The sequence below is a fragment of the Streptomyces sp. NPDC048419 genome, assembly GCF_043200415.1.
Taxonomy (GTDB): domain Bacteria; phylum Actinomycetota; class Actinomycetes; order Streptomycetales; family Streptomycetaceae; genus Streptomyces.
In genome coordinates this window covers 21033-76524 of record NZ_JBICXT010000009.1, presented here as the reverse complement: position 1 = coordinate 76524, position 55492 = coordinate 21033, and the positions used below count along the sequence as shown (strand labels likewise).

General features: G+C 70.9%; 55 protein-coding genes (1 of these 55 running past the window's edge). 32 read left to right on the top strand and 23 right to left on the bottom strand.

The features are described from left to right. Positions 1–925, bottom strand: partial view of an ion channel protein gene (locus ACGFYN_RS20265; protein WP_393867204.1) — the 5' portion only. It extends 359 nt beyond the left edge of the window; only the first 925 of its 1284 coding nucleotides appear in the window; the start codon lies at positions 923–925; the stop codon falls past the left edge of the window. A gap of 134 nt (positions 926–1059) precedes the next feature. Between ACGFYN_RS20265 and ACGFYN_RS20260 the strand changes: the two genes are divergently transcribed. Then, positions 1060–1821, top strand: coding sequence for a MerR family transcriptional regulator (locus ACGFYN_RS20260; RefSeq protein WP_393867203.1), 762 nt, complete (start codon positions 1060–1062; stop codon positions 1819–1821). Between the two features lie 18 nt (positions 1822–1839). Here ACGFYN_RS20260 and ACGFYN_RS20255 read toward each other — a convergent pair whose 3' ends face one another. Continuing rightward, positions 1840–2205, bottom strand: a complete 366-nt coding sequence (locus tag ACGFYN_RS20255) for a YbjQ family protein (RefSeq protein ID WP_393867202.1) — start codon at positions 2203–2205, stop codon at positions 1840–1842. Between the two features lie 142 nt (positions 2206–2347). Here ACGFYN_RS20255 and ACGFYN_RS20250 point away from each other — a divergent pair, with 142 nt between their 5' ends. After that, entirely contained in the window at positions 2348–3313 is a 966-nt protein-coding gene (locus ACGFYN_RS20250; protein ID WP_393867201.1) for a DedA family protein, read from the top strand. Here the strand turns inward: ACGFYN_RS20250 and ACGFYN_RS20245 are convergent. Further along, positions 3310–4983, bottom strand: a complete 1674-nt coding sequence (locus tag ACGFYN_RS20245; RefSeq protein ID WP_393867200.1) for a threonine/serine exporter ThrE family protein — start codon at positions 4981–4983, stop codon at positions 3310–3312. The genes ACGFYN_RS20250 and ACGFYN_RS20245 overlap by 4 nt on opposite strands. A 104-nt stretch (positions 4984–5087) precedes the next feature. Further along, positions 5088–5579: an inorganic diphosphatase gene (locus ACGFYN_RS20240; RefSeq protein WP_048586153.1), complete on the bottom strand. Its 492-nt coding sequence runs from the start codon at positions 5577–5579 to the stop codon at positions 5088–5090. Positions 5580–5658: 79 nt separating this feature from the next. Here ACGFYN_RS20240 and dacB point away from each other — a divergent pair, with 79 nt between their 5' ends. The 6 genes from dacB to folE all read left to right on the top strand — a co-directional run bounded on the left by dacB (position 5659) and on the right by folE (position 13342). Next, a complete protein-coding gene (gene dacB / locus ACGFYN_RS20235; protein WP_393867199.1) occupies positions 5659–7320 on the top strand; it encodes a D-alanyl-D-alanine carboxypeptidase/D-alanyl-D-alanine-endopeptidase in 1662 nt (553 codons plus the stop codon). 75 nt (positions 7321–7395) lie between these two features. After that, positions 7396–8520, top strand: a complete 1125-nt coding sequence (locus ACGFYN_RS20230; RefSeq protein ID WP_393867198.1) for a zinc-dependent metalloprotease — start codon at positions 7396–7398, stop codon at positions 8518–8520. A gap of 191 nt (positions 8521–8711) precedes the next feature. Continuing rightward, entirely contained in the window at positions 8712–9755 is a 1044-nt protein-coding gene (gene tilS, locus ACGFYN_RS20225; protein WP_393867197.1) for a tRNA lysidine(34) synthetase TilS, read from the top strand. A gap of 53 nt (positions 9756–9808) precedes the next feature. Then, positions 9809–10369 carry a hypoxanthine phosphoribosyltransferase gene (gene hpt, locus ACGFYN_RS20220; RefSeq protein ID WP_393867404.1) on the top strand — a complete coding sequence of 187 codons (561 nt, stop codon included), beginning with the start codon at positions 9809–9811 and terminating at the stop codon, positions 10367–10369. Between the two features lie 183 nt (positions 10370–10552). Continuing rightward, positions 10553–12592, top strand: a complete 2040-nt coding sequence (ftsH, locus tag ACGFYN_RS20215; RefSeq protein WP_393867196.1) for an ATP-dependent zinc metalloprotease FtsH — start codon at positions 10553–10555, stop codon at positions 12590–12592. Positions 12593–12736: 144 nt separating this feature from the next. Next, positions 12737–13342 (top strand): GTP cyclohydrolase I FolE, encoded by a 606-nt coding sequence (gene folE, locus ACGFYN_RS20210; RefSeq protein ID WP_393867195.1) that lies wholly within the window; start codon positions 12737–12739, stop codon positions 13340–13342. A 19-nt stretch (positions 13343–13361) separates the two neighbouring features. On the opposite strand, the gene ACGFYN_RS20205 is transcribed toward folE, so the two are convergent. From ACGFYN_RS20205 to ACGFYN_RS20180, 6 genes are all read right to left on the bottom strand, one after another. After that, positions 13362–13850, bottom strand: coding sequence for a DUF3180 domain-containing protein (locus ACGFYN_RS20205; protein WP_393867194.1), 489 nt, complete (start codon positions 13848–13850; stop codon positions 13362–13364). 69 nt (positions 13851–13919) lie between these two features. Next, a complete protein-coding gene (gene folK / locus ACGFYN_RS20200; protein ID WP_393867193.1) occupies positions 13920–14531 on the bottom strand; it encodes a 2-amino-4-hydroxy-6-hydroxymethyldihydropteridine diphosphokinase in 612 nt (203 codons plus the stop codon). Next, entirely contained in the window at positions 14528–14887 is a 360-nt protein-coding gene (gene folB, locus ACGFYN_RS20195; protein WP_393867192.1) for a dihydroneopterin aldolase, read from the bottom strand. The genes folK and folB overlap by 4 nt, the downstream gene beginning before the upstream one ends. 247 nt (positions 14888–15134) lie before the next feature. Beyond that, a complete protein-coding gene (locus ACGFYN_RS20190) occupies positions 15135–15638 on the bottom strand; it encodes a nuclear transport factor 2 family protein (protein WP_393867191.1) in 504 nt (167 codons plus the stop codon). Further along, on the bottom strand, positions 15635–16540 hold the full coding sequence (gene folP, locus ACGFYN_RS20185) for a dihydropteroate synthase (RefSeq protein ID WP_393867190.1): 906 nt from the start codon (positions 16538–16540) through the stop codon (positions 15635–15637). The genes ACGFYN_RS20190 and folP overlap by 4 nt, the downstream gene beginning before the upstream one ends. A 136-nt stretch (positions 16541–16676) precedes the next feature. Next, positions 16677–18494 (bottom strand): phosphatidylglycerol lysyltransferase domain-containing protein, encoded by a 1818-nt coding sequence (locus tag ACGFYN_RS20180; protein ID WP_393867189.1) that lies wholly within the window; start codon positions 18492–18494, stop codon positions 16677–16679. 223 nt (positions 18495–18717) lie between these two features. Between ACGFYN_RS20180 and ACGFYN_RS20175 the strand changes: the two genes are divergently transcribed. Next, on the top strand, positions 18718–19845 hold the full coding sequence (locus tag ACGFYN_RS20175) for an alpha/beta hydrolase (RefSeq protein ID WP_393867188.1): 1128 nt from the start codon (positions 18718–18720) through the stop codon (positions 19843–19845). Positions 19846–19980: 135 nt separating this feature from the next. Further along, positions 19981–21528 carry a hypothetical protein gene (locus ACGFYN_RS20170; RefSeq protein ID WP_393867187.1) on the top strand — a complete coding sequence of 516 codons (1548 nt, stop codon included), beginning with the start codon at positions 19981–19983 and terminating at the stop codon, positions 21526–21528. A gap of 35 nt (positions 21529–21563) precedes the next feature. On the opposite strand, the gene ACGFYN_RS20165 is transcribed toward ACGFYN_RS20170, so the two are convergent. Further along, the gene (locus ACGFYN_RS20165) at positions 21564–22934 is read right to left on the bottom strand and encodes a PH domain-containing protein (RefSeq protein WP_393867186.1); all 1371 of its coding nucleotides are present in this window, start codon (positions 22932–22934) and stop codon (positions 21564–21566) included. After that, complete coding sequence (locus ACGFYN_RS20160) at positions 22931–23443, bottom strand: PH domain-containing protein (protein WP_393867185.1); 513 nt, start codon at positions 23441–23443, stop codon at positions 22931–22933. The genes ACGFYN_RS20165 and ACGFYN_RS20160 overlap by 4 nt, the downstream gene beginning before the upstream one ends. A 32-nt stretch (positions 23444–23475) precedes the next feature. On the opposite strand from ACGFYN_RS20160, the gene ACGFYN_RS20155 reads away from it, so the two are divergent. Continuing rightward, positions 23476–24627: an NADH-quinone oxidoreductase subunit D gene (locus ACGFYN_RS20155; RefSeq protein WP_393867184.1), complete on the top strand. Its 1152-nt coding sequence runs from the start codon at positions 23476–23478 to the stop codon at positions 24625–24627. A 28-nt stretch (positions 24628–24655) separates the two neighbouring features. Here ACGFYN_RS20155 and ACGFYN_RS20150 read toward each other — a convergent pair whose 3' ends face one another. Further along, positions 24656–25669, bottom strand: coding sequence for an SAM-dependent methyltransferase (locus tag ACGFYN_RS20150; RefSeq protein WP_393867183.1), 1014 nt, complete (start codon positions 25667–25669; stop codon positions 24656–24658). Positions 25670–25787: 118 nt separating this feature from the next. Here ACGFYN_RS20150 and ACGFYN_RS20145 point away from each other — a divergent pair, with 118 nt between their 5' ends. From ACGFYN_RS20145 to ACGFYN_RS20135, 3 genes are all read left to right on the top strand, one after another. After that, positions 25788–26990, top strand: coding sequence for a sensor histidine kinase (locus ACGFYN_RS20145; RefSeq protein WP_393867182.1), 1203 nt, complete (start codon positions 25788–25790; stop codon positions 26988–26990). Positions 26991–27085: 95 nt separating this feature from the next. Beyond that, positions 27086–27757, top strand: a complete 672-nt coding sequence (locus tag ACGFYN_RS20140; RefSeq protein ID WP_393867181.1) for a response regulator — start codon at positions 27086–27088, stop codon at positions 27755–27757. Positions 27758–27807: 50 nt separating this feature from the next. Further along, positions 27808–28440, top strand: a complete 633-nt coding sequence (locus ACGFYN_RS20135) for an AAA family ATPase (protein WP_393867180.1) — start codon at positions 27808–27810, stop codon at positions 28438–28440. A 64-nt stretch (positions 28441–28504) separates the two neighbouring features. Here the strand turns inward: ACGFYN_RS20135 and ACGFYN_RS20130 are convergent, their stop codons facing one another. Then, the gene (locus ACGFYN_RS20130) at positions 28505–29602 is read right to left on the bottom strand and encodes a DUF5937 family protein (RefSeq protein ID WP_393867179.1); all 1098 of its coding nucleotides are present in this window, start codon (positions 29600–29602) and stop codon (positions 28505–28507) included. A 172-nt stretch (positions 29603–29774) separates the two neighbouring features. Here ACGFYN_RS20130 and ACGFYN_RS20125 point away from each other — a divergent pair, with 172 nt between their 5' ends. Beyond that, on the top strand, positions 29775–29990 hold the full coding sequence (locus ACGFYN_RS20125; RefSeq protein WP_393867178.1) for a hypothetical protein: 216 nt from the start codon (positions 29775–29777) through the stop codon (positions 29988–29990). Here ACGFYN_RS20125 and ACGFYN_RS20120 read toward each other — a convergent pair. After that, the gene (locus tag ACGFYN_RS20120; protein ID WP_393867177.1) at positions 29984–31216 is read right to left on the bottom strand and encodes a threonine aldolase family protein; all 1233 of its coding nucleotides are present in this window, start codon (positions 31214–31216) and stop codon (positions 29984–29986) included. The two genes, ACGFYN_RS20125 and ACGFYN_RS20120, sit on opposite strands and share 7 nt — an antisense overlap. 182 nt (positions 31217–31398) lie before the next feature. On the opposite strand from ACGFYN_RS20120, the gene ACGFYN_RS20115 reads away from it, so the two are divergent. From ACGFYN_RS20115 to ACGFYN_RS20070, 10 genes are all read left to right on the top strand, one after another. Further along, positions 31399–32337, top strand: coding sequence for a Rossmann-like and DUF2520 domain-containing protein (locus tag ACGFYN_RS20115; RefSeq protein ID WP_393867176.1), 939 nt, complete (start codon positions 31399–31401; stop codon positions 32335–32337). Next, complete coding sequence (panC, locus tag ACGFYN_RS20110) at positions 32334–33335, top strand: pantoate--beta-alanine ligase (protein WP_393867175.1); 1002 nt, start codon at positions 32334–32336, stop codon at positions 33333–33335. Before ACGFYN_RS20115 ends, panC begins: the two co-directional genes overlap by 4 nt. Then, positions 33332–35062: an L-aspartate oxidase gene (locus tag ACGFYN_RS20105; protein ID WP_393867174.1), complete on the top strand. Its 1731-nt coding sequence runs from the start codon at positions 33332–33334 to the stop codon at positions 35060–35062. The genes panC and ACGFYN_RS20105 overlap by 4 nt, the downstream gene beginning before the upstream one ends. Before the next feature lie 5 nt (positions 35063–35067). After that, on the top strand, positions 35068–36045 hold the full coding sequence (gene nadC / locus ACGFYN_RS20100; RefSeq protein WP_393867403.1) for a carboxylating nicotinate-nucleotide diphosphorylase: 978 nt from the start codon (positions 35068–35070) through the stop codon (positions 36043–36045). A gap of 9 nt (positions 36046–36054) precedes the next feature. Next, positions 36055–36852, top strand: coding sequence for a type III pantothenate kinase (locus tag ACGFYN_RS20095; protein WP_384261575.1), 798 nt, complete (start codon positions 36055–36057; stop codon positions 36850–36852). Positions 36853–36969: 117 nt separating this feature from the next. After that, positions 36970–37635, top strand: coding sequence for a hypothetical protein (locus tag ACGFYN_RS20090; protein WP_393867402.1), 666 nt, complete (start codon positions 36970–36972; stop codon positions 37633–37635). A gap of 72 nt (positions 37636–37707) precedes the next feature. Then, positions 37708–37887 (top strand): hypothetical protein, encoded by a 180-nt coding sequence (locus tag ACGFYN_RS20085; RefSeq protein WP_393867173.1) that lies wholly within the window; start codon positions 37708–37710, stop codon positions 37885–37887. Positions 37888–38067: 180 nt separating this feature from the next. Beyond that, complete coding sequence (locus ACGFYN_RS20080) at positions 38068–38475, top strand: BlaI/MecI/CopY family transcriptional regulator (RefSeq protein WP_393867172.1); 408 nt, start codon at positions 38068–38070, stop codon at positions 38473–38475. A gap of 9 nt (positions 38476–38484) precedes the next feature. After that, complete coding sequence (locus tag ACGFYN_RS20075; RefSeq protein ID WP_393867171.1) at positions 38485–39036, top strand: amino-acid N-acetyltransferase; 552 nt, start codon at positions 38485–38487, stop codon at positions 39034–39036. Between the two features lie 296 nt (positions 39037–39332). Beyond that, complete coding sequence (locus tag ACGFYN_RS20070) at positions 39333–39668, top strand: Lsr2 family protein (RefSeq protein WP_393867170.1); 336 nt, start codon at positions 39333–39335, stop codon at positions 39666–39668. An 8-nt stretch (positions 39669–39676) separates the two neighbouring features. On the opposite strand, the gene ACGFYN_RS20065 is transcribed toward ACGFYN_RS20070, so the two are convergent. Beyond that, positions 39677–40285, bottom strand: coding sequence for an SCO3374 family protein (locus tag ACGFYN_RS20065; RefSeq protein ID WP_393867169.1), 609 nt, complete (start codon positions 40283–40285; stop codon positions 39677–39679). Positions 40286–40726: 441 nt separating this feature from the next. Between ACGFYN_RS20065 and ACGFYN_RS20060 the strand changes: the two genes are divergently transcribed. Further along, a complete protein-coding gene (locus ACGFYN_RS20060; RefSeq protein WP_393867168.1) occupies positions 40727–43255 on the top strand; it encodes an ATP-dependent Clp protease ATP-binding subunit in 2529 nt (842 codons plus the stop codon). Between the two features lie 101 nt (positions 43256–43356). Here the strand turns inward: ACGFYN_RS20060 and ACGFYN_RS20055 are convergent, their stop codons facing one another. Then, positions 43357–43956 carry an HAD family acid phosphatase gene (locus ACGFYN_RS20055; RefSeq protein WP_393867167.1) on the bottom strand — a complete coding sequence of 200 codons (600 nt, stop codon included), beginning with the start codon at positions 43954–43956 and terminating at the stop codon, positions 43357–43359. A gap of 465 nt (positions 43957–44421) precedes the next feature. Between ACGFYN_RS20055 and ACGFYN_RS20050 the strand changes: the two genes are divergently transcribed. After that, positions 44422–45117: a M23 family metallopeptidase gene (locus tag ACGFYN_RS20050; RefSeq protein ID WP_393867166.1), complete on the top strand. Its 696-nt coding sequence runs from the start codon at positions 44422–44424 to the stop codon at positions 45115–45117. Between the two features lie 25 nt (positions 45118–45142). Here ACGFYN_RS20050 and ACGFYN_RS20045 read toward each other — a convergent pair whose 3' ends face one another. After that, positions 45143–45727 (bottom strand): TetR/AcrR family transcriptional regulator, encoded by a 585-nt coding sequence (locus ACGFYN_RS20045; protein WP_393867165.1) that lies wholly within the window; start codon positions 45725–45727, stop codon positions 45143–45145. A 180-nt stretch (positions 45728–45907) separates the two neighbouring features. On the opposite strand from ACGFYN_RS20045, the gene ACGFYN_RS20040 reads away from it, so the two are divergent. The 4 genes from ACGFYN_RS20040 to ACGFYN_RS20025 all read left to right on the top strand — a co-directional run bounded on the left by ACGFYN_RS20040 (position 45908) and on the right by ACGFYN_RS20025 (position 49404). Next, positions 45908–47485: an MDR family MFS transporter gene (locus ACGFYN_RS20040; RefSeq protein WP_393867164.1), complete on the top strand. Its 1578-nt coding sequence runs from the start codon at positions 45908–45910 to the stop codon at positions 47483–47485. A gap of 163 nt (positions 47486–47648) precedes the next feature. Continuing rightward, the gene (locus ACGFYN_RS20035) at positions 47649–48116 is read left to right on the top strand and encodes a helix-turn-helix transcriptional regulator (protein WP_393867401.1); all 468 of its coding nucleotides are present in this window, start codon (positions 47649–47651) and stop codon (positions 48114–48116) included. After that, entirely contained in the window at positions 48113–48547 is a 435-nt protein-coding gene (locus ACGFYN_RS20030) for a VOC family protein (protein ID WP_393867163.1), read from the top strand. Before ACGFYN_RS20035 ends, ACGFYN_RS20030 begins: the two co-directional genes overlap by 4 nt. Further along, positions 48544–49404, top strand: coding sequence for a class I SAM-dependent methyltransferase (locus tag ACGFYN_RS20025; RefSeq protein WP_393867162.1), 861 nt, complete (start codon positions 48544–48546; stop codon positions 49402–49404). Before ACGFYN_RS20030 ends, ACGFYN_RS20025 begins: the two co-directional genes overlap by 4 nt. A 19-nt stretch (positions 49405–49423) precedes the next feature. Here the strand turns inward: ACGFYN_RS20025 and cseC are convergent, their stop codons facing one another. The 5 genes from cseC to ACGFYN_RS20000 form a co-directional block, all read right to left on the bottom strand. After that, positions 49424–50899: a two-component system sensor histidine kinase CseC gene (gene cseC / locus ACGFYN_RS20020; protein ID WP_393867400.1), complete on the bottom strand. Its 1476-nt coding sequence runs from the start codon at positions 50897–50899 to the stop codon at positions 49424–49426. Then, positions 50788–51492 carry a two-component system response regulator CseB gene (gene cseB, locus ACGFYN_RS20015; RefSeq protein ID WP_393867161.1) on the bottom strand — a complete coding sequence of 235 codons (705 nt, stop codon included), beginning with the start codon at positions 51490–51492 and terminating at the stop codon, positions 50788–50790. The genes cseC and cseB overlap by 112 nt, the downstream gene beginning before the upstream one ends. Positions 51493–51580: 88 nt before the next feature. Next, positions 51581–52228, bottom strand: a complete 648-nt coding sequence (locus tag ACGFYN_RS20010; protein WP_393867160.1) for a hypothetical protein — start codon at positions 52226–52228, stop codon at positions 51581–51583. After that, on the bottom strand, positions 52216–52755 hold the full coding sequence (locus ACGFYN_RS20005; RefSeq protein ID WP_393867159.1) for a SigE family RNA polymerase sigma factor: 540 nt from the start codon (positions 52753–52755) through the stop codon (positions 52216–52218). Before ACGFYN_RS20005 ends, ACGFYN_RS20010 begins: the two co-directional genes overlap by 13 nt. A gap of 239 nt (positions 52756–52994) precedes the next feature. Continuing rightward, complete coding sequence (locus tag ACGFYN_RS20000) at positions 52995–53930, bottom strand: A/G-specific adenine glycosylase (RefSeq protein WP_393867158.1); 936 nt, start codon at positions 53928–53930, stop codon at positions 52995–52997. Between the two features lie 167 nt (positions 53931–54097). Here ACGFYN_RS20000 and ACGFYN_RS19995 point away from each other — a divergent pair, with 167 nt between their 5' ends. Further along, positions 54098–54955 (top strand): hypothetical protein, encoded by an 858-nt coding sequence (locus tag ACGFYN_RS19995; protein WP_393867157.1) that lies wholly within the window; start codon positions 54098–54100, stop codon positions 54953–54955. Positions 54956–55492 lie beyond the last annotated feature (537 nt).

The following is a 55492-nucleotide window of genomic DNA, read 5'->3' as shown; positions in this document are numbered from 1 at the left end:
AGCCGTCCGGGTTCTTGGCCAGGTCGGCGACCTCGTCCAGCCCCTTGAAGAGCGTCAGATGCCCACCCAGGGCGCCCAGCAGCCCGAGCACGATCCCGCCGGCCGGAAGCATCAGCATGGGGTGCTTCAGGCGCGCGAAGGCGCCGTGGACGTACGGGAAGACGTAGACCGCGCACATGCCGAGCACCGCCGCCAGCGACGCGATCACCAGGACGGCCAGCAGATCGCTCCAGCCGGGCCGGCCGAAGGGGGGCAGATGCAGGTCGAAGCTCGGATGCGCCACCAGGGAGGTGGTCAGGGCCCCGGCCCCGGCGGCCACCAGGGGCCCGAACACGTTGTCCCAGAGCAGCCCCTTCATCTGCCGTCCGGCCAGTGCCTCGGAGATGACCAGCGCCGCCGCCACCGGCGTCCCGAACAGGGCTCCGATCGTCGCCGCCTCGGCGAGCGCCGGCCACAGGTGGCCCGGTGCCCGGCGGATCAGCCGGCTCCCCAGCCAGTAGGCGAGCGCCACGTTCACCGCGATGATCGGATTCTCCGGCCCGAGGCTCGGCCCGCCCGCCAGCATCAGGCCCGTCGCCAGCACCAGACCGGGCAGCACGGAGAGCGGCAGGACGGGAGCGTTCAGGCTCAGGGTCGCCGGGTCCGGGCCCGCGTGCCCGGGCACCAGCCACACCACGAGGCCGACCGCGATGCCGGTCGCGGTGAGCATGACGAGCATCCACAGGACGGAGTACCGGCCCACCCCGAGGGCGTCCGGCAGGTTGTTCCAGAGCACATGCTGGAGCTGCTCCGCCGCCGCGCTCACACCGACCAGCAGCAGGCTCGCCCCCACTCCCACGGCCAGGGCGGGGACGATCAACGGCGCCAGCGTGCGTGCGGGTGTCGCGGGGACCGCGGGGGCCTGCTGGGCGGAGTCGTGGGCCACGGGCTCACCATAAGCGGACGAAAGGAAGGAAACATCTGGAAGCAGAACACCTGGTATCCGAAGGCGAACCGACTTGCACCTCACGTGGCGTGAGGGCTCAGCGTGGAGTGCGTACCGAGAAGGGAGCGGACGAAGTGAGCTACTCCGTGGGACAGGTCGCGGGCTTCGCCGGCGTCACGGTGCGCACCTTGCACCACTACGACGACATCGGCCTGCTCGCCCCGAGCGAGCGCAGCCGTGCGGGTCACCGGCGCTACAGCGACGACGACCTCGACCGGCTGCAGCAGATCCTGTTCTACCGGGAGCTCGGCTTCCCGCTCGACGAGGTCGCCGCCCTGCTCGACGATCCGGCCGCGGACCCGCGCGCGCACCTGCGCCGCCAGCACGAACTGCTGACCGCCCGGATCGAGAGGCTCCAGAAGATGGCGGCGGCCGTCGAACACGCCATGGAGGCACGCAAGATGGGGATCAACCTCACACCCGAGGAGCGGTTCGAGGTCTTCGGGGACAACGACCCCGCGCAGTACGCCGAGGAGACCGAGCAGCGCTGGGGGAACACGGAGGCGTACGCCGAGTCGCAGCGCCGCGCGGCCACCTACACCAAGGAGGACTGGAAGCGCCTGCAGGCCGAGGCCGACGCCTGGGCCGAGCGGTACGCCGCCCTGGTGGGCGCCGGCGAGCCGGCGGCCGGGGAGGCGGCGACGGACCTGGCCGAGGAGCACCGGCAGCACATCAGCAGGTGGTTCTACGAGTGCCCGTACGAGATGCACCGGTGTCTCGCCGAGATGTACGTCTCCGACGAGCGCTTCAAGGCGTTCTACGACGCCATGCGTCCCGGGCTCGCCGAGCACCTGAAGGACGCGATCCTGGCGAACGCCGACCGTCGCACCGCATAGCGGTCCTGGTCCGGGGGCTCACTCCCGGGCCAGGACCACCGCGGTCCCGTAGGCGCACACCTCCGTGCCCACGTCCGACGCCTCCGTCACGTCGAAGCGGAACATCAGCACGGCGTTCGCCCCACGCGCGCGTGCCTGCTCGACCAGCCGTTCCATGGCCTGGTTCCTGGTCTCCACCAGCGTCTTGGTGAGCCCCTTGAGCTCACCGCCGATCATCGACTTCAGCCCGGCGCCGATCTGGCTCCCCAGGTGCCGGGAGCGGACCGTCAGCCCGAAGACCTCGCCGAGGACCTCCTGGACCCGGTGTCCGGGTACGTCGTTCGTCGTCACGACCAGTACGTCCGGCTGGGGCCCCTGGCCGCCACCGTATTCGTCTATGCCCATGGCTCACAGCTTTGTGCCAGTCCGCGCACAGTGCATCCTGGAGACACCGGTGGAACCTGGGGCGGACACATTGCGTTGATAGCTTTGTGCGCCCGCCGAAGGACGCCGTACCTTCTCTCACCCCCTCAGGGAGCCCGGAACCGTGACGACGCTTGCCCTCGGCCCGAGCTGGCTGGATCCGAACCATCTGCTCGACTCGTTCGGCATCTGGGGGCTGCTCCTGATCGTCTTCGCCGAGTCGGGCCTGCTCATCGGCTTCTTCCTGCCGGGTGACTCGCTGCTGTTCACCTGCGGTCTGCTGATCACCGCAGGCACCATGGACTTCCCGCTGTGGGGGGCCATCCTGCTGATCTGCCTCGCCGCGATCCTCGGCGACCAGGCGGGTTACCTCTTCGGCAAGAAGGTCGGCCCCTCGCTCTTCACCCGCCCGGACTCCCGCCTCTTCAAGCAGGAGAACGTGGTCAAGGCGCACGAGTTCTTCGAGAAGTACGGCCCCAAGTCCCTGGTCCTGGCCCGCTTCGTGCCCATCGTGCGCACCTTCACGCCGATCATCGCCGGCGTCAGCGGTATGCGGTACCGCTCCTTCATCACCTTCAACGTCATCGGCGGCGTCCTGTGGGGCGCGGGCGTGACCCTGCTGGGCTCCTGGCTCGGCAACGTGGACTTCGTCCACAAGAACATCGAGGCGATCCTCATCCTGATCGTGCTGGTCTCGGTGGTCCCGATCGCCATCGAGTTCCTGCGCGCCCGCAGCAAGGCCAGGAAGAACCCCGGGGCCCCCGCTCCCGCGCCGGCCCAGGAGCAGTACCCGGTCATGGACGACGCGACGACCCAGCTGCGCCGCGTCCCCACGGCGGACGGCCAGGACCACCACCGGCCCCAGCAGCAGTACGCGCCCCAGCAGCAGTACCCGCAGCAGCAGTACCCGCAGCAGCAGCCGGCGCAGCAGCAGCCCTACGACCCGAACCGGTCCTACGACCCGAACGAGCCGTACAACCCGGATCAGCAGCCTTACGACCCCAACTGGCAGTACGCCCAGCAGTATCCGTACCAGCAGCAGTACGACGGCCGGCAGGACGGGCAGTACCCGCACGGCCAGGGCTACTAGAAGCCGCGGGTGCGCTTGGCGGCCCGGCGGCCGGCCGCGCTGGCCGCGCCCGGCACCCGCAGGAACAGCCGCGAGATCTCGGAGCCGAGGTTGACCCCGATGGCGATGGCCATGGCCAGGGAGACCGCTGTGGCCAGGGAGACCAGCCCCTTGTCGACCTCGTTCTGGGCGATCGCCAGCAGCCCGAAGTAGGTGGCGGAGCCCGGCAGCAGCGGGCCGATCGCCGCCGTCGTGTAGGGCAGGGCGGACGCGAACCGGTAGCGCGACAGCAACTGCCCGAACAGGCCCACCAGCCCCGCCGCCACCGCGGTGGAGGCGACGGGCGAGAGTCCGCCGGGGAAGTGCAGCGCGCCGTACACCACCCAGGCGACGCCGCCGTTCAGCGTCACCCACAGCACGGTGGCCCGCTCCTGCTGGAGCAGCACGGCGAAGGTCAGGGACAGCAGCATCGACGCGCAGATCTGCACGACGGGCTGCGTGGACTGGCCAAGGGCCGCGTCGGGGTTGAGATTGGCGCCCAGGTTCACCCCGAAGTACAGGACGATCAGCACGCCCACCACGATGCCGACGAAGAGGTACATGACCTCCAGCAGGCGCGCCGAGGCGGTGATGTAGAAGCCGGTCAGGCCGTCCTGCACGCCCGCCACCAGCGCCCGCCCCGGCAGCAGCGCGAAGAGACCACCGGTGATGACCGCGGACGCCTTGACGTCGACGTGCGCGACGGTGAGCGCGACCCCGAGGGCGGCCGGCGGCATCGCGGCCACCGTGAACTGGTAGAACTCCGGCAGCCCGCGCCCGGCGCACAGCCACGCCAGCCGGTCGCCGAGCATCGCGCCCAGCGCGGCCGCCACGAACACGAACGCGTTACCGCCGACGAGCACGGAGGCCGCGCCCGCGAGCAGGCCGCTCGCCCCGGTCAGCACCCACCCCGGGTAGGGGTGCCGGTTGCGCCGCATCTCGGCGAGCCGCCGGTAGGCCTCCTCCAGGGAGAGATGGGACTCCGGGTCGCTGAGGTCGTCCACCAGCTGGAACACGGCGGCCAGCCGCGTGTAGTCGACGGCCCGGCGCCGCACGGTCCGCGAGGCCGTCACCGGGTCCTCGACGAGGGACGGCTGGTACGAGATCGACAGCAGCGTGAAGGTGACGTTCGGCTCGCAGCGGTCCAGGCCGTAGGAGCGGCAGACCGCGAACATCGCGGCCTCCACGTCCTCGGCGCCCTCACCGCCGGCCAGCAGCAACTCGCCGATACGCAGGGTCAGGTCGAGCACGCGCGGAACGGCGGGACCGCCGTCCTCCGACTTCGGCCCCGCCTCCGGCGCGGGCCGCTCGGCGACCGGCATCCGCAGCATCGTGCGCATCCGGTCCTGCCAGGGCACGTCCTTGGTGAGGCTGACCACGGGGACGCCGGTCGGCGGGGTGAAGGCGGCGGGGGCGTGCTTGGCGTTGTAGGTGCGCGGAGTGCTGAACGCCGACCCCTCGGGCTCGGGGCTGCTGAGCGGCTGAGAGACGTCCAGGCCCTCGGGGACCTCGAACTCCGACGTGGTCTCCGGCTCGACGACCCCCGCGGGGGCGGCGAAGCCCGCGGGAATGGCGAACTCGGATGTGATCTCCGGGTCGAACGTGCCCCTGGCCTCGTCCGACTGCGGCTTGCGGTCCTCCGCCTCCGTCACGTGAGTAACGCTCCCTGTACGACGCGTGCAGCAAGGCCAGTATGCGCACAGAAAACCAGACGGGCCGCACGCGTATGCGTGCGGCCCGTCGGAAGACTCAGGCCTCAGTGACCGCCCTGCTCCTTGAACCGCTTGTAGGAGCGCTCGATCTCGATCTCGGCGTCCGTACGGCCCACCCAGTTGGCGCCCTCGACGGACTTGCCGGGCTCCAGGTCCTTGTAGACCTCGAAGAAGTGCTGGATCTCCAGGCGGTCGAACTCCGAAACGTGGTGGATGTCACGCAGGTGCTCCTGGCGCGGGTCCGTCGCCGGCACGCACAGCAGCTTGTCGTCGCCGCCGGCCTCGTCCGTCATCCGGAACATGCCGATCGCACGGCACTTGATCAGGCAGCCCGGGAAGGTCGGCTCGTCCAGGATGACCAGCGCGTCCAGCGGGTCGCCGTCCTCGCCGAGGGTGTTCTCGACGAAGCCGTAGTCGGTCGGGTAGGCGGTCGAGGTGAAGAGTCGACGGTCCAAGCGGATCCGACCGGTCTCGTGGTCCACCTCGTACTTGTTCCGCGAACCCTTCGGGATCTCGATCGTGACGTCGAACTCCACCGGTGGCTCCTCCATGATCAGCACATAGTTCTGGTGGTTAAGTGTCCCTCACGCAGGTGTGTGATCGCGAAAGGGGCTGGTGGTCGTGCCCGAGCTGAGGCCTTGGCGGGCCGCGAGACCGCATGTGACGCGGGCCGCGAACGCCGTACGACCGCGTCTGGCACGGGCCGCCGGTACCGTACGCCCGCATTTCGAACGAGCCGCGAACGCCGTGCGACCGGGCCTCCAACGGGCCACGGCCGCTGCGAAACCGCAGCTCGCGCGCGTGCGGACCGTCCGGTTCACGCGGCCGAAGTCCGTCGGCACATGGCAGTTCGGCGCGGGCGCCGCTGTCGCCGGTCTGGCGCTGGCGGTCACCGTGGCGACCGCCGCCGGTCCCTGGGACTCCTCCGGTCAGCGTACGGCCGAGAAGGACCACGCAGTCGTCCTGGAACGCACGGGTGGCACAGATCACGGCCGTAAATCCGATACGTCCGGTTCATCGGGTACGGCGGCCGGGGCGCCCCGGCCCGCCCCCAGCGCGGCATCCGTCCTGGTCGGCCTGGGCCGCGCCACGACCGCCGTACAGCCGTCCCCGACCGGCACGGCCCTCGCCGGCGTCCTGGGCCCCCTGCTCAAGGACGCGGCGCTCGGCGCCCGACACAGCGCCGTCGTCGTCGACGTCGCCACCGGCAGGCGCCTGTACGGCACCGGTGCCGACGACGCGCTGACCCCCGCCTCCACGACGAAGATCGCCACCGCGGTCGCCGCCCTGTCGGCGATGGGCGCCGACCACCGCCTGACCACCCGCACGGCCCTGGAGCCCGGCACCAAGGAGCTCGTCCTGGTCGGTGGCGGCGACCCGACCCTGACGGCCCGCGCGGAGGCGGACGGCTGGGCGAGCCTCAAGGTGCTGGCCGACCGGACGGCGAAGGCGCTGAAGAAGCGCGGCCTCAAGGAGGTGACCCTCTCCTACGACGGGAGCCTGTACGCCGGCCCCGCGCTGCACCGCATCGGCGTCAACGGCAACCTCGCGCCGGTGAGCGCCCTGGTGGCCGACGAGGGCCGTACGGACGACTCGACGGACGGACCGGTCAGGCGCGTGACGGACCCGGCGGCGGACGCGGCCCGCAAGTTCGCGGCGTTCCTGAAGGGCGCCGGCGTCAGGACCTCGTCCCCCGGCCCGTCCAAGGCGACGGGCAAGGCCGAGAACGTCGCCGCCGTCTCCTCGCCCCCGCTCTCCGCCTTGGTCGAGCGCATGCTGACCAACAGCGACAACGACATCGCCGAGGCCCTGGCCCGCCAGACGGCCCTCGCGACGGGGAACCGGGCGAGCTTCGACGGCGGCGCGGCCGCGATCGCCGCCCAGCTCAAGAAGCTCGAACTCCCGCTCAAGGGCGCCCGGTTCCACGACGGGAGCGGCCTCGACCGGGACGACCGGCTGACGGCCGACCTGCTGACGTCCCTGCTCGTGGAGGCGGGCGATCCGGCCCACCCCGAACTCCGCCCGGTCCTCACGGGTCTGCCGGTGGCCGGCTTCACCGGAACCCTGACCAGCCGTTACAACGACGGAGCGGCGGGGGTCGTACGGGCGAAGACCGGCACCCTGACGGGCGTGAACACCCTCGCGGGCACGGTGGTCGACCAGGACGGCCGCCTGCTGGCCTTCGCGTTCCTCGCCTCGGACACGACCAGTCCGGCGGCGGCCCAGTCGGCCCTGGACCGGACGGCGACGGCCCTGGCGGCGTGCGGCTGCCACTGACGCCGTACCGGCCGTCTCGCACCGGCCCGCCCGCGCGGCCTGCCCCAAGTGGTAACGCTCACGTACCGTTGACGCATGACGAGCATCGGTGGTGCCGAGATGGTCGACTGGAATCTCGCGGTGGCGACCGCGACCCGGCTCGTACGGCCGGGCCCAGACGTGAGCCGCGAAGAGGCCCGGGAGGTCGTCGCGGAACTGCGCCGGCATGCCAAGGCCTCGGAGGAACACGTCCGGGGCTTCACCCAAATGGGCACGGGGGAGGTCCACGACACCCCCATCCTGGTCGTCGACCGCCCCGGCTGGGTCCGGGCGAACGTCGCCGGCTTCCGGGAGATCCTCAAGCCGCTCCTCGACAAGATGCAGGAGCGCCGCGGCAGCAGCCCCGGCGGCGCGGTCCTCGGCGCCGTCGGCGGCAAGGTCACCGGCGTCGAGCTGGGCATGCTGCTGTCGTTCCTGGCCTCCCGAGTCCTCGGCCAGTACGAGACGTTCGCCCCGGCGACGCGCGAGCTCCCGGCCGGGGAGAGCGGCGGCGGACGGCTGCTGCTCGTCGCCCCGAACATCGTGCACGTGGAGCGTGAACTCGACGTCCAGCCCCACGACTTCCGCCTCTGGGTCTGCCTGCACGAGGAGACGCACCGCACGCAGTTCAGCGCGGTGCCCTGGCTGCGTGACCACCTCGAGGGTGAAATCCAGTCTTTCTTGGGAGAGACCGACGTCGACCCCATGACGGTCCTGGAGCGCATCCGCGAGGCCGCCCAGTCCCTCTCCGGCGGACGCCCCGAGGGCGAGGAGGAGGACGGCGGGCGGTCCTTCGTCGAGATCGTGCAGACCCCGGCGCAGCGGGAGATCCTCGGGCGCCTCACCGCCGTGATGTCCCTCCTGGAGGGCCACGCCGACTTCGTGATGGACGGGGTGGGCCCGCAGGTCGTGCCCTCCGTCGCCGAGATCCGCGAGAAGTTCCAGCAGCGGCGGGCGAAGGGCGCCTCGCGGCTGGACATGGCGCTGCGCAAGCTGCTCGGCCTGGACGCCAAGCTCCGGCAGTACCGCGACGGCGAGCGGTTCGTGCGGGCCGTCGTCGAGCAGGCCGGCATGGACGGCTTCAACCGTGTGTGGACGTCCCCCAACACCCTCCCGACCAAGGCGGAGATCGCCAAACCGGCGGACTGGGTCGCGCGGGTGCATCGCAAGAGCGAGTCGTGAACGCCGTGGACGGTCGTGAAAGGAATCCGGCCGACGGCAGGCGAACGCCCCTCCAATCACCCGTCCGAGGGACCGTGAGCGATGGGTAGGCGTGCGATGCTCGGGGAACGGCCCGGTTCTGTCACCATCTACACACTCTGAGTGACCGAGCCGGGCTCAACCCCCCGAAAACTTCATGAAGGGAACCGGACATGGGTCCCCATCCAGCGGTCGCGGCGATACGCCTGGCGGTCCGCCACGTCCTCCACGACATCCTCAACGAGCACCAGACCTCCTCCAAGGGCCCACGGCTCTTCGAGCAGCCCTCGCACGAGCGCCGGTCGTCGCCGCTCGTGCTCGTGGCATGCTCCGGCGGCGCCGACTCCATGGCCCTCGCCTCCGCCCTCGCCTTCGAGGCCCCCAAACTCGGCATCCGCGCCGGTGCCGTCACCGTCGACCACGGCCTGCAGGCCGGGTCCGACCTGCGTGCCGAGGAAGTCGCCCTGCGCCTGCGCGAACTGGGCCTGGACCCGGTCGACTCCGTGGCCGTGACCGTCGGCCGCGAAGGCGGGCCCGAAGCAGCCGCCCGCGACGCGCGCTACGCCGCCCTCGACGCCGTCGCCCTCCACCACGGAGCCACCGCGATCCTGCTCGGCCACACCCGCGACGACCAGGCCGAGACCGTCCTGCTGGGACTCGCCCGCGGCTCCGGCATCCGCTCCCTGTCCGGCATGGCCGCGGTCTCGGGGGCCGACGGCCGTTACCGGCGCCCCTTCCTCCAGGTCGACCGGCAGACCGCCCGCAAGGCCTGCATGGTCCAGTCCCTTCCCGTCTGGGACGACCCGCACAACGCCGATCCCGCGTACACCCGCTCCCGGCTGCGCCACGAGGGCCTGCCGGCCCTGGAGAAGGCGCTCGGCAAGGGCGTCGTCGAGGCACTGGCCCGCACCGCCCAGCTCTCCCGTGACGACGCCGACGCGCTCGACACCTGGGCCAGCCAGGCCGAGACCTCCGTACGCGACGCGGCCGGCCTCCTGGAGTGCGCCAAGCTCTACGTCCTGCCGCCCGCCGTGCGCCGCCGCATCCTGCGCAGGGCCGCCATCGAGGCCGGGGCGCCCGCAGGTTCGCTGTTCGCCCGCCACATCGAGGAAGTCGACCGGCTGATCACCGGTTGGCGCGGCCAGGGAGTCATCAATCTCCCGGGCAAAGTCGTCGCCCAGCGCCAGGGTGGCAGACTGGTGATTCGGCAAGGCTGAAACCTTGCCCCCTTTTGGGGGGTGATGGGCGGCCGGTGGGACGACCGAAAGTGATGCGGGTGGACGCGAAAGACATGGGTGCGGACCTCAAGCAGGTGCTCATCACCAAGGAAGAGATCGACGCGAAGCTGGCCGAGCTGGCCGCGAAGATCGACGCGGAGTACGCGGCCAAGGACCTGCTCATCGTCGGAGTCCTCAAGGGCGCGGTGATGGTCATGGCGGACCTCGCCCGGTCGCTGTCCACCCCCGTCACGATGGACTGGATGGCCGTGTCCTCCTACGGCGCGGGCACCCAGTCCTCCGGCGTGGTGCGGATCCTCAAGGACCTCGACACCGACATCAAGGGCAAGCACGTCCTGATCGTCGAGGACATCATCGACTCCGGGCTGACCCTGTCCTGGCTGCTGTCCAACCTCGGCTCCCGCGAGCCCGAGTCGCTCAAGGTGTGCACACTGCTGCGCAAGCCGGACGCCGCCAAGGTCGCCATCGACGTGGAGTGGGTCGGCTTCGACATCCCGAACGAGTTCGTCGTGGGATACGGCCTCGACTACGCCGAGAAGTACCGCAATCTCCCGTTCGTGGGTACGCTCGCGCCCCATGTCTACGGCGGCTGAGTCAGCGAGACCGTCCTCTTAGGACGATCGGGAACCCCAGCGGGTTTCGCGCCGTTGGAGCATGCAGACGGGCTTGCCAGCCCTCCCGTGCGGCTTCGCGCGACGAAGCTGGGGTACCGTCAGAAGAACTGTCTTATCAAACTCACTATGGCAGGAGGGACGGGGCGACACCGCTCCGTATGGATGGACGTGAAGCGATACTTCCGTGGGCCGGTCATGTGGATCGTGCTGGCCGTCCTTGCCGTGGTCGTGTTGATGCAGGTCGTCGGCTCGTCCGGCGGCTACAAGACGGTGGACACCGGCCAGGTCGTGGCAGCGATCAACAACGACAAGGTGGAGTCGGCCAAGCTGACCACCGGTGACGAGCAGACCGTCAAGGTCCAGCTCAAGGACGGCGAAAAGGTCGAGGGCAGCTCGAAGATCCAAGCGAGCTACATCGGCGACCAGGGCGTGAACATCGCCAACACGCTGCAGACCAAGTACCAGAACAAGCAGATCCCGGACGGCTACACCGTTTCGCCGTCCAAGCAGAACCCCTTCCTGGGCATCCTGCTCTCCCTGCTGCCCTTCGTTCTGATCGTGGTCGTCTTCCTGTTCCTGATGAATCAGATGCAGGGCGGCGGCTCCCGGGTCATGAACTTCGGGAAGTCCAAGGCCAAGCTCATCACCAAGGACACCCCCAAGACGACCTTCTCCGACGTCGCGGGCTGTGACGAGGCCGTCGAGGAACTCCACGAGATCAAGGAGTTCCTGCAGGAGCCGGCCAAGTTCCAGGCCGTCGGCGCCAAGATCCCCAAGGGCGTGCTGCTCTACGGCCGTCCCGGTACCGGCAAGACGCTGCTCGCGCGTGCCGTGGCCGGCGAGGCCGGGGTGCCCTTCTACTCGATCTCCGGTTCCGACTTCGTCGAGATGTTCGTCGGTGTCGGTGCCTCCCGGGTCCGTGACCTGTTCGAGCAGGCCAAGGCGAACGCTCCGGCGATCGTCTTCGTCGACGAGATCGACGCGGTCGGCCGCCATCGCGGCGCCGGCCTCGGCGGCGGTCACGACGAGCGCGAGCAGACGCTGAACCAGCTGCTCGTCGAGATGGACGGGTTCGACGTCAAGGGCGGTGTGATTCTCATCGCCGCCACGAACCGCCCGGACATCCTCGACCCGGCGCTGCTGCGCCCGGGCCGCTTCGACCGCCAGATCGCGGTCGACCCGCCGGACCTGATGGGCCGCCTGGAGATCCTCAAGGTCCACCAGAAGGGCAAGCCGGTCGCTCCGGACGTCGACCTCTCGGCCGTCGCCCGCCGCACCCCCGGTTTCACCGGTGCCGACCTGAGCAACGTCCTCAACGAGGCGGCGCTCCTGACGGCCCGCAGCGACAAGAAGCTGATCGACAACTCCATGCTGGACGAGGCGATCGACCGCGTGGTGGCGGGCCCGCAGAAGCGGACCCGGATCATGTCGGACAAGGAGAAGAAGATCACCGCGTACCACGAGGGCGGTCACGCCCTGGTCGCGGCGGCGTCTCCCAACTCCGACCCGGTCCACAAGATCACGATCCTGTCGAGAGGCCGGGCCCTCGGCTACACGATGGTGCTGCCGGACGAGGACAAGTACTCCACGACCCGCAACGAGATGCTGGACCAGCTGGCCTACATGCTGGGCGGCCGTGCGGCCGAGGAGCTCGTCTTCCACGACCCGACCACGGGCGCTGCGAACGACATCGAGAAGGCCACCACGACGGCCCGCGCGATGGTCACGCAGTACGGCATGACCGAGCGTCTCGGCGCCATCAAGTTCGGCGGCGACAACACCGAGCCGTTCCTCGGACGTGAGATGGCTCACCAGCGCGACTACTCGGAAGAGGTCGCCGCGCTGGTGGACGAGGAAGTCAAGAAGCTCATCGAGAACGCGCACAACGAGGCCTGGGAGATCCTGGTCGAGAACCGCGACGTCCTCGACAACCTCGTCCTTCAGCTGCTGGAGCGGGAGACGCTGGGCAAGGAGGAGATCGCCGAGATCTTCGCCCCCATCGTCAGGCGCCCCCCGCGGCCGGCGTGGACGGGTTCCTCCCGGCGCACGCCGTCCACCCGTCCGCCGGTGCTCTCCCCGAAGGAGCTCGCACTGACGAACGGCGCCAACGGCGCGACCCCGGCGATCTCCACCGCCAAGGCCACCGCCACGGAGTCGGCCCCGGTGGCCGAGCCCGCTCCTGAGGACCGCCCGGAGAGCTGATCACCGCTCCTCCGGCGGCCGCGACAGGCCCGGAATGAATGCCGCGCCCCCCAGGTTTTAGCCTGGGGGGCGCGGCATTTCGCCATGTCCGCAGATGAGGCGCGTGGTCTGCACGCGTGACCCCGCACAGGAACGAGGCACCACATGACCGACCCCGTGACGCTGGACGGTGAGGGATCGATCGGCGAGTTCGACGAGAAGCGCGTCGAGAACGCCGTGCGCGAACTGCTGATCGCGGTCGGCGAGGACCCCGACCGGGAAGGGCTCCGGGAGACGCCGGCGCGGGTCGCGCGGGCGTACCGGGAGATCTTCGCGGGGCTGTGGCAGAAGCCCGAGGACGTGCTGACGACGACGTTCGACCTGGGCCATGACGAGATGGTGCTCGTGAAGGACATCGAGGTGCTGAGCTCCTGCGAGCACCACCTGGTGCCCTTCGTCGGCGTCGCCCATGTCGGGTACATCCCGTCCACCGACGGCAAGATCACGGGACTGTCGAAGCTGGCCCGGCTCGTGGACGTCTACGCCCGGCGGCCGCAGGTGCAGGAACGACTCACCACGCAGATCGCCGACTCGCTGATGGAGATCCTCGAACCGCGCGGCGTGATCGTCGTCGTCGAGTGCGAGCACATGTGCATGTCGATGCGCGGTGTGCGCAAGCCCGGGGCGAAGACCATAACGTCGGCCGTGCGGGGTCAGCTGCGTGACCCGGCCACCCGCAACGAGGCGATGAGCCTGATCATGGCGCGCTGACGCCGGGCGGGGACCGCCTTCAGGCGGGCGATGCCGCGCCGTTGTTGTGCTCGTCGTCGTCCTCGGGGAGCCGGCACACGCGCTCCAGGAAGATGGCGGCCACTATGACGGCGATTCCCGCCACGACCGAGAAGCCGGCGTAGATGGCCTGGTCGCGGCGGGCGGGGATGTCGAGGAGCTCCAGCAGGAAGACGCCCGTGCCGCCGTACATCCCGGCGACGAGGGCGGCCACGAGGGCGCTGGCCTGACCGAAGACGACCGCGCGGGCCGCCATGAGGGGATCGACGCCCTTGGCCTCCGGGCGGCGCTCACGCTGGGCCTTGAAGCGGGCGCGCAGGGACAGTGCCGTGGCCAGCAGGACCACCGCGATCAGGGCGAGGACGATGGGGGCGGCCAGGGGGACGCTGGGGAGGGTCCCGATCGCGTTCCAGAGGCGGGCGCCCGCCCAGGACAGGAGCGCGGCCACGATGAACACGCCGATCAGCACCCTGATGCGCAGCTCTCTCACGGTGTCCCTTCAACTCCCCCGGGTCCTGGCGGACCGTCCCGCAGACAGTGGTCGTCCTGACCTTAACGACTACTCGGGCAGGTGGAGTTCCAGGTCCTGGCGGGGTGTCACACCCGCGCGCGTGACGGTCTCCAGGAGCTCGGCGACCGCGCCGCGGCCGGGCAGCAGGGCGTCGGGGTCGACGTCGTGCCAGGGGGCGAGGACGAAGGCGCGCTCGTGGGCCCGGGGATGAGGCAGGGTGAGGTCCGGGTCGTCGTCGACGAGATCGGCGTAGGCGACGATGTCGACGTCGAGGGTGCGGGCGCCCCAGCGCTCGTCCCGGACGCGGTGGAACGCCTCCTCGACGGCATGGGCCCGCTCCAGGAGCGAGGACGGCGGGAGGGTGGTCTTCAGGACGACGACCGCGTTGAAGTACGACGGCTGGCTGCCGGGCTCGACGCCCCAGGGCTCGGTCTCGTAGACCGGCGACACGCCCTTGATGCGGACGCCAGGGGTGTCCTCCAGCGCGTCGATGGCGCCCTGGAGGGTCTCCAGCCGGTTGCCGAGGTTGGCGCCGAGGGAGATCACCGCCCGTTTCGGGTTGTGCAGGGTCGTGTCGGCGGCGTCCACCTGTGCCACGACGGAGGCGGGTACCGGCTGTACGGTCGGGTCGCTGTGACCCTCGGTGAAGGACGCGGTCATACTCGGCTCCGGGTGATGGTGACGGTCACGTCGTCGAAGGGGACGGTGATCGGCGCGTCCGGCTTGTGGACGCAGACCTCGACCTCCTGGACCTCTTCGTGCTTCAGACAGGCCTGGGCGATGCGCTCGGCAAGCGTCTCGACGAGGTCGACGGGGTCGCCCTGGACGACGGCCACGACCTCCTCCGCCACGATGCCGTAGTGCACGGTCTTCGCCAGGTCGTCGTCGGCGGCGGCCGGACGTGTGTCCAGGCCGAGAACGAGGTCCACGATGAAGGTCTGGCCCTCCTCGCGCTCCCTGGGGAACACGCCGTGGTACCCGCGGGCCTTCAGGCCGCGCAACGCGACACGATCCACGCGAATCACTCCTGCAATCGTCGGTAACGACCGGTACGTACCGTGTGCGGGCGGCACACCGGCCTCGAACGAATCTACCTGCGGGCACTGACAGGACCGGGCCGCGGGGGCAGGGCCTGCGCCGGAACCAGGAGGTTTCATCGCGTGTTTCCCCTGGGGAACCCGGCGGCTCACGGGCTGGTAGCCGCCCCTACCCAAGGGGTCGTGATTCCAACCACTTCTTGGTCCCGACGGGACGCCTACCCACTCAGGTGGGGGTCTCGTCCTCCTCGGCCTCGTCGTTTTCGGCCATGACCGGCGAGGCGTGGTGGGACCAGAGCCTCCAGCCCTCGGGCGTGCGGCAGAAGAGGTTCGAGGCGACCACCAGCTGGCCGACGAGCGGGCCGAGCTCCTCGCCGCCCTCGGGCGCTGGGCCGCCGCTGAGGATGTTCTCGGTGCAGGTCACCAGGGCGGTGTCGCCGGTGACGGAGACGTGCACATCGGTGAGGAAGAACTGGATGTAGTCGGTGTTCGCCATGATCAGCGCATACGACCGCAGGACCTCGCCGCGGCCGGTGAGCACGGGCCAGCCGGGGTGCACGCAGGAGATCACGCCGACGTCGGCCGGGTCGTGGAACTCCTCGTCGACGCCCAGGTCGGACGGGGTGAGCCAGAGCGCGGAGAGAGCTTCGAAGTCACCGCGCTCCATGGCCTCGTAGAAGGCGGTGTTGGCGGCTTCGACCTGCTCGACATCGGTGTGGGGGGCGCTCACCGGACTCCTTCTGCTCCGGGGGCACCCGGCGCGAGTCCCGCGGCGCGCGCTCCTTCCACGGCGCGTGCCACCCGTACGGCGTCCGCCGTCGCACGCACCTGGTGGACGCGCACGGCCCATGCGCCTGCCTGCGCCGCGAGCGCGGAGACGGCGGCCGTGGCGGCGTCGCGCTCGCGCGCGGGCGGCGGCGCGCCCTCGGATCCGGCCAGCACCCGCCCGAGGAAACGCTTGCGGGAGGCCGCGACGAGCAGCGGGTGGCCGAGGGTGAGGAGGCGGTCGAGGTGGGCGAGCAGCACCAGGTCGTGCTCGGCGTCCTTGGAGAAGCCGAGGCCCGGGTCGACCACGACGCGGTCGGGGGCGATGCCGCCGGCCAGGACGGCCTGCACGCGCGCGTGCAGTTCGTCGACGACCTCGGCGACGACGTCGGCGTAGCCGCCCTTGACGTTGTCGCCCTCGAGGAAGCCGCGCCAGTGCATCACGACGAAGGGGGCGCCGGTCTCCGCCACCACCGGGATCATCGCGGGGTCGGCGAGGCCGCCGCTGACGTCGTTGACGAGGGAGGCGCCGGCCGCGAGGGACTGTTCGGCGACACGGGCGCGCATGGTGTCGACGGAGACCGTGACGCCCTCTGAGACGAGACCGCGAACGACCGGGATGACGCGCCTGAGCTCCTCGGTCTCGTCGACGCGGGTGGCGCCGGGCCGGGTGGACTCGCCGCCGACGTCGACCAGGTCCGCGCCCTCGGCGACCAGCTCGAGTCCGTGCTTGACGGCCGCCGTGGTGTCGAAGAAGCGGCCGCCGTCGGAGAAGGAGTCGGGTGTGACGTTCACGACCCCCATGACCGCGCAGCGGTCCCATTCCGGAAGGCCCGCGACGCGCCCGCGTCCGTTCTGCTTGCTCATACGTTCAGCCTAGGCCCAGGGTGCGGCCCCGACGCCGCGGCCCGGACGCAGCGGCCCGGACGGAAGCCCCCCGGGCTGGAGGGGCGGGGCTTCCGTCCGGGCCTGTCCCTGTCGGCGTGCGGCCAGGGGCCGTAGGTCACGCGGCGCGTGCGTCGTGCTCCGCGAGGGCGTGGGTGTGCGGGCACGCGCGCGGGGCGGGCTTGCGGCGGCGCAGGAAGCGCGGCAGCGCGAGGGCGAGGTCGACGAAGCCCTCCGCCTGCATGGCGGCGAAGCCGATCCGAGGCAGGTCGGCGGAGGCGCGGTAGACGACGAAGCGCGGTTCCCAGCGCGGCCGGAACTTGGCGTTGAACTTGTACAGCGACTCGATCTGGAACCAGCGGGAGAGGAACACCAGCAGTCCGCGCCAGGCGCGCAGCACCGGGCCCGCGCCGATCTTCTCGCCCCTTGCGAGTGCCGAGCGGAACATCGCGAAGTTGAGCGACACGCGCGTGATGCCGAACTTCGGCGCCGCCTCCAGTGCCGCGACGATGAGGAGCTCGTTCATGCCGGGGTCGGCCGAACGGTCGCGGCGCATCAGGTCCAGGGAGGCGCCGTCGCCGCCCCAGGGGACGAAGTGCAGGATCGCCTTGAGGTCGCCGTACTCTCCGGGCTCCTCGTCGGCCTTGTGGGCGGTGGCGATCAGGCAGTCGCCGTCGGAGGGGTCGCCGATGCGGCCCAGCGCCATGGAGAAGCCGCGCTCGGTGTCGGTGCCGCGCCAGTCCTCGGCGGCCTGGCGGATCCGCTCCAGCTCGGCGTCGCCGAGGTCACGGACACGACGTACCCGGGTTTCGTAACCGGCGCGCTCGATGCGCTTGACCATCTGGCGCACGTTGCGCATCGCGCGGCCGGTGAGGGAGAAATCCGCCACGTCCACCACCGCCTCGTCGCCCAGTTCGAGGGCGTCGAGGCCGGTCTCGCGGGTCCACACCTCGCCGCCCGTCTCGGAGCAGCCCATGACCGCGGGCGTCCAGGAATGGGCCTTGGCGACGTCCATGAAGTGCTCGATGGCGCCCGGCCAGGCCTCGACGTCGCCGATGGGGTCGCCGCTGGCGAGCATCACGCCGGACACGACGCGGTACGTCACCGCCGCCTTGCCGCTGGGCGAGAAGACCACGGCCTTGTCGCGGCGCAGCGCGAAGTGGCCGAGCGAGTCGCGGCGGCCGTGCTTCTCCAGAAGCGCCCGCAGGTGTGCCTCGTCGTCCTCCGTCAGGCGCGCCGCCGGGTGTTCGGGACGGAAGGCGAGGTAAATGGTCGTCACGGCGGTGATCAGCCCGAGGGCGCCCAGCGAGAACGCCACTGTCCAGGAGGTGCTGCCCTGATAGGCCACCGGGCCCTCGAAGCCGAACAGGCCGTAGAGCACGTGTGTGATGCGGTCGGCCAGGCTCGGATCGCCGACCATGCGGTTCGGGTGGACGCTGACGATGACCAGTCCGAGCACGAGGGAACCGGCGCCCATGAGCACGAAGTTGGCGAGCGCCCGCCACCGGCTGCGCGGGTCGGGCAGTGCCGCGAACTGGTCGCGATGGCGCAGCAGTGGTGCGAGCAGCGCCAGCGAGATGATCATGCCGACGACGGAGTGCCGGTATGTGAACTGCGCCACGGCGCCCGCCGGCAGCAGTGCCACCGCGGCGCGCCAGGCCCGGCGTTTGCCGCGCCGAAGGCCGTGCGCGAGCAGCAGCAGAAGGATGCCGGCGCTCAGCGACAGCGCGGCCGCGAAGGGGCCGAACGAGCCGGGCAGCACCTCGGCGAGCGTGTGCATACGGCTGTGCCGGAAGCGCGGGAAGACACCCGCCGCGACGTCCAGCAGACCGACGACGGCGCACGCCCTGGCGACCAGGACGGGAACGGCCTCGGGGCGCGGACCACGGAATACGCGCCGCGCGCTGCGTGATCGGGTGGGAACCCCACCCGACATTTCCTCATCTGTCCTGACAGACATCGCATCCCGTAGTTCTGCGAGAGACCTTGGATCCGGTGCCGATTCGGGCATCCGGCGACATTGCGCCCTCTAGGACGGTGTCACGGGAGGAGAGGTTCACTCCGCTTCTCAAAGGCGTTGAAAAGCCCGAGGAAAGTCCCGGACAAGCCCTTGCGAAGGTGCGGGGGAGCCGGGTGAAACCGCAGGCAGGAAGCTGGTCATGGGTCTTACGAGCAACAAAGTGCTGTGTGTGGCGGTCGCGTTCGCCGTGCTGCTGTTCATCGGCACGGTGTGGCTGTGGCCGCGCCTCGCGCGCCGGAACTGGCGCGCCGTCGGCGGCCGCGTCGGCCTGATGCTCGGTACCCAGGTGGCCCTCTTCGCCTCGGTGGGCCTCGCCGCCAACCAGGCCTTCGGGTTCTACGCAAGCTGGGCGGACCTGTTCGGCCAGGAGAAAGACCAGGGCGTCGTCGTCAACCACACGGCGCTCGGCGGCTCGGGCGGCCCGCTGGAGGTGCTCAACACGGCGGGCGTGCGCGGAGCCGGCGATTCCGCGCCCGAGGTGGGCGGTGAGATCCAGAAGGTCGACATCGTCGGGCGTACGACACACATCGCCACACCCGCGTATGTGTATTTGCCGCCGGAGTACTTCCAGGCGCGCTACCGGGCGCGTACTTTTCCGGCCACTGTCGTACTGACCGGATATCCGGGCACCGCCGAGGCGCTCGTGAGCAAACTGCACTATCCCCGCACCGCCCAGGAGCTCGCCAAGGACGGGCGTATGCAGCCGATGATCCTGGTGATGCTGCGTCCCACGGTGGCGCCGCCGAGGGACACGGAGTGCGTGGATGTTCCGGGCGGCCCGCAGACGGAGACATTCTTCGCCAAAGACCTGCCCGACGCCCTGGTCGCGCACTACAGAATGGGCAGGAAACCGGGCAGCTGGGGCATCATCGGCGACTCCACGGGCGGTTACTGCGCGCTGAAGCTGGCCATGCACCACCCCAGGTCGTACGCCGCCGCGGCGGGCCTGTCGCCGTACTACAAGGCGCCGGTCGACCCCACCACGGGCGATCTCTTCCGCGGGAACAAGGCGCTGCGCAATCGGGCCGATCTGTGGTGGTGCCTCAACCACCTGCGCGCGCCCGACACTTCGCTGCTCGTCACCAGCAGCCGGATCGGGGAATCCAACTACAAGGCGACGCTGAAGTTCATAGGGCGTGTGCAGGCCACGAAGCTGACGCGGATCTCGTCGATCATCCTCGAAAGCGGCGGTCACAACTTCAACACCTGGCGCAGGGAGATTCCCGCGACGCTGCAGTGGATCAGTGGGCGGCTGAGCGACAGGTGACAGGGGTTTCGGATGATGTTGATCTTGCCGAATTCGACGACGGTCAATTCCTGATGCCATGTGAACGTTTCGGTATGGCTGTGTTTTTGCGGGGCGGGGCACCAAGGGTCGCCTACGCGCGGTAAGTTTCTGGCCATGCCACGTGGACGTCACCGCCATTCCCCGCCCCTGCACAGGCTGCTTCCCCCGTCGGCGATCGCAGGCGTCTCCTTCGTCTGCGCCTTCGGTCCCTGGGTCTTCACGCAGCAGGCCGTGCTCCGTGTCATCGCCGCGGCGGCCGCGGCGACGGCGATCGTCGGTGCGGCCGTCATGCGCCGCTGGGACACCCAGGCGGGCAAACAGGTCGCCGACCTCACGCGCGCGCGTGCGAGCGACGAGTGGCGGCACGAGGAGCGGGTCGCCGAGCTGGAGACCGACCTCGAGGAGTCGCGCGAGCTGCGCGTCAAGCTCGAGCAGCGGCTGCGGGCCAAGCGCGCCGAACTGGCGGGCCTGCGCAACGAACACGCGGCGCTGCTGCGGCGGTACGCCACCGCCGAGACCGAGCGCGCGAGCGCCCTGGAGGGCCGCCGCCTGCTCGAGATAGAGGCGGGCACGCCCGCGCGTGCGCTGCCGCCCGTGCCGACGCAGGACATTGCGGACACCGGTACGGACAGGGACATCGAGGCCGCGGACATCGATGCCGCCGAGCCCGATGCCGCCGGGTCCGACGCCGCGGAGACCGAGGCTGTGGCTGCCTCGGTGGACGCGGAGGAGACGGCGGACGTGGCGGACGCCGAGGACGGCAAGGAGCCTGCGGAGGGCCGCACGGTCTTCTCCCCGGAGGGATCGCATCTGTTCCTGCGGGCGAAGGCGGCGCTGAAGCGGTTCGACGAGGACGAGGACGGTTCCGCGGAGGACTTCGCCGAGGATTCCGAGGATTCCGAGGAGGCCGCGCCCGCCGAGGACGCCGCGTCGGAGTCGCAGGACGACCCGGCGACCGGCTCCTCGAACGACGACTCTCCGAACGACGACTCCCCAGCCGATGACGAGTTGGCTGACGACGAGCTGGCCGACGACTCCCCGAGTGGCGACTCCTCGGAGACCGGGAACGGCCCCGCACCCGAGGACGACGGTTCGCCGAAAGGCGACGGTCCCAAGGGCGACAGGTCCCGCAAGCGCGAGCCCGTGAAGGCGCAGGCCGCCGCCGCGACGAGCGAGGCACCCGCCTCCGCGACCGAGTCGGCTCCGATCGCGTCGGAGGCCGCCGCCGACGGCGGTGCCGAGACCGCGGCGCAGGAGGACGAGTCGCAGGGGCAACCTGTGGCGGTCGACGGGCATGAGCGCGCGGCCGCCACCACTCCGGCCCGGCACACGCCGTCGGCGAAGCAGCCCGCGGGTCACTTCGTCGCCCCGACCGCGGTGGCCGTGGTGCCCGCCGCGCCCGCCCGCCCGGCGGTCGAGGGCGGGTTCGACTTCTTCGGTACGAAGGCGGAACCGTTCCCGAAGGCCATCGAGGCCGTGCAGAACGAGGACCTCGCAGACGTGGTCGGCGAGGAGGCGCTCGCGCTCCACAAGGCCGAGGCCGAGGCGGAGTTCAAGCCGGCGGGAGCGGAGACGCGCGACGCCGGCCAGGTGATCGACCTGACGGCCCACGACGAGACCGAGCAGATCGACGTGCAGGGTCTGCGCAGCGCGGTCTCCTGACGCGCGGCGCTCCTGAGTCCCCGAAGCCGGCGGCCCTAGGGCCGCCGGCTTTCCTGTGCCTCCGGGGCGTCGGCCGGCGGTGCCATCCAGCGGTCCGGGCGGGCGTCCCTGCGTCCCGTCCTCGACCGCTCGGCCTGCGCCCGCAGCAGCTCCGCCGCCTCCTGCGCGTCCCGCAGCCGGGCCGTCACGGTCTTGTTGGCCCCCGTGTCCACATGGATGTCGGCGACCCGCCACAGCCGCTCCCAGGGCCCCTGGGCCAGCCGTACGCTCTGCACCTTCGCGTGCGGAACGAGCGCAAGGCTCCGGCGCAGCAGCCCGTGCCGGGCGGCGAACACCGCGTCGGTGACCGCGAGTCCGTGCCCCCGCCACCACACCGGCACGCACCGCCCGGCCCGCTTCGGGGGGCGTGACACGGCCGCCGGGACGGTCACCCCGGGCAGCACGCGCGCGACGACCGACTCCGCGACCGCCCGCGGAGCCACCGGCACCAGCACGGAGTTGGACGAGCCGGCCACGTCCAGCTCCACCCGCACCCAACCGCGCCGCCGCCACAGCAGCGGCTCCACGATCCGCACGGTCTGCACCCGGCCGGGCGGCACCGTCTCGTGCGTCCGGTCGAGCAGTCCGTGGTCGATGCGCAGCCCGTCGGGCGACTCGCCGACCGTCCAGTCGTACTCGCCGACGAACCGCCCCACACTGCTCGCGCCCGCCGCGCCCAGCAGCGGCACGCCCGTCGCGAGGACCGTCCACACGCTGTGGGTGGCCAGCCACAGCACCGACGGGACGACGAGCGCCGCGACCAGCGAGCCCCAGGTGGCGCCCGTCAGCAAGACGGAGATCGCAAGGTCCAGCGGAGGCGTGCGCAGCAGCTCGCGCGCCGGTGCCTCACCGACCTCGTGCGCCGTCTCGGGCGCGAACCCCGCGGCGCGCGCGAGGAGTTCGGCGCGCAGCGCACGCGCCTCGCGCTCCCCCAGGAAGGCGAGCTCGTCCTTCTTGTCGGTGCCTATGACGTCGAGTTTGAGCTTGGCGACGCCCGCCACGCGCGCGAGGAGCGGCTGGGTGACGTCGACGGCCTGGATGCGTTCCAGCCGGATGTGCGCGGTGCGCCGGAACAACAGGCCGGTACGGATGCGCAGTTCGCTCTCCGTCACCGCGAAGTGCGTGAACCACCAGGTCATGAAGCCGTACAGAGCGGCGACCGGGACGAGGACGGCGATCGCGATCAGGAGGGTCGTGGCCGTCAGCCTCGTCAGCTGGCGCTGTGCCTGGTCGGGGTCGTGCACCGCCCACCCGATGACGACGGCCACCGGCGCCCACGCCCGCCTCAGGGGCGTCACCGGGTGCAGCCGCCGTTCGGTGACGGGCTCCTTCTCCCGTACGGCGTCCTCGACGCCCGGCGCGGTCACAGGCCGGCCGATCGGGCCTCGCCGAGCTCGGTGAGCCGGTCGCGCAGCCGCTCCGCCTCGGCCGGGTCGAGGCCGGGGATGGTCGCGTCGGTGGCGGCTGCCGCCGTGTGCAGCTGCACGCTGGCCAGCCCGAAGTGCCGCTCGACTGGCCCGGAGGTCACCTCGACCAGCTGCATCCGCCCGTACGGCACGACGGTCTCCTCGCGCCACAGCACGCCTCGGCTGATCAGCAGGTCGTCGGCGCGCTCGGCGTAGCGCCAGGACCGCCAGTTGCGGCCGAGCAGCACCCAGCCCCAGACCGCCGACGCCAGAGGCAGCAGCGCGAAGGCGGCCCAGGCGGGCCCGGCCAGCAGCCCCAGCAGCAGGCCCAGGGCGAGGACCAGCAGCCCCAGCCACACCACCAGCAGCAGTCGCCGCATCCGCAGCACCGCGGGAGGCAGCCCGATCCAGGCCGGCTCCGCCGTCTCGTCCCCCGTGGTCCCCGCGCCCGGCGGGCTCCCCGTCTCCATACCGCCAGCGTACGTAGGAGAGACTGTGTTCCATGACTCCTACGACGGAGACCATGGTCGGTATCGGCGGCGCCGCGGAGAGCACCGACATGGTGCTCAACATCGGACCGCAGCACCCGTCCACGCACGGCGTACTGCGCCTGCGACTGGTGCTGGACGGCGAGCGGATCATGCACGCGGAGCCGGTGATCGGCTACATGCACCGGGGCGCCGAGAAGCTCTTCGAGGCGCGCGACTACCGCCAGATCATCATGCTCGCCAACCGCCACGACTGGCTGTCGGCCTTCTCGAACGAGCTCGGTGTGGTCCTCGCCGTGGAACGCATGCTCGGCATGGAGGTCCCCACGCGCGCGGTGTGGACGCGCACGCTGCTGGCGGAGCTCAACCGGGTGCTCAACCACCTGATGTTCCTCGGCTCCTACCCGCTGGAGCTCGGCGGCATCACGCCGGTCTTCTACGCCTTCCGGGAGCGGGAGGTCCTCCAGAACGTCATGGAGGAGGTCTCCGGCGGCCGTATGCACTACATGTTCAACCGCGTCGGCGGCCTCAAGGAGGACCTGCCCGCGGGCTGGAGCGCACGCGCGCGTGCTGCGGTCGCCGCGGTGCGCTCGCGCATGGACCGGTTCGACGACCTGGTGCTCGGCAACGAGATCTTCCGCGGGCGCACGCGGGGCGTGGGCGCGCTGGCGCCGGAGGCCGTGCACGCGTACGGCGTGAGCGGGCCGATCGCGCGCGGCTCGGGCGTCGACTTCGACCTGCGCCGCGACGAGCCGTATCTCGCCTACGGCGAGCTGCAGGACACCCTGAGGGTCGTCACGCGGCGGGAGGGCGACTGTCTGGCCCGCTTCGAGGTGCTCCTGGAGCAGACCCATGTCGCGCTCGACCTCGCCGACGCCTGCCTGGACCGGCTCGCCGACCTGCCGCCCGGGCCGATCAACCAGCGCCTCCCCAAGGTCCTGAAGGCGCCCGAGGGACACACCTACGCCTGGACCGAGAACCCGCTCGGCATCAACGGCTACTACCTGGTGAGCAAGGGCGAGAAGACCCCGTACCGGCTGAAGCTGCGCTCCGCCTCGTACAACAACATCCAGGCGCTCGTGGAGCTGCTGCCGGGGACGCTGGTCGCGGACATGGTGGCGATCCTGGGGTCGATGTTCTTCGTGGTCGGAGACATCGACAAGTAGTGCCGGTGGCGCCGGCCGGCGGGTGGCGTCACCCGTCGAGCGGGTCCGTGATCCCCACCGGCTGGAGCAGCCAGCCGAAGTCGCCGAGGCCGCCCGGAGCGGTGAGTTCGGCGGCCTCGCCGGCGCTCGCGAGGGCGCGAACGTAGGCGGCGGGCTGGTCGGACGCGAGCGTGAGCGGGGGGCGTGCGCCGGTGATACCCAGGGTGCGCAGGGCGTCGCGCTGGTGCAGCAGGCGTGCGCCGGGGAGGCCACGCGCTGCCATGTGCGTCGCGCACGCGTCGAGGGCCACATGCGCCGTGATGTCGCACGACCCGTCGGGCACGGGCGCCGTCTCCCGCCCGGCGCGGAAGCCGGTGAGCGTCCCGAACGGGGGGCGCGCGTCCCGGGAGTGCGCGTAGTCGACGGCGACCGCGAGCCCCCGGCCGAGCGAGGCGACCGCGTCCGCCCACGCCTCGTCCCTGGGCAGCCCGATCTCGGCCCGCAGCCCCTCCTCGGCCGGCAGCGGCCACCACCGGGCGAGCCACTCGGCCGCCGCACCGCCTACCGGCTCCCCGAGCCGCTCGGTCCCGTCCTGCCGTACGAGCACACGGCGCACCGCGCCCGCCGCGTCCACCTCGGCGACGTCCACGGGGACGTTGTCCAGCCACTCGTTGGCGAACAGGAGCCCGGTGACACCCCGCGGCGGTGCGGCCAGCCACTCGATCCGGTCGTCCAGGCCGTCCGGGCGTCCGGCGATCTCGACGGCGTACGCGCGCGTGCGGGCCAGCACGTCCGCAGGCAGCGCGGCCAGCACGCCGCCCGCCAGTTCGCCCCGCCCCGCGGCCATGTCGACGAAGGCGAGCGACTCCGGCCGGTCCAGGGCCGCGTCGACCCGGCCCAGCAGCCGCGCCACGGCCTCGGCGAACAGCGGCGAGGCGTGCACCGACGTACGGAAGTGCGCGGCCGGCCCCCCGGGCCCGCGATAGAAGCCGCCGGGCCCGTACAGGGCCGCCTGAGCCGCCGTCCGCCAGCCGTGCCACTGGCCGGATGTCTCTCCCGTCACTGGCCAAGGCTAAGCGCGCAGGACAGGGGGGCCTCCACCTTGGGGAGTATGCGCGGTCGGTGCGGATCGGCCCTCCGGTTGACCCCTGCACGCATCCCGCTTCCCTACTCTGGGTTACGTGCAGCGCCTCTATGACTTCCTCCGCAGGCACCCGACAGGGGTCGACAGCTTCTGGGCCGTCTTCCTGTTCGGGATCTCGGTCGTGGGCGCAGCCGCCCACCAGGAGTCCCGGGGCACCGACTCGATGGCGCTGATCATTCCGATCGCGTTCCTGCTGTGCCTGGTGATCGCGCTGCGCCGCCGTATGCCGGAGAAGATGCTGCTGCTGACGATCGGGCTCGGCGTGGTGCAGGTCGCGCTGGACGTCGAGACCACGGTCGCCGACTTCGCGATGCTGGTGATCGTCTACACGGTCGCGGCGACAGGCGCCCGCTGGGCCTCCCGGGCGGCGCTGGGCACCGGCCTGAGCGCGGCCCTGGTCGCGCAGCTGCGCTGGCCGAACGAGCACTCCAGCACGCTGGGCAATCTCGCCATAGTGGTCTTCCAGACGGTGCCGTTCGCGCTGGCCTGGGTGCTCGGCGACTCCATCCGCACCCGGCGCGCCTACTTCGCGCAGCTCGAGGAGCGCAACGCCCGGCTGGAGAAGGAGCGCGAGGCGCAGGCCAAGGTCGCGGTCGCCGCCGAGCGCGCCCGCATCGCGCGCGAGCTGCACGACGTCGTCGCGCACAACGTCTCGGTGATGGTGGTGCAGGCCGACGGCGCCGCCTACGTCCTCGACGCCGCACCGGACCAGGCGAAGAAGGCACTGGAGACCATCTCCTCCACCGGCCGCCAGGCCCTCGCCGAGATGCGCCGCCTGCTCGGCGTGCTGCGCACCGGCGAGCACAAGGAGGCCGGCGAGTACGTGCCGCAGCCCGACGTCGAGCAGATAGACGAGCTGATCGAGCAGTGCCGCACCTCCGGCCTGCCCGTCGACTTCAAGGTCGAGGGCACCCCGCGCCCGCTGCCCAGCGGTGTCGAGCTCACCGCGTACCGCATCGTGCAGGAGGCCCTGACCAACACCCGCAAGCACGGCGGGCCCAACACGGGCGCGAGCGTGCGCCTCGTCTACTTCGACGACGGCCTGGGCCTGCTCGTCGAGGACGACGGCAAGGGCGCCCCGCACGAGCTGTACGAGGAGGGTGGGTTCGACGGCCAGGGCCATGGGCTGATCGGCATGCGCGAGCGGGTCGGTATGGTCGGTGGCACGCTCGACGCGGGCCCGCGCCCCGGCGGCGGATTCCGGATCAGTGCGCTGCTGCCGCTGAAACCCGCACACTGACGCGTACGCACGCCCCCTGCTGACACCTGTGACGACCCGCTGCGCCGACCGCGCAGCCGGAGACTGCCGCAACGGACGAGAACGGAAGAGGCCCGATGACGATCCGCGTGATGCTCGTCGACGACCAGGTGCTGCTGCGCACCGGGTTCCGGATGGTGCTCGCCGCACAGCCGGACATGGAGGTCGTCGCGGAGGCGGGGGACGGCGTGGAGGCCCTTCAGGTGCTGCGCGCGACGGCCGTCGACGTCGTCCTGATGGACGTGCGCATGCCGAAGCTCGACGGGGTGGAGACCACCCGCCGCATCTGCTCGGAGCCCGAACCGCCGAAGGTGCTGATCCTGACCACCTTCGACCTCGACGAGTACGCCTTCTCCGGGCTGAAGGCGGGTGCCTCGGGCTTCATGCTCAAGGACGTGCCGCCCGGCGAGCTGCTGGCCGCCATCCGCGCCGTGCACAGCGGTGACGCGGTGGTGGCCCCGTCGACCACGCGCCGGCTGCTCGACCGGTTCGCGCCGATGCTGCCGAGCGGCGCCAAGGAGCCCCGGCACAAGGAGCTGGAGCGGCTCACCGACCGCGAGCGCGAGGTCATGATCCTGGTCGCGCAGGGCCTGTCCAACGGCGAGATCGCGGCCCGGCTGGTGCTGTCCGAGGCGACCGTGAAGACCCACGTCGGCCGCATCCTGACCAAGCTGGGGCTGCGCGACCGGGTGCAGGTCGTGGTCCTCGCGTACGAGACCGGGCTGGTGCGCGCGGGCGGGCACGGCTGAGCCGCGGGGGGCGTGCACTTCGCGCGGCCGCCGCCCACTAGGGTCTGCGCATGCTCCTGTGGATCAACGGCCCCTTCGGGGGCGGCAAGACACAGACCGCACACGAGATCCAGCGGCGTCTGCGAGGCAGCGTCATCTGCGACCCCGAACACGCAGGCTTCGGCCTGCGCCGCATGCTCCCGCCCGAACTGCGCGGCGACTTCCAGGACTTGACGTCATGGCGGCAGGGCGTGGTCGAGGTGCTGGACCTCGCCCTGACCAAGCACGACGGAGTCGTGATCGCGCCGATGACGGTCACGGACTCCGGGTACCTGGACGAGACCGTGGGCCGGCTGCGCGAACTCGGCCATGACGTACGCCACTTCACCCTCCTCGCCCAGCGGGAGACGGTCCTCGGGCGGCTGCGTGAACGCGGCTTCGGCCACCTCCTTCAGTACGTCGCCGGCAAGAACGCCGGGCTGTGCAGGGAGACCTGGGCCGTACGGCAGCTCGACCACTGCCTGGAGCGGCTGAGTGAGCCGGAGTTCGCCGAGCATCTGTGGACGGACCATTCGACCGTGCCGAAGACCGCGGACCGCATCGCCGTGCTCGCCGGGCTGACGCTGCGGCCCAACAACGAGGGCGCGCTGCGGACCCGGCTGCGGCAGGCGGGGGTGGGGATCCGGCACATCCGGTTCGACTGACCCGGCGGCGCTCGGCGCGCGAGCCCAGGGTGGTGCCCGCCGGCTGGTCCCGGCGTCCGCCCGCTCAGCGCAGGATGCCCTCCAGGAAGTCGCTGCCCAGCCGGGCCACGACGGCTATGTCCAGCTGGTGCTGGACGTACCGGCCGCGGCGTCGCGTGGTGATCAGGCCCGCCTTCTTCAGCACGCCCAGGTGACGGGATATCTCGGGGGCCGTCATGTCGTGCGCCTGCGCCAGCTCGCTGGTGGTGTAGGCGCTGCGGGCCAGGTAGCGGCAGATCCGCATCCGGACGGGGTGCGACAGGGCGGTCATCCGCAGGGCGAGCTGCTGCACGGAGGGCGGGGCCGTGAGTTCCGGGGAGCCGACCGGGTAGTGCAGCACCGGCTGCCAGCCGTGCCAGTACAGGACGGAGAGATGGGGCCAGCCGAGGCTCGTCGGCACCAGGAGCAGCCCGCGGTCCTTCGTGGCCGTACGGCCCACGCTCAGCTTGTCGACCGTGATCGCCCCGGCGGCCTCGTCGAGCGCGACGGCCGGGGACACGGCGGCCAGCGCTTCGGCCAGGCCCTTGCGGCGCAGCAGGTCGGTCTTGTGGCGGGCGTCCGCCGTGAGCTGGTGGCGCAGCCGGGACCAGCTCTCCGCGAAGAACGCCTCGTCGCAGTCCATCAGGAACTGCCGCAGCCAGGAACGGGTCTTGGGCGGATCGTCCAGCAACAGCTCGCTGAACCGCACCTGTTGCGGCCCGCGCGCGGCGGCCAGCTCCAGGGCGCGGCGGCGCAGCCCGGCGTCGACCAGCGGGCTCGGCCCCTCGCCGTAGGGCATCGCGCAGCTGAACTCCAGTGCCGCGTCGACGAATTCCTCGTCCGTCAGCTTGTCCAGCAGGTCGAGCTCCTCGGCGAGCGTGGCCCCGGGCATGGCGCCGGGGATGCCCGCGTACGGCAGGAACAGGTCCGAGAACGTCGTCCGCCACAGGAAGTCGGCCTCGCACATGCGGTCCGCGAGGTGCGGGTCGAGGCGGGCCGCCACGCCCGTCACCCAGCCTTGCAGGCCCGGGTGGTGCCCCGGCTCGGACAGCGCGTGCAGCGCCATGCCGAGCTCGGCCAGGGGCGAGGGGACGACGGCGACCCTCTCCGGCCGCAGCCCCGCGATGTCGATGTGCACGCTCATGACCTCATGGTGCACCCCGCCACTGACAACGCCGTGCTCGATTGACGCCGCCCGTCAATCGGCGCGACTTCTGCGTGGCGACCGGCGCAGCCTGGGATCACCGGGGCGACCGCGGAGCCCAGTCCCTCTCCGGAGTTCCACATCCGGAGAAGTCCCGAAGAGGCGATCCGTCATGAGCATCACGCAGCAGTACCTTCTCGACACCTACCGCGCCCACCGGCAGGGCGAGCCCGCCCCGCCCGCACCCGGCGCGAACGACTGGCAGGTCGTGCGCGAGCTGCGCGACCACCGGCAGTTCGGCGCGGTCCTCGCCGGGCGCCCGGCCCATGGGCGGATACGGCCGGCCGTGGTCCGGTGGCTGCGTCTGCGGCCGCGCTCCACCTACTGACCGCTGCCGGCCCGACCGTTCCCTTGCGCTCCCGCCTTGCCGGCCTCCTCGGCGAGGCGGGACGCGAACTCCGCGACCGCAGCCTTCACGTCCTCGGCGGTCCACTCCAGGCCCGCGGCCCGTACGTACACCTCGGTGAGGGCCAGACCCGGGCCCTTCTCGTCCCAGGCGTTGGCGAACAGCAGCGTGCCCGTCTCCTCGCCCTGCCGGATCGCGGCCTCCGAGAGGACGTCGACTCCGTACGGCAGCCAGACCTGGAACTCGTTGGTGTGCGGCACCCCGGGATGGACACGCGCCCAGGGCACCCCGGCCGCCGCGAACCCCTCGCGCAGCGCGGCGGCGACCATGCGCGCGTGCGCCACGTAGGCGGGCAGCCGGGGAAGCTCCCGCTCCAGGCCTGCGAGGGCCGACAGGGCGGTCGGGAACTGCTGGAAGATCTGGCCGCCGTACCGGTGCCGCCAGGTCCTCGCCTCCTCGACGAGCGTCCTGGGGCCGGCGAGCGCGGCGCCGCCGTAGCCGTCGAGGGACTTGTAGAACGACACGTACACGCTGTCCGCCAGGCCCGCGATCTCGTCCAGGGGGCGGCCGAAGTGGACGGTGGACTCCCACAGGCGCGCGCCGTCGAAGTGCACCACCGCGTCGCGCTCGTGCGCGGCCTCGACGACCTCGGTGAGTTCTTCCCAGGAGGGCAGCACGAAACCGGCGTCCCTGAGGGGCAGTTCGAGCATCAGCGCCCCGAAGGGCTCCTCGAAGTCGCGCACCTCGTCGGCGGTCGGGAGCCGGGGCTCGCCCGTGATCCGTACCGGGCGCAATCCGCTGACCTGGCTGAACGCATTGCGTTCGTGCACCTCGGGGTGGGCCAGCGCGTGCACGGCGACCGTGGGGTTGCCGGTGCGGCCCGCCCAGCAGCGCAGCGCCACCTGCTGGGCCATCGTGCCCGTGGGGAAGAACGCGGCCGCCTCCGTGCCGAGCAGTCCGGCGACCTTCTCCTCCAGGGTCTCGACGATGCCGTTGCCGTAGATGTCCGACGGCTCGTCCAGGTCGTGCAGGTGCCGCGCGTCGTCCAGCAGCGCCAGTCGTTCGCCGAGCGTGCCCAGGAAACCGGGGCGCGCGAGCACGCGCCCCGCGCTCCGGTACGCGCTGATCCGCCTCTTGCGCCGCTGTTTGAGCCGTTCTTCGTCGGACAGCTCGTCCGGCTGCCCGCCCTGTTCCGCCGTGTCACTCATGCAGCGGATCATTCCCGTCGCGCTCCGCGCGGGCACCCGGATTTCCACAGGCCTTCCGCGCGGGTCACCGTGTGACTACTCACAGCCTGTGGACAGCCGAACGCACTTCGGACCGATAGCGTTAACATGACGAGAAATCGTCCGGTACCCGGAGCGGACTGGAACGGGAAGGCCGCCGTCGAGTGAGTACAAGCCAACAGCCAGACCCCAGGGACCGCCCGGCGCGGCTCACCGTCGGCGTCGTCGGCGCCGGTCGCGTCGGCCCCGCCCTGGCCGCGTCGCTCCAGCTCGCCGGGCACCGCCCGGTGGCCGTCTCCGGCGTCTCCGAGACCTCCAGGCGGCGCGCCTCGCAGCTGCTGCCCGACGTCCCGCTCGTCCCGCCCGCCGAGGTGCTCCAGCGCTCCGAACTGGTCCTGCTGACCGTTCCGGACGACGCCCTGCCCGGCCTGGTCGAGGGACTCGCCGAGACCGGCGCCGTGCGGCCGGGACAGCTGCTCGTGCACACCTCCGGGCGGTACGGCGCCAAGGTCCTGGACCCCGCACTGCGCGCGGGCGCGCTGCCGCTGGCCCTGCACCCGGCGATGACCTTCACGGGCACGCCCGTGGACGTGCAGCGCCTGGCCGGCTGCTCGTTCGGCGTCACCGCGCCCGAGGAACTGCGGCTGGCCGCCGAGGCCCTCGTCATCGAGATGGGCGGCGAGCCGGAATGGGTCGCCGAGGAGATGCGCCCGCTGTACCACGCGGCGCTCGCACTGGGCGCGAACCACCTGGTCACGCTGGTCGCCCAGTCCATGGAGCTGCTGCGCGAGGCCGGCGTCACGGCCCCCGACCGGATGCTGGGCCCGCTGCTCGGCGCCGCCCTGGACAACGCCCTGCGCTCCGGCGACGCGGCCCTGACCGGCCCTGTCGCGCGTGGGGACGCGGGCACGGTCGCCGCACATGTCGCGGAGCTGCGCCGGTACGCCCCGCAGACCGTCGCCGGCTACCTGGCGATGGCGCGGGCCACGGCCGACCGCGCGCTCGCCCACGGGCTGCTGAAGCCGGAACTCGCCGAGGATCTCCTCGGGGTACTCGCCAACGGCACCGACCGGACCGACGGCGCCGAGGGAGATGCCCGATGACCACCAGGCTGCTGCGCACCGCCGACGAACTGCACGCACGCACGCGTACCGGCCGCCGCGCCGTCGTGATGACCATGGGCGCCCTGCACGAGGGCCACGCCACCCTGATCCGCACCGCGCGCGGGATCGCCGGAGCGGACGGCGAGGTCGTCGTGACGGTCTTCGTGAACCCCCTTCAGTTCGGCGAGGGCGAGGACCTTGACCGCTACCCGCGCACCCTGGACGCGGACGTCAAGCTCGCCGAACTCTCCGGCGCGGACGTCGTGTTCGCCCCGTCGGTGGACGAGGTGTACCCGGGCGGCGAGCCCCAGGTCCGCATCGCCGCGGGCCCCATGGGGGAGCGCCTGGAGGGCTCCGCGCGCCCCGGCCACTTCGACGGCATGCTCACCGTCGTCGCCAAGCTGCTGCACCTCACGCGCCCCGACGTCGCCCTCTACGGCCAGAAGGACGCCCAGCAGCTCGCCCTGATCCGCCGCATGGTGCGGGACCTGAACTTCGGCATCGAGATCGTCGGCGTCCCCACGGTGCGCGAGGATGACGGCCTCGCGCTCTCCAGCCGCAACCGCTACCTGTCGCCCGCCGAGCGGCGCACGGCGCTCTCGCTGTCCCACGCGCTGTTCGCCGGCGGCGACCGGCACGCCGCCCAGGAGGCGCTGCGCGCGCGGGCGCGCGAGGTGCCCGCCACGCACGCGCGTGCCGAGGCGCTCAGCGCGATCGGCGAGTCCCGCGCGGCCGCCGACGCGCACGCCGTCGCCAAGGCGCTCCCGGGTGCCCCCTCCGCCGTCCGCGCCGCCGCCCGGCTGGTGCTCGACGACGCCGCGCGCCTGTCACCGCCGCTGAAGCTGGACTACCTCGCCCTGGTCGACCCGTCCGACTTCACCGAGATCAAGGACGACTTCACGGGTGAGGCCGTCCTCGCCGTCGCAGCCCGGGTCGGTACGACCCGGCTGATCGACAACATCCCTCTCACTTTCGGAACCTTCGGAGCCGCCTCGTGAGCAGCACAGGCATACGACTGCACGCGCCCGCCCCCGGGTGGTCCATCTCCGCGGACGTGGTGGTCGTGGGCTCCGGGGTCGCCGGCCTCACCGCGGCCCTGCGATGCGAGGCCTCCGGGCTGCGCACCGTCGTCGTCACCAAGGCACGCCTCGACGACGGCTCCACCCGCTGGGCCCAGGGCGGCGTCGCCGCGGCCCTCGGCGAGGGCGACACCCCGGAACAGCACCTGGACGACACCCTGGTGGCGGGCGCGGGCCTGTGCGACGAGGAGGCCGTCCGGATCCTCGTCACCGAGGGCCCGGACGCCGTACGGCGGCTCATCGCGACCGGCGCGCACTTCGACGAGTCCGAAGAGGGCGACCTGGCGCTCACCCGCGAGGGCGGCCACCACCGCCGCCGCATCGCGCACGCGGGCGGCGACGCGACCGGCGCGGAGATCTCCCGAGCGCTGGTCGAGGCGGCACACGCGCGTGGCGTCCGCACCATCGAGAACGCGCTGGTCCTGGACCTGCTGACGGACTCCGACGGCCGCACGGCGGGCGTGAGCCTGCACGTCATGGGCGAAGGCCAGCACGACGGCGTGGGCGCCGTGCACGCGCCCGCGGTCGTCCTCGCGACCGGCGGCATGGGCCAGGTGTTCTCCGCGACGACCAACCCGTCCGTGTCCACCGGCGACGGCGTGGCCCTCGCCCTGCGAGCGGGCGCGGAGGTCTCCGACCTCGAATTCGTGCAGTTCCACCCGACCGTGCTGTTCCTCGGCCCGGACGCGGAGGGCCAGCAGCCGCTGGTCTCCGAGGCCGTGCGCGGCGAGGGCGCCCACCTGGTCGACGCCGGCGGCGTGCGCTTCATGGTCGGCCGGCACGAACTGGCCGAGCTGGCCCCGCGGGACATCGTCGCCAAGGGCATCATGCGCCGCATGCAGGAGCAGGACGCCGAGCACATGTACCTCGACGCCCGGCACTTCGGCGCCGACATGTGGGAGCACCGCTTCCCGACGATCCTCGCCGCCTGCCGCGCGCACGGCATCGACCCGGTGACCGAACCCATCCCGATCGCCCCGGCCGCCCACTACGCCTCCGGCGGCGTCCGCACCGACTCCCAGGGCCGGACGACCGTCCCGGGCCTGTACGCGTGCGGCGAGGTCGCCTGCACCGGCGTGCACGGCGCGAACCGGCTCGCCTCCAACTCCCTCCTCGAGGGCCTCGTCTACGCCGAGCGCATCGCCGCCGACATCGCGGCGAAGGGGGCGGCGAACGGCCTCCACGCGCGCGTGCCCGAGCCCGTGGAGCACCCCGGGGTGCCCGGGCACCCGCTGCTCGCACCGGAGGCCAGGTTCGCGATCCAGCGGATCATGGCCGACGGCGCGGGCGTGCTGCGCTCCGCCGAGTCCCTCGCCAGGGCCGCCGACCAGCTCCAGCGGCTGCACACCGACGCCCGCGACGCCCTCGCCGAGAACGGCAAGACCGCCGAGCCCGGTGTCGACACCTGGGAGGCCACCAACCTCCTGTGCGTGGCCCGCGTCCTGGTCGCCGCCGCCCGGCTGCGCGAGGAGACCCGCGGCTGCCACTGGCGCGAGGACCACGCCGACCGCGACGACACGGCCTGGCGCCGCCACATCGTCGTACGGCTGAATCCCGACCGCACACTCGCCGTCGGCACCACCGATACCCCAGACTTCCCCCCGACCCGGCAGCCCCAGCCCGCGCACCGTCCCCAGGAGCAGTGACAGAAGTGACCACCCCCGACCTCCCCCTCGCCTCGAACGGCGGCTGCGGCGACGGCTGTGCCTGCGGTGCCGGCGCCGATGCCGAATACCTGGAATGCGGGCTCGATCCCGCGCTGGCGCAGCTCCTGTCCGACGTCGGACTCGACCCCGTGGAGGTCGAGGACATCGCCAACCTCGCCATCCAGGAGGACCTCGACCACGGCGTGGACGTGACCACCGTCGCGACCATCCCCGAGGAGGCCGTCGCCACCGCCGACTTCACCGCGCGCGAGGCCGGCGTCGTGGCCGGCCTCAGGGTCGCCGAAGCAGTGCTCTCCGTGGTCTGCACGGACGAGTTCGAGGTCGAGCGGCACGTGGAGGACGGCGACCGGGTGGCCGCCGGGCAGCAGCTGCTGTCGGTCACCACGCGCACCCGCGACCTGCTCACCGCCGAACGCAGCGCGCTCAACCTCCTGTGCCGCCTCTCCGGCATCGCGACCGCCACGCGCGCGTGGGCGGACGCCCTCGACGGCACGGCGACCAAGGTCCGCGACACCCGCAAGACGACTCCGGGGCTGCGGTCGCTGGAGAAGTTCGCCGTGCGCTGCGGCGGCGGGGTCAACCACCGGATGTCGCTGTCGGACGCGGCGCTCGTCAAGGACAACCACGTCGTCGCGGCGGGCGGCGTCGCCCAGGCCTTCAAGGCCGTACGGGAGGCCTTCCCGGACGTGCCGATCGAGGTCGAGGTCGACACCCTGCACCAGCTGCGCGAGGTCGTGGACGCCGGCGCCGACCTGATCCTCCTGGACAACTTCACGCCGGGCGAGTGCGAGGAGGCCGTCGCCCTCGTGCACGGCCGCGCCGCCCTGGAGGCGTCGGGGCGGCTCACCCTCGACAACGCGCGCGTGTACGCCGACACCGGCGTCGACTACCTCGCCGTAGGCGCCCTGACCCACTCCTCGCCGATCCTCGACATCGGCCTCGACCTGCGAGCGGCGGAGTAGGTACCGGCCATGCTGCTGACCATCGACGTAGGCAACACGCACACCGTCCTCGGCCTGTTCGACGGGGACGACATCGTCGAGCACTGGCGCATCTCCACGGACGCCCGCCGCACGGCGGACGAGCTGGCGGTGCTGCTGCAGGGCCTGATGGGCATGCACCCCCTGCTCGGTGACGAGCTGGGGGACGGCATCGACGGGATCGCGATCTGCGCCACCGTGCCGTCCGTGCTGCACGAGCTGCGCGAGGTGACGCGCCGGTACTACGGCGACGTCCCCGCGGTGCTGGTGGAGCCGGGCGTGAAGACCGGCGTGCCGATCCTGACGGACAACCCCAAGGAGGTCGGCGCCGACCGCATCATCAACGCGGTCGCGGCCGTCGAGCTCTACGGCGGCCCGGCGATCGTCGTCGACTTCGGCACCGCCACCACCTTCGACGCGGTCTCCGCGCGCGGGGAGTACATCGGCGGCGTGATCGCCCCCGGTATCGAGATCTCCGTCGAGGCGCTCGGCGTCCGGGGCGCACAGCTGCGCAAGATCGAGGTGGCCCGGCCGCGGAGCGTGATCGGCAAGAACACGGTCGAGGCGATGCAGTCCGGCATCATCTACGGCTTCGCCGGGCAGGTCGACGGCGTCGTCGGACGGATGGCGCGGGAGCTGGCTGAGGACCCCGACGACGTCACGGTGATCGCGACCGGCGGGCTGGCACCGATGGTGCTGGGGGAGTCGTCCGTGATCGACGAGCACGAGCCGTGGCTGACGCTGATCGGGCTGCGGATGGTCTACGAGCGCAACGTCTCCCGCATGTGAGGACGGCCGAGGAGCAACCGGGTGGCGCGGTCGCGCCACACCCGCCCCTTATGTCAAATTTGTCTGATTAGCGCGTAGTGTCGCCGCATGCCCACGCCATACGGATCCCGCGGCGGCATGGCGTTCGGCGCGGAGGAGCTGCGTGTGCTCCGCCGCGCTCTCGCCCTCGCCCTCGCCCTTCAGCCCGGCCCCACGCCCGCAGAGGACGTCAAGGACTGCCTCCTCCTCGCCGAGTCCCTGGACGAGGCGATGCGTGAGGGTGACCGGCTGCGTGCCTTCCTGGTGGCCGATCTCGCGCGCTATCGCGCCGCTCTGCCAGGGACCGTGTCCGGCTATCTGACGCTCCTGGAGGAGGCGCTGGCAGCCGGATACCGCCCGCAGTCCGACGATCTCGCCGCCCTGCGGGCCCTGCGCGGCAATCCGGCCGCCTCGGTCCTGCTGGGGCGCTGCCGGATGCTCGCGGAGCAGGACGTACGCGACCGTCTCGCGCCCGGTGCGGCCCGCCGGGCCACTGCGACCGTCCCGGCCGCCCGGAGCCGTCTCAAGGCCCTTCCCGGCGGTCTGGGGGGCACCGCAGCGCAGGCCGCCGCGGCCACGGAGCGGGATCCCGCGCGCAGGCCCGACAAGAAGCCCGCCCAGAAGCCGGCCGCCCCCAAGCCCGCCCCCACCCCGGCCGAGCCGAAGCCGGCGCGTCCCATCCCGACCCCGGGCGAGGTCTTCCCGCGCCGCAAGCCGGCCTCGCCGCCCAGCTCAGGGCAGCCCCGGCACCTCGCCGCCGGCTGAGAGCGCCCGAACCGCCCGGAACCTCCCGGCCCCGCCCCGCTCGCCCTTTGCGGCCGTGGCTACCCTGGACGCATGGACATCGTCTCCGCGCTCGTGCCCCCGGTCGTCATGGCCGTGCTCTTCATCGCCGTGATCAGGGTGATGGTGAAGACCCAGGGCGGGGCCAACAAGGCCAAGGAGGACGCGGCCGCCGACGCCGCCATCGCGCGCGCGGAGGGCGTCCGGCAGGGCTCCCCGAAGACCGACGCCTGACCCCTCCCCGGCGGCGCCTCCTCGGCGCACGACTCCCGCGCGTGCTCGCGCTTTCCGAGTTGTGCGCCCTTTTTGTTCCTGTTTGTCGGTGGATGCGCACGTCCGGCACGCCAATGTGGACTTCTCCCACTATTGTGCTGAGCTGTGCCTCGCCCATTGGGAGAACTCGAAGACGCGGTCATGACGCGGGTGTGGAAGTGGAACCGCCCGGTGACCGTACGAGAAGTCCTGGAAGACCTTCAGCGGGAACGGTCCATCGCATACACCACGGTGATGACCGTTTTGGACAATCTCCATCAGAAGGGCTGGGTCCGCCGTGAGGCCGAAGGCCGGGCCTATCGATATGAGGCGGTCTCCACCAGGGCCGCCTACGCGGCCGCTCTGATGAACGACGCCTGGTCGCAGTCCGACAACCCGGCAGCTGCTCTCGTCGCCTTCTTCGGGATGATGAGCGAGGAACAGCGCCTTGCCCTCAGAGACGCCGTACGCATCGTCCAAGGTCCGGAAACATCCGAAGCGGCCGCGGATACCGGTGGTGATACGGGCCGTGAGAACCCCGGCTCGGCACAGGAGGCCGACGGGCGATAGCGTCCGCACATGTCAGCAGAGAGTCCTGTAGGTCCCGAAGGCACCGAAGTCAGTGCTAAAGCCATCACTGTCCGGCGGGCCCGTACCAGCGATGTCCCGGCCGTACGCCGTCTCCTCGACACGTACGTCCGCGGCCGCATCCTGCTCGACAAAGCAACGGTCACGCTTTACGAGGACATCCAGGAGTTCTGGATCGCCGAACGGGACGACAACGCCGACGTCGTCGGCTGCGGCGCGCTGCACGTGATGTGGGAAGACCTCGCGGAAGTCCGCACTCTCGCGGTGAAGCCCGGCCTGAAGGGCGCCGGTGTCGGGCATCAACTGCTGGAGAAGTTGCTGGAGACCGGGCGCTGGCTCGGCGTTCGCCGCGTTTTCTGCCTGACCTTCGAAGTGGAGTTCTTCGTCAAGCACGGCTTCGTCGAGATCGGTGAGACCCCCGTCGACACCGATGTCTACGCGGAGCTACTGCGTTCCTATGACGAGGGCGTAGCGGAGTTCCTCGGTCTCGAACGGGTGAAACCGAACACCTTGGGCAACAGCCGGATGCTTCTGCATCTGTGATCGCCGATCGCGCGATGTATTCCGCGGCCCCTGCCCAGGTTCCCTATGTCCGAAACGCGCATGTTTCCGGACGGCGTGAGCCATCTGTCTCGCTCTTGACCCCGTACTAGGGCCCGCAGTCGGTCTCACGGCGGTCTCTCGGTCAGTCTCTCGGTCAGTCTCTCCGAGGGGTTTGTGTTTTTCCGGCAAAAGCGGTTTGCTTTCCGACGTACTGCAGTACTGCATATAACAGGGGACGGCGAAACGGCGGACGCCGCAGACCCCAGGCCCTCAAGTTATGGATGAAAGGAAATCCGGTGGCACAGAAGGTTCAGGTCCTTCTTGTCGACGACCTCGACGGCGGCGAGGCGGACGAGACCGTTACGTTCGCGTTGGACGGCAAGACGTACGAGATCGATCTCACGACCGCCAATGCGGACAAGCTCCGCGGCCTTCTCGAGGCTTACGTGAAGGGTGGCCGTCGTACCGGGGGTCGTTCTTCGGGCGGGCGCGGAAAGGCGCGCGCAGCTTCCGGTGGCAGCCAGGACACCGCGCAGATCCGCGCGTGGGCGAAGGAGAACGGCTACGAGGTCAACGACCGCGGCCGTGTTCCCGCGTCCATCCGCGAGGCCTACGAGAAGGCCAACGCCTGATCGCCGTTCTACGGCAGGGTGGAAGGCCGGGCGCACGCGCGCCGCAGCCGCAGCCGGTGGCACTGCGTTGCCACCGTGTCCACGAGTCGTACGAGATCGGGGGCGCCCCCAACGCCCCCCACGGCCGACAGCGTCGGCAGCGAGGCCTCGACCTCGCACCCAGGCTCGGGGGGTCGCAGCCATACGGCGGCCCCCTGCAGGGCGCCCCGGTGGCCCCGTAGACCGGCAGGCCCGCTCTCAGGGGGAAGCGGCGCGTCCATGACGCCGCCCTCGCCGGTCGCCGTCAGATCCAGCGTGAGCGCGCCCCACTCCAGCCAGTCCAGCAGCCCCGGCAGCTCCTCCGCGCTGCCCGCGGCCACCAGCAGCCGCATTCGGTCGCCCCGCACGGCCACCGGAGAGGACGGCGCGAGATGGCGCAGGCCCGCCCGGCCCGCCTCGGCCGGCACGTCCAGGACGTCGAAGCGGTCGCCCACCCGCAGCCGGAGCCCGGATCCGGGGTCTGCCGCCGGGGCGGGCAGTGTCGCCCAGCCCAGTTCGTTCTCGTACCACCGGCGGGCGTGATCGCCGGAGTCGAGCGGCCTGCGGGGGAGCGGAATCGTGCGGCGGCTGCCAACCATGCCAAGTGCAACCGCCCGAACGGCTCCCGAGTTACGCTGGGTGTTCGCATGGCTGCACAGGGTGCCGAACAAGGGGGCGTGCGGGGGTGCGGGGTGGTGCAAGGTTGTTCGCCCGTAGCGGAGGGAACCGGGCCGCGCTGCATGGACTGTCAGTCCCAGCGGGTAAGACATCCCTAGTGGGAGGGGGCGACACGCAGGCGAGGACGTCTCACGTTCGCCATCGGCGTACTGATGGTGTGGGTAACTGTCTGGCCTGCGGGAACATCGTCTCGCACCATCGGGTTGGAGCATATGTCGGCGTTCGGGGTCAGGAGGCAGCGTTGGTTCTCGGTCCGGTGTCGGCAGTTGGAATGAGCGGTCCCCGCTTGCGGGACTAAGCTGCGGAAGGACAGGGAGGGGAAGTTCCCCCCACTGCCTGACCGCTCTGAGGAGCGATTAACGATGTTCGAGAGGTTCACCGACCGCGCGCGGCGGGTTGTCGTCCTGGCTCAGGAAGAAGCCCGGATGCTCAACCACAACTACATCGGCACCGAGCACATCCTCCTGGGCCTGATCCACGAGGGTGAGGGTGTCGCCGCCAAGGCCCTTGAGAGCCTCGGGATTTCGCTCGAGGCGGTCCGCCAGCAGGTGGAGGAGATCATCGGCCAGGGCCAGCAGGCCCCGTCCGGGCACATCCCCTTCACCCCCCGTGCCAAGAAGGTCCTGGAGCTGTCCCTCAGGGAGGCTCTCCAGCTGGGCCACAACTACATCGGCACGGAGCACATCCTGCTCGGCCTGATCCGCGAGGGCGAGGGCGTCGCCGCCCAGGTCCTCGTGAAGCTGGGCGCCGATCTCAACCGGGTGCGGCAGCAGGTCATCCAGCTGCTCTCCGGCTACCAGGGCAAGGAGACCGCCGGCGCCAGTGGCGGTCCTGCCGAGGGCACCCCCTCGACGTCCCTGGTCCTCGACCAGTTCGGCCGGAACCTCACCCAGGCCGCTCGTGAGTCCAAGCTCGACCCGGTCATCGGGCGCGAGAAGGAGATCGAGCGGGTCATGCAGGTGCTGTCCCGCCGTACCAAGAACAACCCGGTGCTCATCGGCGAGCCCGGCGTCGGCAAGACCGCCGTCGTCGAGGGCCTCGCCCAGGCCATCGTCAAGGGCGAGGTGCCCGAGACCCTCAAGGACAAGCACCTCTACACCCTGGACCTCGGCGCGCTGGTCGCCGGCTCCCGCTACCGCGGTGACTTCGAGGAGCGCCTGAAGAAGGTGCTCAAGGAGATCCGCACCCGCGGCGACATCATCCTGTTCATCGACGAGCTGCACACGCTGGTCGGTGCGGGTGCCGCCGAGGGCGCCATCGACGCCGCTTCGATCCTGAAGCCGATGCTGGCCCGCGGTGAGCTCCAGACCATCGGTGCGACCACGCTGGACGAGTACCGCAAGCATCTGGAGAAGGACGCGGCCCTCGAGCGCCGCTTCCAGCCGATCCAGGTCGCCGAGCCGTCCCTGCCGCACACGATCGAGATCCTCAAGGGTCTGCGCGACCGGTACGAGGCCCACCACCGCGTCTCCATCACCGACGAGGCGCTGGTCCAGGCCGCCACCCTGGCCGACCGGTACATCTCGGACCGCTTCCTGCCGGACAAGGCGATCGACCTGATCGACGAGGCCGGTTCCCGGATGCGCATCCGCCGGATGACGGCTCCGCCGGACCTGCGCGAGTTCGACGAGAAGATCGCGGGCGTGCGCCGTGACAAGGAGTCCGCGATCGACTCGCAGGACTTCGAGAAGGCCGCTTCCCTGCGCGACAAGGAGAAGCAGCTCCTGGCCGCCAAGGCCAAGCGGGAGAAGGAGTGGAAGGCCGGCGACATGGACGTCGTCGCCGAGGTCGACGGCGAGCTGATCGCCGAGGTCCTCGCGACCGCCACCGGCATCCCGGTCTTCAAGCTGACCGAGGAGGAGTCCTCGCGTCTGCTGCGCATGGAGGACGAGCTCCACAAGCGGGTCATCGGCCAGGTCGACGCCGTCAAGGCGCTGTCGAAGGCGATCCGCCGTACGCGAGCCGGTCTGAAGGACCCCAAGCGTCCCGGTGGTTCGTTCATCTTCGCCGGCCCGTCCGGTGTCGGTAAGACCGAACTCTCCAAGGCCCTCGCCGAGTTCCTCTTCGGTGACGAGGACGCGCTGATCTCCCTCGACATGTCGGAGTTCAGCGAGAAGCACACGGTCTCGCGTCTCTTCGGTTCGCCCCCCGGCTACGTGGGCTACGAAGAGGGCGGTCAGCTGACCGAGAAGGTCCGCCGCAAGCCGTTCTCCGTCGTCCTGTTCGACGAGGTCGAGAAGGCCCACCCGGACATCTTCAACTCGCTGCTGCAGATCCTGGAGGACGGTCGGCTGACCGACTCCCAGGGCCGGGTCGTGGACTTCAAGAACACGGTCATCATCATGACGACCAACCTCGGCACCCGGGACATCTCCAAGGGCTTCAACCTCGGCTTCGCGGCCTCGGGTGACAAGAAGTCCAACTACGAGCGCATGAAGAACAAGGTGTCGGACGAGCTCAAGCAGCACTTCCGTCCCGAGTTCCTCAACCGCGTCGACGACGTGGTCGTCTTCCCGCAGCTGACGCAGGAGGACATCCTCAAGATCGTCGACCTGATGATCGGCAAGGTCGACGAGCGCCTGAAGGACCGGGACATGGGCATCGAGCTCTCCCAGTCCGCCAAGGAGCTGCTGTCCAAGAAGGGTTACGACCCGGTGCTGGGTGCGCGTCCGCTGCGTCGCACCATCCAGCGTGAGGTCGAGGACTCGCTCTCGGAGAAGATCCTCTTCGGCGAGCTGCGTCCCGGTCACATCGTGGTCGTCGACACCGAGGGCGAGGGCGACAACGCCACCTTCACCTTCCGCGGTGAGGAGAAGTCGTCCCTGCCGGACGTCCCGCCGATCGAGCAGGCGGCCGGCGGAGCCGGGCCGAACCTGAGCAAGGAGGCCTGACCCTCCGGGGGTTGAGCCGACGAAGGGGCCGGTGCCGAAAGGCACCGGCCCCTTCCGCATGGGGTCCTCAGGGGGCTCAGGGGCCCTCTTGGCGCGAGGCCCTAGGAGAGCTGCCCGTCGTAGTCCGGCAGCTTGTACGTCTTCTCGGCGTGGCCGCCCGACAGGTCGGTGGCGCTGTTGCCGATGTTCGCGATGATCGAGTAGCCCTTGTTCTCGATGTCGACGCGCTGGGCCGTCTTGTAGGCGGCGACGTCCTTGAAGAGGTCGAACAGACCGCGGACGTAGAGCCCGGAGACCTGGTAGCCGTCGTGCTCGAGGTTCCACTCGGTGGGCGCGTAGAGGATGCCCGGGCGGGCCGTGACGAAGAAGACCGAGACGCCGTGCTGCTGGGCGTACTCGGCGACGTTCAGGACGGGCTTGTTGGCCGGCTGCGGGAACTTGAATCCGAAGTCGGTCTCCAGCGTGGTGTTGTCGATGTCGAAGACGATCGCCTGCTTCTCACCGGGCCCGGTGCGCGCGATCCGCTGCTGCAGATAGGGCAGCGCCTGGTCCATCACGCTCTGGCAGTCCTTCTGCCAGGTCGCGTAGTCGACGTCCTCCGTGCTCGTCGCCGCGTTCGCGGGGGCGGCCAGTGCCACAAGTGCCGTGGTGGAGACTGCGGTGACCACTGTGCTCAGCGCCCAGGGGCGTCGGCTCGTCATGGTGGGGGGTCCTCTCACGTCCGTATGCCGTTGTCTGGTGCATGTTCGGGGGCGAGGGTGGCGCGAGGGGAACCGTAGGGTTACTGGGTGGTAAGTCGCCAGAGATGTGCGTCACATGAGGCCGTTTACTTTCACCGGGTCCGATGTGGGCGAGGAATTGGCCGGGCGTAGCGGCCGTCACATCGGGGCGGGAATCGATCTTCCCGGCCGGTGACAAGCCGCACAGGCGATATGTCCGTTACTAGACGGAATAGTGGATCCCATGGGCGGAAAAGAGGAGCCTGACCGATGTGTCCCAGATGGGTCATGTGTCAAGAAGTCGGAAGTCTTGGGGTGAAGTACTAGCTTCCGTCGTAGATCACATGTTTTGGGTTCAACGGGTTCCGGGGTTACCAAGGATGAGCCCATCCGGCGGCGCGAATGCGTCGGGTGGCTTTTCTCTGTCCCCGTCATCCCGAGGTGTCCATGTCTTCGCGTGTCACGTCCCGCTCCTCCCGTACGTCCTTCCTTCGCACCCGCGCCGCCGTCCTGGTCGCAGGACTCGGGGCCTCGGTCGTGCTGGGAGCCGGGGTCGCGGCTGCCGCCGACGTCTCCTCCGCCTCCAGTGCCGCGAGCGCCGTCGAGGCGCAGGCCGCCGCGCAGGCCAAGGCCGCCAAGGCCGCGGCGGTCGCGAAGGCGAAGGCTCAGGCGGTCGCGAAGCAGAAGGCCGCCGCCAAGAAGGCCGCCGCTGCCAAGAAGGCCCGCTCCTGGGTCCACCCGGTGGCGAAGTACGCGCTCTCCGCGAGCTTCGACCAGGCCGGCGGCATGTGGCAGCACAAGCACAGCGGTCAGGACTTCGCCGTGCCGAGCGGCACGAACGTCGTCGCCGCGCACGGCGGCACCGTCGTCAAGGCCGGCGGCAACGGCGCCGGTGACGGCCCCGCCTACGGCAACGCCATCGTCATCAAGCACGGCAACGGGACGTACTCGCAGTACGCCCACCTGTCTCGGATCGACGTCCACGTCGGTCAGGTCGTCGGCACCGGCCAGCACATAGCCCGGTCCGGCAACACCGGTAACTCCAGCGGCCCGCACCTGCACTTCGAGGTCCGCAAGACCGCCAACTACGGTTCGGCGATCAACCCGGTCTCCTTCCTCCTGACCAAGGGCGTCAAGGTCTGAGAGGTGAGTGCCCGGGTGTGATCGGCTACGGCGTGTGCGTCGACCGGTGAGCCTGGGTCACCAGATCGGTGGCGACCTCGAGGACGGCCTTGCGCTTCTCCTCGGGGTCGCCTTCGAGGTCGTTGAGGACGAACATCCCGGCGTGCAGCGTGAACATCGCGCTGACGCAGCGCACCTGGTCGACCAGTTCGGCGTCCGTGTCGATGAGGATGTCGCGCATCCCCATCATGCGGTTGCGGAACATCTCGCCGATGCGCAGCTCCTTCACCGTCGCCTGGTTCTCCTGCATGAAGCGGAAGAGCGGGGACGCGCTCGCCAGGGTGTCGCTGTAGCGGCGGATGATCTCCTGCTTGGTCTCCAGCGTCTGAGGCTGCGCCTTGCCCCACTCGATCAGGTCCTCTATCGGCTGGGAGAGGTCCTCGAAGATGCTGACGAGGATCTCTTCCTTCGTCTTGAAGTGGTAGTACAGCGCTGCCTTGGTGACGTCGAGGCTCTCGGCGATCTCGCGCAGCGACGTCTTCTCGTAGCCCTGCTCGGCGAAGAGCTCGAGCGCCACGTCCTGGATGCGCTGGCGGGTGTTTCCGCGGCGATGCTGTTTTGTGCCGTCCATGGTGACGCCCATCCTCGTACTCCTCGCACTGGCACGGAAACTTACTTGCCGCCCGACTAGAAAACTTACTTGACGCCCGGCTAGTTGCGGGTCTAACTTCTCCCAGTGTAGACAACTAGCCGGGCGGCAAGTAAGTGGCCGGCCGGGGGGAACGAAGAAGGGCCTAGGGGAGTGGGGACGATGGCGGACACACAGACGGTCGAGACCAAGCCGGACAAACAACCGAAGAGCGTACGGGTCGTACTGCTCGCGCTCATGATCACCATGATGCTCGCGATGCTCGACAACATGATCGTGGGTACGGCGATGCCGACGATCGTAGGCGAGCTCGGCGGACTGGAGCACCTGTCCTGGGTGGTGACGGCGTACACGCTGGCCACCGCGGCGGCCACCCCGATCTGGGGCAAGCTGGGTGACATGTACGGCCGCAAGGCCACCTTCATGACCTCGATCGTGATCTTCCTGATCGGCTCCGCGCTCAGCGGCATGGCCCAGAACATGGGCGAGCTGATCGGCTTCCGTGCCGTGCAGGGTCTCGGCGCCGGCGGTCTGATGGTCGGCGTCATGGCGATCATCGGCGACCTGATCCCGCCGCGGGAGCGCGGCAAGTACCAGGGCATGATGGCCGGCGTCATGGCGCTCGCGATGATCGGCGGCCCGCTGGTCGGCGGCACCATCACCGACAACTGGGGCTGGCGCTGGTCCTTCTACATCAACCTGCCGCTCGGCGTCTTCGCACTCGGTCTGATCAGTGTGGTGCTGCACCTGCCGAAGAAGCGGTCCAAGGCGGGCATCGACTACCTCGGTGTCGCGCTGCTGACCGTAGGCATCACCTCGATCGTGCTCGTCACCACCTGGGGTGGTTCGCAGTACGCCTGGACGTCCGCGCGGATCATGGAGCTCATCGGCATCGGTGTGGCCGCGCTGATCGGGTTCGTGTTCTGGCAGACCAAGGCCCGCGAGCCGGTCGTGCCGCTGCACATCTTCCGTAACCGCAACTTCACGCTGATGTCGATCATCGGCTTCATCACCGGATTCGTGATGTTCGGCGCGACGCTGTTCCTGCCCCTGTACCAGCAGTCGGTGCAGGGCGCGTCCGCCACCAACTCCGGTCTGCTCCTCCTGCCGATGCTCGGCGCGATGCTGGTCACCTCGATGGTGGCCGGGCGGGTGACCACGAACACCGGCAAGTACAAGGTGTTCCCGGTCGTCGGCAGCACCCTGATGATCATCGGTCTGTACCTGCTGTCGACGATGGACACCGGGACCTCGCGGTTCATGTCCGGTGTGTTCATGGCCGTCGTCGGTCTCGGCATGGGCTGCCTGATGCAGATCACCATGCTGGTCGCGCAGAACAGCGTGGAGATGCGGGACATGGGCGTGGCGTCCTCCTCGACCACCCTGTTCCGTACGCTCGGCTCCTCCTTCGGTGTCGCGATCATGGGCGCGCTGTTCAACAACCGGGTCCAGGACGTCATGTCGTCACGGGCCGGAGCGCTGGGTTCGAAGATCACCGAGAAGTCGGCGCAGCTGGACGCGAAGAGCCTGGAGAAGCTGCCGGCGGTGGCGCGTGAGGCGTACCAGCACGCGGTGTCCGCGGGTACGCACACGGCCTTCCTGCTCGGGTCGATCGTGGCCGTGGGCGCGCTGATCGCGGCGGTGTTCGTGAAGGAGGTCGCGCTTCGCGGGGCGGGGCCGGCTGCGCCCAAGCCTGGCGAGGGTGAGGCTGCGTCGGCGCCGGTCGTCGAAGCCGTGTGATCCTCCCAAGTTGAGCTGAAGGCCCCCGGATGGTGTCCGCCCCGGGGGCCTTCGTCATGTGCGGGTGGGTGGGGGCGTGCGTCGCTGGGGGCTGCCAACCCAGGCCCCCGCTTCGGCCCCGCCGCTGTCAGTGGGCCGTGTCACCATCGGACCTGTGGACAAGATGCGTCAGTTGCGGCTCGCCAAGGATGCGATGGACCGTGACTGGGCCGATCCGGAGCTGGATCTGGATGGGGTGGCGGCGCATGCCGGGTATTCGCGGTTTCACTTCCTGCGGGCCTTCAAGGCGGCGTACGGAGAGACGCCCGGGCAGTACCTCACGCATCGGCGCATCGAGCGGGCCGAGGAGATGCTGCGCAGTGCCGACCTGAGCGTAACGGAGATCTGCAACCTGATCGGGTTCAGCAGCCTCGGGACCTTCTCGGCGCGGTTCAAGGCGCGGACCGGCCTGACGCCGAGCGAGTACCGGAGCAAGCACGTCGGCCGCGGGGCCGCCCTCATCCCGGGGTGCTACGCGATGCTGTGGGCCGGCGGTTTCCCCACCGCAACTTTGAAGAAGCGGCCCGAGGCCCGCCCTGCCTACGGTGACGGACAGGACACCGGAACCGAGCCAGAGAGAGCAGAGCCATGATCTTGGGCCTGGGCATCAGCACCGTATGGACCTTCGACCAGCAACGCACCAAGGCCTTCTTCACCGAGAAGCTGGACTTCGAGGTGCGGAGCGAGGTCTCCATGGGGGACATGAAGTGGATCACCGTGGCCGCCAAGAACCAGCCGGGTGTCGAGCTGGCGTTGATGAACCTCGACGGCCCCGGGCTCGACCCCGAGTCCGCCGAGGCGCTGAAGAAGCTGGTCGGCAAGGGAGCGCTGGGCGCGGGAGCGTTCCGTACGGACGACTGCCGGGGTGACTACGAGATCTTCAAGGCACGCGGCGTCGAGTTCCTGCAGCTGCCGCAGGAGCGGCCGTACGGCATCGAGGCGATCTTCCGCGACGACAACGGCAACTGGTACTCGCTGACCGAGCGGAGCGAGGAGCTGGACTTCTCCAAGGACTTCGGGTGACGGGCACGGCGGGCGAGGAGGCCGCCGCCGAGCACACCGCCGTGCGGGTCGCCCTCTGGCGGGCCCTGCATCTGCGCGCCGACCCACCGCCGTACGTCGTCGAGGACGAGGTCGGGCTGCGGCTCGCCGACCCGGGCGAGGCGTGGCGTGAGCGGCCCGACATGGAGGTCGTGGCCACCCGGCGCATGCGGGCGTCCATCGCCGCGCGGGCCCGGTTCGTCGAGGATCTCGTGGTGGAGCGGGCGGCGCAGGGGCTCGATCAGTACGTCGTCCTCGGTGCCGGGCTCGACACCTTCGCGCAGCGCCGGCCGGACGTCGGCGCGGCCGGGCTGCGGGTCTTCGAGGTCGATCAGGCCGGGCCGCAGGCCTGGAAGAGGCGACGGCTCGACGACCTCGGCCTCGGCGTCCCCGAGTGGCTGCGGCTGGTGCCCGTCGACTTCGAGGGAGACTGGTGGGGGCAGCTGCTCGCGGGCGGGCTCGATCCCCGGCGGCCCGCGGCGGTGGCCTCGGCGGGGGTGACCATGTATCTCACCCCGGAGGCGATCAAGGCGACCTTCCGGCTCGTCGCGAGCCTCGCGCCGGGGTCGACGCTCGTGTCCACGTTCCTCCGGCCCGTCGAGGACGTGGAGCCCGAGGAGCAGGCCCGACTCAGGGTCGCGATGAAGGGCGCCCGGGCCGCGGGAACTCCTTTCCTCAGCTTCTACCGGCCGCCGGAGATCCTCCGTCTCGCGCGCGAGGCCGGTTTCCGCGAGGTCCGGCACGTCTCGGCGGCCGACCTGGAGAAGCGGTACTTCGCGGGGCGGACGGACGGTCTGCGGCCCTCCCGGGGGGAGGAACTGCTGGTCGCGGAGGTATGAGTGGTCGCAGGGAAGGCGGCTACGGCAGCATCGGATAGCTGCCGGTGTTCGTCGGGGCGTGCTCCGGCAGCCACAGCACCGCCACCGCGCCCTCCGCCGGGACGCCGTCGGGCGCGCCCACCGGGCGGACGTTGCGGAAGGTCAGGCGGGCGCCCAGGACGCGGGCCTGACCGGCGGCGATCGTCAGGCCCAGGCCGTGGCCGTGGCCCGCGCGGTCGGTGCTGCCGGTGCGGAAGCGGCTCGGGCCGTCGGCCAGGAGGTCGGCGGGGAAGCCGGGGCCGTGGTCGCGGACGCGGATGACGCGGCCCTCGACGGTGACCTGGATCGGCGGCTTGCCGTGCCTGGCGGCGTTGGCGAGCAGGTTGAACAGGACCCGCTCCAGGCGGCGGGGATCGGTCGTGACCATGGATTCGTGCACCACCCGCACCTCGACGGCCGGGTCCTTCGCCGCCACCCGCCGGCTGACGAACTCGCCGAGCATCAGGTCCTGCAGCTCTGCCCGCTCGGAGGCGCCGTCGAGGCGGGCCACCTCCAGGACGTCCTCGACGAGGGTGCGCATCGCCTTCGCCCGGTCCAGGACCAGCTCGGTGGGGCGGCCGGGCGGGAGCAGTTCGGCCGCCGTCAGCAGCCCGGTCACCGGGGTGCGCAGCTCGTGCGCGATGTCCGCGGTGACCCGGCGCTCGGCCTCCAGACGCTGCTGCAGGGTGTCCGCCATGGCGTCCACCGCGCGGGCCAGGTCGTCGGTCTCGTCCCGTACGACGCCGCCGATCGCGTCCCGCACCCGTACGTCCGACTCGCCCCTGGCGACCTGGTTCGCCGCGGCCGCCGCCTTGCGCAGCCGGCGCGAGAGCTGGCCGCCGATGAGCACGCCCAGGGCGCTGCCGCCGAGGACCACCGCGATGGAGCCGATCACCAGGGCCTGGTCGAGGTCGTGGAGGATGTCCGTGCTGCGGTCGGTGAAGTTGGTGTGCAGCGACAGCACGTGCCCGTCCTTGACCGGCACGGCGGCCCAGATGTCCGGCACCCCGCCGCGCCCGTCCATCACGTACGTCGCCCGGCGGCCCTGCTGGACCTTCGCGCGCAGCGCCGACGGCAGCCGGGGGTCGTCGATCTTGACGTTGGGGAAGTTAGGCCGGTTGGACAGCTCGTAGCTGCGCTGCGCGATCTGGACGCGCTCGTCCGCGAGGTCGCGCGCGTTGTCCAGCATCGAGACCCGGGCCGCGTTGTGCACGACCAGGCTCAGCGCGATCGCCACCAGCGCGCCGACCAGGGCGATGGCCGCGCTGAGCTTCCATCTCAGACCTGTGCGCATGCCCGTGCCACCCGCGTCGTTCGGGGTGGTCGGGCGCCTGAATGTCCCCCGCATGTCCCTGGTGTCCCCGTTCAGGCCTTCAACTTGTAACCGAAGCCGCGGACCGTCTCGATGCGGTCCTGGCCGATCTTCGTGCGCAGCCGCTGGACGTGGACGTCCACCACCCGGGTGTCGCCGCCCCAGCCGTAGTCCCACACCCGCTCCAGCAGCTTGTCGCGCGAGAGGACCGTGCCCGGCGCGGAGGAGAACTCCAGGAGCAGCCGCATCTCGGTCGGGGTCAGGCCCACGGTCTGCCCGGCCCGGCGGACCTCCATGCCCTCGGTGTCGATCTCCAGGTCGCCGAAGGTCAGCACGCCGCCGCCCATCGTGTCCTCGCCGCCGTCGGCCTTCTCGCCGCCGCTCGCGTGGCCGAAGCGCCGGAGCACCGCACGGATGCGCGCGACCAGCACGGCGCCGTCGAAGGGCTTGGTCACGTAGTCGTCGGCGCCCGCCTCCAGGCCCAGCACGACGTCGATCGAGTCGGCCCGGGCGGAGAGCATGATGACCGGCACCGTCGACTCGTCGCGGATACGGCGGCACAGGCTCACGCCGTCGAGACCGGGCACCATGACGTCGAGCAGCGCGATGTCGGGGCGGTCCGCCCGGAACGACTCCAGGCCCGACAGTCCGTCGGGCATGGCGGTCACCGCGAAGCCGTCCCGCTCCAGCGCGAGCTGGGTCGCCTCGCGGATGACGTCGTCGTCCTCGACGAACAGGACGTGGGTCTGGTCTGCCATCCCGGTGCTCTCAGTTCTCGTATCGGTGATGTCGGTCGTGGCGCGTACGGCCTGCTGCTGGTGGATCGGTCCGAGCGGCCCGAACGGTTCACGAGGACGGCGACGCGCCGCCCCCGACGGCGTTGCTGTAGTCGTTGCGCGTGTTGTACCGCTTCACGAAGCGGCCCGCGGTCCAGCCGTACGTCGTCACGATCTCGGCGGACGGACTCGACACCGGGTCACCCTTCTCGTACACCTGCTTGGTCACCACCAGGTCGCCGCGGTCGATCTCCGCGTAGACCGGGGGTTCCTCGGCCTTGAACACATTCTCGTACCGACCGCCTTCCTGGCGATACACATACGAGCCGACCCCCACGGCGTCGCCGCAGGTCAGCACGTTCACCACGACGTCGTCGGCCGACCCGCCGGTCAGCTCGCCGTAGGAGACGTCGACCGGGTACTCGTCGGCCACGCACGGCTTGAGGTCGCGTTTGACCTCCGCCGAGACCGACGGGTCGTCCTTGACCAGCTTGACCCCGTTCACATGCGCGGGGGCCTTCGAGGAGCTGGGCGAGGGCGACGGCGAGACCGCGGCACCCGCCACGGCGTCCGAGGGCGCGCGTGCGGGGCCCTCGTCACGGGCGCCGGTGCCGCCCGTGGCGCAGGCGGAGACGAAAAGGGCGAGGGCGGCGAGCACGGCCACCGCCGTGAACGCCGCCTGCAAGGTCCCCCGGCCCGAGTCCGTCAGACCGCGCAACGCTCCTGCTCCCCACGCTCCAGCGCGCGTGCGTCCAGATCGCGGCTCTCCAGCTCCTCGCGGAGCCGGGCGAGCGCCCGGTGCAGCGTGCTCTTGACCGTACCGGCCGACATGCCGAGGGCTGCGGCCGTTTCCTCCGTCGACATCTGCTCCCAGTGTCGCAGGACGACGACGCTGCGCTGCTTCGGCGCCAGAACCTTCATGATGTCCATCAGCAGGGCGCGGTCCGCGTGCTGTTCGGTGGCGTCGTCGACCGAGGCGTCCGGCAGCTGCTCGGTCGGGACCTCCTCCAGCTTCCGGGCCCGCCACCACTCGGTACGCGTGTTGATCATCACGCGCCGCAGGTAGGCGTCGGCGAGGCGCTTGTCCGCGATGCCGTCCCAGCGGTGGTACGTCCTGACCAGCGCCGTCTGGAGCAGGTCCTGAGCGTCCACCGGGTCCGGAACCAGCCGGCGTGCGCTGCGCAGCAGCGCGTCCTGCCGGGTGCGGACGTACTCCTCGAACTCGAGCACCTCTCCCTGCGCCATGTTGAACCGCCTCCCGATCCCCGTTCCCGACCGGCCCCTCGCCGTCGGTTTCTTCCTCGTGCCAATGAAGCTACGGAGGCGTTGTCACGGCGCTGTGCGAGCCAGCACGCGGCTGGCAGTCGGCTGTCCGTCGGTTGTGTAACGGACGTAGGAACGGGGTAAACACGTGCACCGACCTGCGGTGCTTTAGGGGGATTTGATCGTGCGACGGGTCGTGATGTGGCGTGGGTTACGAGGGGTTACGTCAACGGGAGCCGATACAAACCACCGGGAAGCGGCTCCACGAGCCCGTCCGAGACGAGTCCGTCGAGCGCCCGCGCGCGCTGCACCGGCTCGTGCCACATGCGGTCCAGGACCGCCCGCGGCACGGGTCCGTGGGCCTCGCGCAGCACGGCGAGCAGCTTGCCCCGCACCTGGCGGTCCGTGCCCGCGTACGTCTGCCCGCGCCGCGGCGGCCCCTGGTGCTCGGGCTTGCCCGCGAGCCGCCAGGCGCACAGGGCGGCGATGGGGCAGCGGTGGCAGGACTCGTTCTTGGCGGTGCACACGAGCGCGCCGAGCTCCATGGAGGCGGCGGCCCAGCGGGAGGCCGTGCGCTGGTCCTCGGGCAACAGGGCGCGGGCCAGCTTGCGTTCGGCGGCGGTGGTGGCGTTCGGCGGGTACTGGACGCCGGTGACGGCGCGCGCGAAGACCCGGCGGACGTTGGTGTCGAGCACCGCGTGCCGCTGCCCGTACGCGAAGGAGGCCACGGCGGCCGCCGTGTACTCGCCGATGCCGGGCAGGGCGAGCAGCTGGGCATGATCGGTCGGTACGTCCCCGCCGTGCCGCTCCGTTATGGCCACGGCGGCGCCGTGCAGCCGGAGCGCACGGCGCGGGTAGCCGAGCCGGCCCCAGGCGCGGACGGCCTCGCCGGGCGCCTCCTTGGCCAGGTCGGCGGGGCGTGGCCAGCGGGCCAGCCACTGCTCGTAGACGGGCAGCACACGGCTGACGGGTGTCTGCTGCAGCATGAACTCGCTGACCATCACCCCCCAGGCGCCCGCTTCCGGGAGCCGCCACGGCAGGTCCCGGGCATGCTCCTCGAACCAGTCGATGACGGGGGAGTGGAGGTCCTCGCCGGCCGGGGGCCCCAGGGGGCCGTCGGCGGCGCTGTCGTTCGGGGGCTTCGTTGGCGCAGTCATGGCCCTTCCGATCCTGCCACGGCCAGGGACGGTTGGGCGGTCGTGCCGCCTGCGGTGCGTCGTGCGGATGAGCTTGGTGTGCAGACCGGGATGATGATCCGGAAAAGTTGAGGGACAGGCGGCGGGTGGGGCAAGCGAACGCGCCGATCTCTCGTACAGTTTGCGCCGTGGGATCTCTGCGCAATCCTGTCGGGCCGCTCCCCCGCTCCATCTACTGGCGCCGGAGGGCCGTACTCGTGTCCGTGGTCGCCCTGTTGGCGCTGCTGATCACCTGGATCGTGGTGTCCGGCGGAGGCGGCGGCAACAAGGACGGCGGGTCGAACGGCAAGGGTCCCGCGCCCACGATCACTGCGGGGCCGTCGAGTTCGGGTCCTGCCATCAGCCAAGCCCCGGGCGGACGCGACGATTCGAGCGGCGGAGATTCCAGCGGGGCGGGTTCCGGGGGCAGTTCGGGGTCCGGGACCGGCGGTTCCGGGTCGGGCTCCGGCTCCGGTGGCGGGTCCGCGGCCGGTGGCGGTTCGGGGTCCGGGGGCACCGAGGGTGCGGGTGGCGGCGGCGCGGCCGGCGTCGGATCGAGCATCGGGGTCGGCGGGGGCGACACGCTCGCGCCGGGCTCCACGCTCCCCAACTGCACCGCGAGCACGGTGAAGTTGAGCGTGCGCAGCCTGCACAACACGTACTCGCCCGGCCAGCGGCCCACCCTGCTGCTGACCGCCGCGAACACCTCGCCCTACGACTGCAAGATCGATCTCGGCCCGAAGAGCGCGGTGTTGACGATCACGCAGGCCGGCAGCGAAGACGACTACTGGTCCTCCGCCGACTGCCCCAAGGGCTCCGGCAGCCTGGTGTTCCGGGCGCCCGCGAAGACCGGCATCACCTACACGGTCAAGTGGGACCGCAAGCCCAGCGCCCCGAAGTGCGCGACGCCTCCGGCGGGGTCGGCCAAGGCCGGTACGTACCTGGTGGAGGCAACGGCGTCAGGCTTCACCAAGGCCCAGACGTCGTTCCTGCTCAAGGCGGACTAGTGGGCAGACCCGCGACGCGGCGGGAGCCCATGGGGTGGCGGGCGGCAGGCTGAGGTAACCCTCGGGCGGGCGGGCCGAGGTTCTCGCGGGGCGGGCAGGCCGATGGGCCCGGCGGGGTGAGCAGGCAGAGGCGCCTCGGCGCACCGTGCGGGCTGTGGGTCTTGGTGTACTGAGCGCACGGAGAGGCGACCGCGTGCCGGGCGGAGGGTCCCGCGGGGCGAGCAGGCTGAGGGTCTCCGCTGGGCGGGGCCATGGCGCACAGCGGTCGGACTGAGGGTCTTTGGCGCGCTGGCTGCTCGGGGAGGCCTTGGCGGACTGGGCGGGCTGTGGGTCTTGGTGTACTGAGCGGGCCGAGGGGCCAGGGCGTGCTGGGCGGAGGGTCCCGCGGGGCGAGCAGGCTGAGGGTCTCCGCTGGGCGGGCAGGCCGAGGGGCCATGGCGCGCGGTCGGACTGAGGGTCTTTGGCGCGCTGGCTGCTCGGGGAGGCCTTGGCGGACTGGGCGGGCTGTGGGTCTTGGTGTACTGAGCGGGCCGAGGT

Coding starts and splice junctions, on each gene's coding strand:
- ACGFYN_RS20255 (WP_393867202.1), bottom strand. CDS start 2,205: ATGGGCATAGACGAATACGGTGGCGGCCAGGGGCCCCAGCCGGACGTA.
- ACGFYN_RS20230 (WP_393867198.1), top strand. CDS start 7,396: ATGACGAGCATCGGTGGTGCCGAGATGGTCGACTGGAATCTCGCGGTG.
- tilS (WP_393867197.1), top strand. CDS start 8,712: ATGGGTCCCCATCCAGCGGTCGCGGCGATACGCCTGGCGGTCCGCCAC.
- hpt (WP_393867404.1), top strand. CDS start 9,809: ATGCGGGTGGACGCGAAAGACATGGGTGCGGACCTCAAGCAGGTGCTC.
- ftsH (WP_393867196.1), top strand. CDS start 10,553: ATGGACGTGAAGCGATACTTCCGTGGGCCGGTCATGTGGATCGTGCTG.
- folE (WP_393867195.1), top strand. CDS start 12,737: ATGACCGACCCCGTGACGCTGGACGGTGAGGGATCGATCGGCGAGTTC.
- folK (WP_393867193.1), bottom strand. CDS start 14,531: ATGACCGCGTCCTTCACCGAGGGTCACAGCGACCCGACCGTACAGCCG.
- folP (WP_393867190.1), bottom strand. CDS start 16,540: ATGAGCAAGCAGAACGGACGCGGGCGCGTCGCGGGCCTTCCGGAATGG.
- ACGFYN_RS20180 (WP_393867189.1), bottom strand. CDS start 18,494: ATGTCGGGTGGGGTTCCCACCCGATCACGCAGCGCGCGGCGCGTATTC.
- ACGFYN_RS20175 (WP_393867188.1), top strand. CDS start 18,718: ATGGGTCTTACGAGCAACAAAGTGCTGTGTGTGGCGGTCGCGTTCGCC.
- ACGFYN_RS20170 (WP_393867187.1), top strand. CDS start 19,981: ATGCCACGTGGACGTCACCGCCATTCCCCGCCCCTGCACAGGCTGCTT.
- ACGFYN_RS20160 (WP_393867185.1), bottom strand. CDS start 23,443: ATGGAGACGGGGAGCCCGCCGGGCGCGGGGACCACGGGGGACGAGACG.
- ACGFYN_RS20155 (WP_393867184.1), top strand. CDS start 23,476: ATGACTCCTACGACGGAGACCATGGTCGGTATCGGCGGCGCCGCGGAG.
- ACGFYN_RS20140 (WP_393867181.1), top strand. CDS start 27,086: ATGACGATCCGCGTGATGCTCGTCGACGACCAGGTGCTGCTGCGCACC.
- ACGFYN_RS20135 (WP_393867180.1), top strand. CDS start 27,808: ATGCTCCTGTGGATCAACGGCCCCTTCGGGGGCGGCAAGACACAGACC.
- ACGFYN_RS20130 (WP_393867179.1), bottom strand. CDS start 29,602: ATGAGCGTGCACATCGACATCGCGGGGCTGCGGCCGGAGAGGGTCGCC.
- ACGFYN_RS20125 (WP_393867178.1), top strand. CDS start 29,775: ATGAGCATCACGCAGCAGTACCTTCTCGACACCTACCGCGCCCACCGG.
- ACGFYN_RS20120 (WP_393867177.1), bottom strand. CDS start 31,216: ATGAGTGACACGGCGGAACAGGGCGGGCAGCCGGACGAGCTGTCCGAC.
- panC (WP_393867175.1), top strand. CDS start 32,334: ATGACCACCAGGCTGCTGCGCACCGCCGACGAACTGCACGCACGCACG.
- ACGFYN_RS20095 (WP_384261575.1), top strand. CDS start 36,055: ATGCTGCTGACCATCGACGTAGGCAACACGCACACCGTCCTCGGCCTG.
- ACGFYN_RS20090 (WP_393867402.1), top strand. CDS start 36,970: ATGGCGTTCGGCGCGGAGGAGCTGCGTGTGCTCCGCCGCGCTCTCGCC.
- ACGFYN_RS20085 (WP_393867173.1), top strand. CDS start 37,708: ATGGACATCGTCTCCGCGCTCGTGCCCCCGGTCGTCATGGCCGTGCTC.
- ACGFYN_RS20080 (WP_393867172.1), top strand. CDS start 38,068: ATGACGCGGGTGTGGAAGTGGAACCGCCCGGTGACCGTACGAGAAGTC.
- ACGFYN_RS20075 (WP_393867171.1), top strand. CDS start 38,485: ATGTCAGCAGAGAGTCCTGTAGGTCCCGAAGGCACCGAAGTCAGTGCT.
- ACGFYN_RS20065 (WP_393867169.1), bottom strand. CDS start 40,285: ATGGTTGGCAGCCGCCGCACGATTCCGCTCCCCCGCAGGCCGCTCGAC.
- ACGFYN_RS20060 (WP_393867168.1), top strand. CDS start 40,727: ATGTTCGAGAGGTTCACCGACCGCGCGCGGCGGGTTGTCGTCCTGGCT.
- ACGFYN_RS20055 (WP_393867167.1), bottom strand. CDS start 43,956: ATGACGAGCCGACGCCCCTGGGCGCTGAGCACAGTGGTCACCGCAGTC.
- ACGFYN_RS20050 (WP_393867166.1), top strand. CDS start 44,422: ATGTCTTCGCGTGTCACGTCCCGCTCCTCCCGTACGTCCTTCCTTCGC.
- ACGFYN_RS20045 (WP_393867165.1), bottom strand. CDS start 45,727: ATGGACGGCACAAAACAGCATCGCCGCGGAAACACCCGCCAGCGCATC.
- ACGFYN_RS20040 (WP_393867164.1), top strand. CDS start 45,908: ATGGCGGACACACAGACGGTCGAGACCAAGCCGGACAAACAACCGAAG.
- ACGFYN_RS20035 (WP_393867401.1), top strand. CDS start 47,649: ATGCGTCAGTTGCGGCTCGCCAAGGATGCGATGGACCGTGACTGGGCC.
- ACGFYN_RS20030 (WP_393867163.1), top strand. CDS start 48,113: ATGATCTTGGGCCTGGGCATCAGCACCGTATGGACCTTCGACCAGCAA.
- cseB (WP_393867161.1), bottom strand. CDS start 51,492: ATGGCAGACCAGACCCACGTCCTGTTCGTCGAGGACGACGACGTCATC.
- ACGFYN_RS20005 (WP_393867159.1), bottom strand. CDS start 52,755: ATGGCGCAGGGAGAGGTGCTCGAGTTCGAGGAGTACGTCCGCACCCGG.
- ACGFYN_RS20000 (WP_393867158.1), bottom strand. CDS start 53,930: ATGACTGCGCCAACGAAGCCCCCGAACGACAGCGCCGCCGACGGCCCC.